At 71.9% G+C, this 57671-nt stretch carries 36 protein-coding genes and 1 pseudogene (1 of these 37 running past the window's edge); 17 read left to right on the top strand and 20 right to left on the bottom strand.

The genetic code is table 11. The features are described from left to right. Positions 1-358 carry the 5' portion of a response regulator gene (locus tag ACFVZH_RS00185; RefSeq protein ID WP_384890670.1) on the bottom strand. It extends 329 nt beyond the left edge of the window, so the window shows 358 of its 687 coding nt (coding positions 1-358); it begins with the start codon at positions 356-358; its stop codon lies off the left edge, out of view. 544 nt (positions 359-902) lie between these two features. On the opposite strand from ACFVZH_RS00185, the gene ACFVZH_RS00180 reads away from it, so the two are divergent. Next, the gene (locus tag ACFVZH_RS00180) at positions 903-2996 is read left to right on the top strand and encodes a hypothetical protein (protein ID WP_384890667.1); all 2094 of its coding nucleotides are present in this window, start codon (positions 903-905) and stop codon (positions 2994-2996) included. Between the two features lie 67 nt (positions 2997-3063). On the opposite strand, the gene ACFVZH_RS00175 is transcribed toward ACFVZH_RS00180, so the two are convergent. Beyond that, complete coding sequence (locus tag ACFVZH_RS00175; protein WP_384890664.1) at positions 3064-7206, bottom strand: trypsin-like peptidase domain-containing protein; 4143 nt, start codon at positions 7204-7206, stop codon at positions 3064-3066. Between the two features lie 6 nt (positions 7207-7212). Beyond that, on the bottom strand, positions 7213-7560 hold the full coding sequence (locus tag ACFVZH_RS00170; RefSeq protein ID WP_384890661.1) for a CU044_2847 family protein: 348 nt from the start codon (positions 7558-7560) through the stop codon (positions 7213-7215). Between the two features lie 437 nt (positions 7561-7997). Between ACFVZH_RS00170 and ACFVZH_RS00165 the strand changes: the two are divergent. Continuing rightward, positions 7998-8800: pseudogene (locus tag ACFVZH_RS00165) on the top strand (ribonuclease BN). A gap of 88 nt (positions 8801-8888) precedes the next feature. Here ACFVZH_RS00165 and ACFVZH_RS00160 read toward each other — a convergent pair. Beyond that, positions 8889-10436: an MFS transporter gene (locus tag ACFVZH_RS00160; protein ID WP_384890658.1), complete on the bottom strand. Its 1548-nt coding sequence runs from the start codon at positions 10434-10436 to the stop codon at positions 8889-8891. A 176-nt stretch (positions 10437-10612) separates the two neighbouring features. Here ACFVZH_RS00160 and ACFVZH_RS00155 point away from each other — a divergent pair, with 176 nt between their 5' ends. Together ACFVZH_RS00155 and ACFVZH_RS00150 are read left to right on the top strand one after the other, a co-directional pair. After that, positions 10613-11677, top strand: coding sequence for a nitrous oxide reductase family maturation protein NosD (locus ACFVZH_RS00155; RefSeq protein WP_384890655.1), 1065 nt, complete (start codon positions 10613-10615; stop codon positions 11675-11677). A 64-nt stretch (positions 11678-11741) separates the two neighbouring features. Further along, positions 11742-12770 (top strand): methyltransferase, encoded by a 1029-nt coding sequence (locus ACFVZH_RS00150; RefSeq protein WP_384890652.1) that lies wholly within the window; start codon positions 11742-11744, stop codon positions 12768-12770. A 94-nt stretch (positions 12771-12864) separates the two neighbouring features. On the opposite strand, the gene ACFVZH_RS00145 is transcribed toward ACFVZH_RS00150, so the two are convergent. The 7 genes from ACFVZH_RS00145 to ACFVZH_RS00115 all read right to left on the bottom strand — a co-directional run bounded on the left by ACFVZH_RS00145 (position 12865) and on the right by ACFVZH_RS00115 (position 18183). Next, positions 12865-13197 carry a TcmI family type II polyketide cyclase gene (locus tag ACFVZH_RS00145; RefSeq protein ID WP_384890649.1) on the bottom strand — a complete coding sequence of 111 codons (333 nt, stop codon included), beginning with the start codon at positions 13195-13197 and terminating at the stop codon, positions 12865-12867. A 56-nt stretch (positions 13198-13253) separates the two neighbouring features. Continuing rightward, the gene (locus tag ACFVZH_RS00140) at positions 13254-13733 is read right to left on the bottom strand and encodes an SRPBCC family protein (RefSeq protein ID WP_384890646.1); all 480 of its coding nucleotides are present in this window, start codon (positions 13731-13733) and stop codon (positions 13254-13256) included. A gap of 1 nt (position 13734) precedes the next feature. After that, positions 13735-13995 carry a phosphopantetheine-binding protein gene (locus ACFVZH_RS00135; RefSeq protein WP_384890643.1) on the bottom strand — a complete coding sequence of 87 codons (261 nt, stop codon included), beginning with the start codon at positions 13993-13995 and terminating at the stop codon, positions 13735-13737. A 24-nt stretch (positions 13996-14019) separates the two neighbouring features. Further along, positions 14020-15267, bottom strand: a complete 1248-nt coding sequence (locus tag ACFVZH_RS00130; protein WP_384890640.1) for a ketosynthase chain-length factor — start codon at positions 15265-15267, stop codon at positions 14020-14022. Then, entirely contained in the window at positions 15264-16532 is a 1269-nt protein-coding gene (locus ACFVZH_RS00125) for a beta-ketoacyl-[acyl-carrier-protein] synthase family protein (RefSeq protein WP_384890639.1), read from the bottom strand. The genes ACFVZH_RS00130 and ACFVZH_RS00125 overlap by 4 nt, the downstream gene beginning before the upstream one ends. Continuing rightward, entirely contained in the window at positions 16529-16993 is a 465-nt protein-coding gene (locus ACFVZH_RS00120; protein ID WP_384890636.1) for a cupin domain-containing protein, read from the bottom strand. Before ACFVZH_RS00120 ends, ACFVZH_RS00125 begins: the two co-directional genes overlap by 4 nt. 68 nt (positions 16994-17061) lie before the next feature. Then, the gene (locus ACFVZH_RS00115; protein WP_384890633.1) at positions 17062-18183 is read right to left on the bottom strand and encodes a SchA/CurD-like domain-containing protein; all 1122 of its coding nucleotides are present in this window, start codon (positions 18181-18183) and stop codon (positions 17062-17064) included. 235 nt (positions 18184-18418) lie between these two features. Here ACFVZH_RS00115 and ACFVZH_RS00110 point away from each other — a divergent pair, with 235 nt between their 5' ends. The 3 genes from ACFVZH_RS00110 (at position 18419) to ACFVZH_RS00100 (ending at position 21703) form a co-directional block, all read left to right on the top strand. Next, the gene (locus tag ACFVZH_RS00110; protein WP_384890631.1) at positions 18419-20080 is read left to right on the top strand and encodes an FAD-dependent oxidoreductase; all 1662 of its coding nucleotides are present in this window, start codon (positions 18419-18421) and stop codon (positions 20078-20080) included. Positions 20081-20397: 317 nt separating this feature from the next. Beyond that, positions 20398-20910, top strand: a complete 513-nt coding sequence (locus ACFVZH_RS00105) for a sortase (RefSeq protein ID WP_384890628.1) — start codon at positions 20398-20400, stop codon at positions 20908-20910. Positions 20911-21031: 121 nt separating this feature from the next. Then, positions 21032-21703: a class F sortase gene (locus ACFVZH_RS00100; RefSeq protein WP_384890625.1), complete on the top strand. Its 672-nt coding sequence runs from the start codon at positions 21032-21034 to the stop codon at positions 21701-21703. A 54-nt stretch (positions 21704-21757) separates the two neighbouring features. Here ACFVZH_RS00100 and ACFVZH_RS00095 read toward each other — a convergent pair whose 3' ends face one another. The 4 genes from ACFVZH_RS00095 to ACFVZH_RS00080 all read right to left on the bottom strand — a co-directional run bounded on the left by ACFVZH_RS00095 (position 21758) and on the right by ACFVZH_RS00080 (position 26121). Further along, on the bottom strand, positions 21758-22180 hold the full coding sequence (locus tag ACFVZH_RS00095) for a universal stress protein (protein WP_384890622.1): 423 nt from the start codon (positions 22178-22180) through the stop codon (positions 21758-21760). Between the two features lies 1 nt (position 22181). After that, positions 22182-23690, bottom strand: a complete 1509-nt coding sequence (locus ACFVZH_RS00090) for an APC family permease (RefSeq protein ID WP_384890619.1) — start codon at positions 23688-23690, stop codon at positions 22182-22184. A gap of 110 nt (positions 23691-23800) precedes the next feature. Then, a complete protein-coding gene (locus ACFVZH_RS00085; protein WP_384890617.1) occupies positions 23801-25033 on the bottom strand; it encodes a saccharopine dehydrogenase family protein in 1233 nt (410 codons plus the stop codon). Between the two features lie 161 nt (positions 25034-25194). Then, positions 25195-26121 (bottom strand): LysR family transcriptional regulator, encoded by a 927-nt coding sequence (locus ACFVZH_RS00080; RefSeq protein WP_384890614.1) that lies wholly within the window; start codon positions 26119-26121, stop codon positions 25195-25197. A 146-nt stretch (positions 26122-26267) separates the two neighbouring features. Between ACFVZH_RS00080 and ACFVZH_RS00075 the strand changes: the two genes are divergently transcribed. Together ACFVZH_RS00075 and ACFVZH_RS00070 are read left to right on the top strand one after the other, a co-directional pair. Further along, positions 26268-26813 carry a dihydrofolate reductase family protein gene (locus ACFVZH_RS00075; protein WP_384890611.1) on the top strand — a complete coding sequence of 182 codons (546 nt, stop codon included), beginning with the start codon at positions 26268-26270 and terminating at the stop codon, positions 26811-26813. Positions 26814-26835: 22 nt separating this feature from the next. Next, on the top strand, positions 26836-27384 hold the full coding sequence (locus ACFVZH_RS00070; RefSeq protein WP_384890608.1) for a dihydrofolate reductase family protein: 549 nt from the start codon (positions 26836-26838) through the stop codon (positions 27382-27384). Positions 27385-27504: 120 nt separating this feature from the next. On the opposite strand, the gene ACFVZH_RS00065 is transcribed toward ACFVZH_RS00070, so the two are convergent. Continuing rightward, positions 27505-28329 (bottom strand): alpha/beta fold hydrolase, encoded by an 825-nt coding sequence (locus tag ACFVZH_RS00065; RefSeq protein WP_384890605.1) that lies wholly within the window; start codon positions 28327-28329, stop codon positions 27505-27507. A gap of 596 nt (positions 28330-28925) precedes the next feature. On the opposite strand from ACFVZH_RS00065, the gene ACFVZH_RS00060 reads away from it, so the two are divergent. Further along, positions 28926-29408 (top strand): DedA family protein, encoded by a 483-nt coding sequence (locus ACFVZH_RS00060; protein ID WP_384890602.1) that lies wholly within the window; start codon positions 28926-28928, stop codon positions 29406-29408. A gap of 471 nt (positions 29409-29879) precedes the next feature. Continuing rightward, the gene (locus ACFVZH_RS00055; protein WP_384890599.1) at positions 29880-37466 is read left to right on the top strand and encodes a SpvB/TcaC N-terminal domain-containing protein; all 7587 of its coding nucleotides are present in this window, start codon (positions 29880-29882) and stop codon (positions 37464-37466) included. A 45-nt stretch (positions 37467-37511) separates the two neighbouring features. Here ACFVZH_RS00055 and ACFVZH_RS00050 read toward each other — a convergent pair whose 3' ends face one another. From ACFVZH_RS00050 to ACFVZH_RS00035, 4 genes are read right to left on the bottom strand one after another with little or no spacing between them, the layout of a single operon-like run. Then, complete coding sequence (locus ACFVZH_RS00050; protein WP_384890596.1) at positions 37512-46793, bottom strand: neuraminidase-like domain-containing protein; 9282 nt, start codon at positions 46791-46793, stop codon at positions 37512-37514. A 28-nt stretch (positions 46794-46821) separates the two neighbouring features. Continuing rightward, entirely contained in the window at positions 46822-47967 is a 1146-nt protein-coding gene (locus ACFVZH_RS00045; RefSeq protein ID WP_384890593.1) for a Kelch repeat-containing protein, read from the bottom strand. Continuing rightward, a complete protein-coding gene (locus ACFVZH_RS00040) occupies positions 47964-49196 on the bottom strand; it encodes a Kelch repeat-containing protein (RefSeq protein ID WP_384890590.1) in 1233 nt (410 codons plus the stop codon). The genes ACFVZH_RS00045 and ACFVZH_RS00040 overlap by 4 nt, the downstream gene beginning before the upstream one ends. 39 nt (positions 49197-49235) lie before the next feature. Then, positions 49236-50522 (bottom strand): Kelch repeat-containing protein, encoded by a 1287-nt coding sequence (locus tag ACFVZH_RS00035; protein ID WP_384890588.1) that lies wholly within the window; start codon positions 50520-50522, stop codon positions 49236-49238. Positions 50523-50788: 266 nt separating this feature from the next. Between ACFVZH_RS00035 and ACFVZH_RS00030 the strand changes: the two genes are divergently transcribed. The 6 genes from ACFVZH_RS00030 to ACFVZH_RS00005 all read left to right on the top strand — a co-directional run bounded on the left by ACFVZH_RS00030 (position 50789) and on the right by ACFVZH_RS00005 (position 57525). Next, the gene (locus ACFVZH_RS00030) at positions 50789-51892 is read left to right on the top strand and encodes a PP2C family protein-serine/threonine phosphatase (RefSeq protein ID WP_384890585.1); all 1104 of its coding nucleotides are present in this window, start codon (positions 50789-50791) and stop codon (positions 51890-51892) included. Between the two features lie 192 nt (positions 51893-52084). Then, positions 52085-52723 (top strand): hypothetical protein, encoded by a 639-nt coding sequence (locus tag ACFVZH_RS00025; protein ID WP_384890582.1) that lies wholly within the window; start codon positions 52085-52087, stop codon positions 52721-52723. 111 nt (positions 52724-52834) lie between these two features. Continuing rightward, positions 52835-53059 carry a ferredoxin gene (locus ACFVZH_RS00020; protein ID WP_125743231.1) on the top strand — a complete coding sequence of 75 codons (225 nt, stop codon included), beginning with the start codon at positions 52835-52837 and terminating at the stop codon, positions 53057-53059. Then, positions 53016-54440, top strand: coding sequence for an NAD(P)/FAD-dependent oxidoreductase (locus tag ACFVZH_RS00015; protein WP_384890580.1), 1425 nt, complete (start codon positions 53016-53018; stop codon positions 54438-54440). Before ACFVZH_RS00020 ends, ACFVZH_RS00015 begins: the two co-directional genes overlap by 44 nt. 24 nt (positions 54441-54464) lie before the next feature. Then, entirely contained in the window at positions 54465-55700 is a 1236-nt protein-coding gene (locus tag ACFVZH_RS00010) for a cytochrome P450 (protein ID WP_384890577.1), read from the top strand. Positions 55701-55848: 148 nt separating this feature from the next. Then, entirely contained in the window at positions 55849-57525 is a 1677-nt protein-coding gene (locus ACFVZH_RS00005) for a right-handed parallel beta-helix repeat-containing protein (protein ID WP_384890574.1), read from the top strand. The last annotated feature ends 146 nt before the right edge of the window (positions 57526-57671 follow it).

Below are 57671 nucleotides of genomic sequence, written 5' to 3'. Positions count from 1 at the left end.
GATCGGAGCCCTTGATCTGCTTGAGCACGTAGCCCGCCGCTCCCGCCATGATGGCGTCGATGAGGGCGTCCTCGTCGTCGAACGACGTCAGCATCAGACACGCGAGCCCCGGCATGCGGGAGCGCAGCTCCCGGCACACCGAGATCCCGTCCCCGTCGGGCAGCCGTACGTCGAGCACGGCCACGTCCGGCCGCAGCGCCGGCCCTCTGGCCAGCGCCTGGCCGGCCGTCGACGCCTCCCCGACCACCTGCATGTCGGGCTCGTCGTCGATCAGATCGCGCAGCCCCCGGCGGACGACCTCGTGATCGTCCACGAGAAAGACACGGGTGGGTGCGTCTGCTTCCGGCAGCTCGGTCATGGCGACCCCTGTGGTCGGTGGTTACCTGCCCACCCCCCATAAGAATTGTCCGTCACAAGCCGTTCTCGGGCGGCCGGCCGGGACGGACCGGACCGGACCGGCGGGGAATCGAGCGCATGCGTGGCCTCGGGCGCATGGGCGGCCTCGGGGACCCGCGAGCCGACCGCGTGGGGTCGACGGTCACCGGGATGTGCTCGGTCGTCCGACAGTTGCCGAGCGAACTACCAGGTCAGGTGGCGGCTCCAGGGGAAGGGGAACTACAGTCGAAGTAACTTCACAGCGCACCCGTCGACCGGCCTGCACGTCCGCGAGGGAGCGGTGATGTTCGGATGCGCCGTGGGCGTATCGGGAGACTCCTCCGGCAGATCTGCCGGCCTCCGACACGGGATTTCGCGCGTACGCCCTCGTGACCACCATCGAAACCATCAACCGGTTCGCCGCGGCCGTCGACGTCACCACGTGGCGCCGCCGGACCGGATGTCCCAGACGGGCGGGCCGAGTTGCCCGTCCGGGAAGCGGCGGATCACCCTGACGGGGAGACACCATGGGACAGTTGGAGCAGGCGTTTGACGAATTCCTCGTCGCGGTGCCACAGCACTGGCTGGTGGGACGGACGGGAGACCACATCGACGCGGTGGTCAACGGGAACGGGACCCCCGAACTCCCCACGGACGCACCCCTGCTCCCGCGCCTGGAGAGCAGCTCTGCCCCCGACGTTCTGGCCTTCGGCCCCTTCCCCGATGCGACGTGGTTCCTCCCGTCGTACGTTCTGCCCGCCAGAGACACGAAGTTCGCCTTCGACGCGGTCCAGCACCCCGGCGATGTCGCCACCGACGGAGGACCGTTCAACCACGCCACCTTCACCCTGACGCTGAAGGAGGTCCTGTCGGACAGCGTCCTCTCCGCCGTCACCTCGGGTCAGCTGCACCCCGTGCCGGACCTGCATCCGGTCGTGAGGCTGGCCGTGCCCATCACGGAGTCCGACTCGACGGTCACCGTCCACAGGGTGACGGGCACGACGGCGACGGTCAGCGGGACCAGTTTCACCGTCACCTTCGAGCTGTCCGGCTCGCTGGTCGAGGCCGCCTATGTGCACCTCACCCGGAGCGGCGAGCTGCGGCTGGAGTTCGAGCCGACGTACTCCGGTTATCAGACGGCCCTCGTGACCGCGCCCGACATCGGCTTCCCCGTCCACGGGCCGATGTTCCAGGGACTGCAGTTCGAGGTCTTCGGCGACGGCGGCAACACCGGGGACGCTCCCTTCGAGCCGTCCCTCAACGACCGGTTCGGCGCGTACGCCTTCTTCCCCTGTACCGCCCGCTTCCGCCGCAGCCTGTCGATCGGCCTCCACTTCAACACCGACGCCCACCGCAGCCGCTTCACCATCTCGTCCGAGGGCATGACCCGGCCCATCATCGACGGCAACGACCTCAACGACTTCGCGGTACCGCGGTCGGAGTTCCGCGAACTGACGACGCTCGGCGACATCGTGACGAAGTACCCGTCGCTCCAGCGTGTCTTCTTCGGCCAGGTCAGCGGCATGGTGATCGCGATTCCGGACGCCTACGGGATCCTGGTCACCGCGCAGGGCACCCTGGCGTCCCTCGACTCGATCGTCGACGAGTCGCCCGAGACGCTCAGCGGCTCCCGGTTCCACTTCACCTTCACGGTCGGTCCGATGGTCGACCCGATCGACCTCGCCCGCCTGCGGGCGGACGTCACCGGCGTCCCGGAGGCCGCCGGGCGCACCCTGCGCGTCGCCCTGCCGAGTGGGCTGGACTCCCGTACCCCGTCCGGCCTTCAAGGGTTCCCGCGAGGAAAGGTCGCCTTCGCCGATGGGGACGGCCCCACCATCCAGGTGAGCGTCGACATCTCCGACGACCGGCCCACGCCGGCCACGACCCTCGTCAACCTGTTCCTGCAACAGCTCGCGTCGCCGGGTCCGGCGCCCCTGTTCGGCACCATCGCGGTCCGGCTCGACGACGTCCTTCCCCAGCCCGTGCGCACCCAACTGCTGCTGAACCTGCGCCGGACCGCCCACAGCGGTGACCTGGTGACCACACGGCTGCCCGGAGCCCAGCCCAGCGCCCAGGCAGTCAACCTGGGACCCCTCGACCTCAAGCTCCTCCAGTGCGCCGATGTCCGGGACGGCCAGGGTCCGGGGCCGCTGGTACCCCTCGGGGGCAGGGTGCTCGACGGCGGGCAGACGACCACCCTCCAGGGCGTCGGTGCCGGCACGACGGTGGAGGTGTCGCGCACCCTGGAGGTGGCCCTTCCGCTGCCGAAGGCCGAGATGCTGACCTTCGTCGCCTTCCACACCCACACCGTGCAGGAGGTGCAGCACCCGCTCACGGTGAACGCGGCCGGGCTGAACTTCGCGGCGGAGGGCGTCAGCACCCTCAAGGCGGAGATCACGCTCATCGCCCACCCGGGCGACCCGGTCCCCGCGTTGACGCTGAGTCCGTCCCACACCATCGACTTCGTGCACGTCTCCCTGCCGGTGGACTCCGCCGTCACCGGTCTGGACAGCACGGTCCTGCTGACCGTGAGCACGGCGTCCGGTGTGCGGACCGTCTCCGTCGCGCACGACTTCGTCGACGAGCCCATTCTCGTCGTCACGTCGTCGACGATCCACTGACAACACCCCGCCGTCGGCAGGCAGGACCCTCAGGTGAGGTCGGGTACCGCGGCCGACGGGCCATCCGTCAGCCCGACCCGCACACCGGATCGCCCGACTGGCCCGGCAGGTAGGCCGACCGCTCCTGCGGGGTGAGGTCACGGCCGACCGTCCGGCAGATGCTCTCGAGCGCGGCGGCGGGCTCGGGGAGGGCGGTGTCCCACAGGCGTACGTTCTTGTCGCCCCCGGCGGTGGCGAGGGTGTGGCCGTCGGGGCTGAACACCACGCCGAACACCGCGTTGGTGTGCCCGATCAGGGTGATGAGGGGTTTGCGGGAGCCGACGTCCCACAGGCGCGTGGACAGGTCGATCCCGGCGGCGGCGAGGACGCGTCCGTCGGGGCTGAACGCCACCGCGTTCACCTCGTCCGTCGGTCCGAGCAGGGTGGCACGGGCGGCGCCGGACGGGAAGTCCCACAGCCGCACGGTGCGGTCCGAGCTGCCCGAGGCGAGAGTGTGTCCGTCGGGGCTGAAGGCCACCGACGTCACCTGACTGGTGTGACCCACGAGGGTGTGGAGGAGTGTGGCGGTCGCCACGTCCCACAGCCGTACCTGCGCGTCGCTGCCCGCGGTGGCGACGGTGCGTCCGTCACGGCTGAAAGCCACCTGATTGATCCCGTTGGCCTGCTGCTTCAGCTCCTTCAAGGGCTTGCCCGTGACCGGGTCCCGCAGGACGACGGTACGGTCGCCGGCGGCCGAGGCGAGGATGTCGCCCTGGGGGCTGAAGACCACACTCTGTACGGAATCGGCGTGATCACCATCGGCCTTGAGGATCTTGCCGGTGTCCACGTCGATCAGGCGCACCTTGCCGTCCATGGTGCCGGTGGCGAGGGTGCGTCCGTCAGGGCTGAACGCCACCGAGTCCACCCCGCTTTCGTGTCGGGCGACGGGTGCCAGGACCGCTCCGGTGGCCAGGTCCGTCAGCCGGACGTACCCGAGGCCGTCGCCGCTGGCGAGCAGCTTTCCGGTGGGGTCGATCGCCACCGCGAGCACCCCGCCGGGATGCCCGGCGCGGGTGGCGCGTACCGCTCCGCTCGACATGTCCCACAGCCGCACCGTGCGGTCGAGTCCGGCCGACGCGAGGATGCGCCCGTCCGGGCTGAACGCCACCGACTGCACGTCTTCGGTGTGGCCGAAGAGACCCGTGAGGGGCGCACCGGTGGCGGTGTCCCACAGCTGCACGACATGCGCGCTGCCGGTGGCGAAGGTACGTCCGTCCGGGCTGAACGCCACCGACGCCACGGCGTTGCCCGTCTCGCTGCTGCGGGCCTTGCCCGTGGCCGTGTCCCACAGTTGCACCGTGCCGTCCCCACAGCCGACGGCGACGGTCGTGCCGGCGCGGTTGAACGCGACCGAGAAGATCTCGCTGGGATGGTCCAGCTTCCTCAGCTGTCGTCCGGAGGCCACGTCCCACATCAGCGCCGTCAGGTCCCCGCTGCCGGAGACCAGGGTCTTGCCGTCGGGGCTGAACGCGATCGAGTACACGACACCGGTGTGCCCGGGAAGGGTCGCGAGGAGTTCGCCGGTCTTCGCGTCCCTCAGGCGCACCATGGCGTCCCCGCCACCGGTCGCCAGGGTGTGCCCGTCAGGGCTGAAGGCCACGGCGGCCACCGCACCGGCGCCCTCGCCCCGGATGGCGCGGGACTCCCCGGTGGCCGTGTTCCACAGCCGCAGGGTGTCGTCGGCGTCGCCGGTCGCGAGGGTCCTGCCGTCGGGGCTGAACGCCGCCGAGTACACCTCGTTGGTGTGCTCCTCGCGGATGATGCGGGCCTTGCCGGTGGCCACGTCCCAGAGGCGCATCGTGCGGTCGTCGCCGACGGTCGCGAGGGTCTTCCCGTCCGGGCTGAACGCCACCGTGCGGACCGTGTCGGTGTGTCCGGTCAGACGGCGGTGCTGGGGCAGAGCCGCCGCGTTCCGCAGGCTCTCCAGGGATTCCGCGTTGTGGTTCGTGCGGTACGCCTTGACGGCGAGCAGCGAGGCGAGTTCCGGGTTCGTGGTGATGAGCTCGGTGGATTTCGAGGCCAGCTGCCGGGACAGCGCGGTCTCGCGGGCGTTCACGGCCGTCCGCCACTGCCAGACGGCCCCGCCCATGGCGACCAGGGCGAGCACCAGCAGGGTCGCGAGGACGCTGTTGAGACGTCTGCTGCGCCGGATGACGGCGTGCTGGCGCTGCTTGCTCGCCGTGAGGAAGGCCGCGATGTCGCCCGGAAGATGGCGTTCGCGTCCCCAGTCGAGGCCCTCCGCGAGGGCCGTTCCGGCCAGCAGGTCTCCGGGGTCCTGCCCGGCGGCCCAGCGGGCGCGCCGCTCGCGGGTGCGCTCGAACCACTGCTGGAACTGGTGCTCCTGGCCCACCCACTCGTGCAGGGCGCGCCAGTCGCGGATGAGCGCTTCATGGATCAGCTCCGCCACCGGCCGGCCGGAGGCGGTGTCGGGGCCCTCGCGGGCGCCGAGGGTCCGGGTGGTCACGATGCGGTGCCGCGTGAGGACGGCGAGGACCTCGTCGAACGCGCCGTCGTCGCCGGGCGTGCGGTCCGGGTCGGCCGCGAGCTCGCGCAGTTCGTCGAGGGGCACCTGGGCGCGGGTGGAGGGAGTGCGGCGGGTGTGGTCGGCCGGGCGCACCAGGGAGGTGAGAATCCGCTTGGCGACGGGCCGCTGCTCCCTGGTCAGCGCGTCGAGAGCGGTGTCGCACCAGGTCGTCAGGCTTCCGGTGACCCCTCCGATGCGCCGGTACGCCTCATGGGTGAGGTAGCCGTCCTGGCGCCGTTCCCAGAGCTGGCTGAGCGTGAGCTCCAGGAGGGGCAGGACGGTGGCCGGTACCTGGAGTTTCGTCTCGCCGTCGGGGGCCGTGGCCAGGACGTCGGTGATGATCTGCTCCGGCAGTCCCGCCTGGAACCGGAGCCGCACGTCCTCGGCGGGCAGGGTGACGATGTCGTGCAGGTCCTGCTTGCCGAGGCTGTTCGGGACGTTCAGGAGTCCCGGGGTCGCGGCTTCCAGCAGTCCGGGGGCCTGCGCGGCCAGTTGGGGGTAGAAGTCGTCGCGCATGATCAGGACCACGCTGAGCCGGTCGCACGATGCGGCGGCCTCGGCGATCTCGTCGACGACCGGCCGGTGGTCGTGCCGTCCGTCCCCGGCGGACTGGGTGAAGACCTCCTCGAACTGGTCGACGACCAGGAGGACGTGGTCGTGCTCGCGGTCGTCCCCGAGGCGGCGGGCGACGGCCGCGGCGATCCCGTCCGTGGTGACGCCGGGCAGGCCGGCGTGCTCGATCTCCGACAGCAGGTCCTGCCGCGGCCGGACGAGCACGGTGAACCACCGGTCGCTGCCGGGCAGTTCGCCCGCGGCGAGCGCCCGCAGCACACCCGCCTGGATCAACGACGACTTGCCGGAGCCCGAGGGGCCGAGCAGAAGGGTGAGCCGCTGCCGCCGGGCGAGGCTCGCCATGACCTGCCGTACCGCGTCCTGGCGGCCTTCGAACCATCGCGCCTGTTCGGCGGTGAAGGACTCCAGACCGAGATAGGGACACAACTCGCTCTCGACGAGCTCGGGAAGCAGACTCCGCAGCGTCCGCGTCGGCGTGCCGTACGCGATGTTCTGCCCCCGCCCGTAGGCGTCGGGGGCCGTGATCTCGGTGACCATGCCGACGACCAGGCCGGTCTCCTCGTCGAGAACCGGCCCGCCGCTGAACCCGGTGGTGAGGTCGTTGGCGCCGGTCAGCTGCAGCAGCTCGCTCTCGCCCGGCGCGGCCGGCAGCAGGTCGCCGGCCACACCGAAGCCGAAGTGCCCCTCCCTCGGGGCCTGGACGGGGAAGCCGAAGGAACACACCCGGTGGCCGCGACTGCCCTCGGCGGGCCCCAGCGGCAGTGGCTCCGACCCGGCCGGAACGCCGTCGAGACGGACGAAGGCCACGTCCTCGGCTTCCGGTTCACGCCAGGGCTCTTCGAGGACCAGGCCGGCGAACCGCTCCGCGCCGGCCACCCGGGGGAAGGCCACCTCCACCCGGTCCCCGGGGCCGTGGCCCGCGGCCCGCACCACGTGCGCGCAGGTGGCGAGGAGGTCGCCGGACACCAGGAAACCCGCCCCCGCCACGGTGCCGTCCCGCCCCAGGACCTGCCCCACGGCACCGGTGAGCCGCGCTCCGCCCGGCCCGTCCGACCACGCCTGCTTGCTGGGCATCGGGGCTCAACTCCCCTGTTCGTCCGGTGGAGACAGGGCGCCGCCGTCGCGCTCCCAGGACACGGTCACCTTCAGATGGCCGTCGGCGCGACTCTTGGTGATCACGGCGCCGGCCTCGACCGCCAGGTTCACCCCGAACTCGACCGTGATCGCGTCAGGGCGCGCCTTGCGCAGTTGCTCGAGGGTGGCGCGTGCGGCCTCCGTGATGGGCTCCAGAGCCGCCTGCAGACTTCCCGGCAGCTCACGCACGGCGTTGCCGATATGGCCGGCCTTCACCGGCCCTTCCGACAGCGTCGGATCCTCCACCAGAACGCAGCCCCCGCCCTCCAGCGGAATACGAGTCAGGGCTACCACAGCGCCTCCTTCATCCGCCGCGTGGAAGCACGGCTGATGCGATCGACGGTCGTGGACATGTCCGCAGGGGGAATCAAGCCCAGGATCGTCGATTCCGGGGGCCTCCGCATCCCGGAGCGCGCTCGGGGCGCATGCGCCGCCTCCGCGAGCCGGGCCGGGTGGCCGAGAAGCGCCTGCCGGGCGAAACCCCAGGTCAGGCGGCCCGTTCATCGCCTCTGCGTATCTCCGCCGCCCGCTCGTCTCGCTGACGGCGGCCAGGCGGCGGGAGTTCGGGTCGGCCGGCGCCGCCGGCTGTCGCGGCGGTCTGATCTACGGTGGAAGCACCAGCAGATCCCTGGAGCGCGCCATGTTCGTCCTTCCGTGCGCCGCCGGTGCGTCGAAGCTGTCGGCGACCGCCCGTCCAGCGGCACGATGATGGCCTCCCGTCCGGCCGGGTGATGGTCTCCGTACCTGCGGATACGCAGCGCGATACGCCGGTTGCGGGCGGGGCACCGTTGGTTCCGGTCAGTGGTCTCGACCTGTGGCAGCGTTCGCTGGGTTTCGCCGCTCTGGGGTTCCTCACGCTGGTGCCGCTTCTGATCGTCGTGTCCGCGGCGGGCGCGGGGAAGCGGGAAGGGGTTCGCGCAGTGGCTCGGGGACGGGCTCGGGGTGTCGGAGGCGGCGCGGGCGGAGATCGAGCGGTTGTTCGCGCTGCCGGGCCAGGTACGGCGGACCACGACGGCCTTTCGGCCTCGCCCTGCTCGCCGTGTTCGGTCTCTCGTTCGGCACCGTGGTGCAGAGCGGCTACGAGAAGGTCTGGGACCTGCCGCCGGCCCATTGGCGGGCCCGGTGGCGGCATGTGGTGTGGCTCGCCTTCCTCATCGGGACTCTCTACGGGCTCGCGGTCGCCCCTTTCCGGCGGGAGAGCTCGGCCGGCGGCTTCGTCACGCTGCTGAGCGGAACGCTGTTCCTCTGGTGGTCGCAGCGACTGCTGCTCGGCGGCCGGGTCGCCTGGACGGCCCTGTTGCCAGGGGCCGTGGCCACGGTGCTCGGGTTGCTCGGGCTGCGGATCTTCTCCGAGGTCGTCTTCTCCCCGTTGATCGCGTCGAGCGCCGTGAGCTACGGCCCGTTCGGGGCGTTCCTCGTCATCCAGACCTGGCTGGTCGCGGTGGGCGTGGTCGTGTTCGGAGGCGCGTTGGCAGGCCGACTGGCCGGCGAGGACCTGTCCCGCTGGATGCGGGCGCGGAAGCGGCCGCCGTGATGCCCCGAGCGTGGCTGCCCCGTGCGGGGTGCGTCCGCGGGGGAGGGAGGAGCGGTCGCGCGACGCCACGCGTCTGGGGTGGCCGCCGCTACAGGGCTGCGTCCGCCGGCGTCTCCTGTCCGTGTGGGCTCGCGCCCGCTTCCGGCTTCTGGTGCTCGGCGCCGCTCGCGGGGACGCGTACCGTCGCGACGACGATCAGCGAGGCCACCGCCCCGAGGGCCGCCGCCACGAGCAGCACCGCGTTCAGGCCGGACGCGAACGCCTCTCGTACCAGGTGCGCCATCTCGGCGCGTTCGCCGGCCGGCCAGCCGGCCACGAGGGAGCGGGCTTGTCCGCCGCTCAGAGCGACGGCCGCCTCGTGCGGGTCCGGGATACTGCCGTCGGTCCTCAGCACACGTTCGATCCGCGACTGAAAGATCACGCCGAACACGGCGATCCCCAAGGCGAAGCCCAGCTGGCGGAAGGTGTTGACCGCACCGCCCACCATGCCCGCGCGGGCCGGTGGCACCGTGGCCAGGGCCGCCGCCGACAGACTCGGTGTCACGAGCCCGATCCCCAGACCGGAGACGACGAGCCCCGCGACAAGGCTGCTGCCCGAAGACCCCGCGTCGAGGGTGGCCTGCATTCCGGAGCCCAGGGCGATGAGCGCCAGCCCGCCCCCGATGGACGCGCGGGGCGGCCAGGGGCCGAAGCGGCCCGCGAGCGCCGAGACGACGAACGCGGAGGCGCACACGGGCAGGATGTACAGGCCCGCTTCCACGGGCTCGTACCCCAGTACGGACTGCATCCACAGCGACTCGTACAGCAGATAGGCGAACGCGGCGCCTTGCAGGCACAGGGCGCTGATCATGATTCCGGTGAACGACGGCCTGCGGAACAGCGACAGGTCGAGGACGGGGTGCTCGTGTCTCGTCTCGACCACGACGAAGAGGGCGAGGGCGACGGCCGCCACCGCGTACAGGCCGAGCGTGGAGGGTGCCGCCCAGCCCTCGGAGTGGGCTCGGATCAGCCCGAACGTGAGGGCCCCGCTCGCCACGGTGAAGGTGACCATGCCGAGCACGTCCGCACGCCGCCCGCCCTCGCCCTTGGCCTCTCGCACCGAGCGCAGGGTCAGCACGACGGCGGCCAGGCAGACCGGGAGGTTGACGAAGAAGATCCATCGCCAGTCCAGGTACTGGGTGAGGAGCCCGCCGACCACCGGCCCGGCCGCCGCGGCGACCGAGTTGGTGGCGCCCCACACGGCGAAGGCCACACCCCGCTCCCGGCCGCTGTAGTGCATGCCGAGGAGGGCGATCGTCGTACCGAACATCCCGGCGGCGCCCAGCCCCTGTACCGCCCGGGCGCCGATCAGCACACCCGCGTTCGGGGCCACCGCGCACACCACCGACGCCGCGGTGAAGACGATCAGCCCGACGAGGTACACCTTCCGGCGGCCGATCCGGTCGGCGCGGGAACCGACGCCCAGCAGCAGCGAAGCCAGTGCCAGAGCGTACGTGTCGACCACCCACTCCACATCGGAGAGCGTGGTGCCGAGGTCCGCCGCCATGTCGGGCAGCGCCACCGTCACGATCGTGACGTCCACCAGAAGCATGAAGGTGCCCAGACAGATCGCCGCCAAGGGCCACCACTTACGCATCCGAACCCCTTCCCTGCCCGCCGCACCGAAGAGGCGCCCCCGGCGGCCCCATGATGCGGCGGTCCCGCCCGGTACCCGCGCGCCACGCCCATCGTGTGGACCGCAGGGAGGTATGCCTAGGTCCGCCTGGACGATCAGCGGTGGCAGGCCGGAACACGCGCTCGTAGCTTCGGCGCATGACCACACGACAGATCGCCCACCTGGCATGCGCCGTGGCCGTCGTGGCCACGGGGCTGGGAGCGGCCGCCCCGACGGCCCACAGCCGGACGGCGCACCGGGTGAAGCCCGGCGAATCGATCCAGAAAGCCGTGGACGCCGCGAAGCCGGGGGACACCATCGTCCTGTCTCCCGGCACCTACCGTGAGAGCGTCCGCATCACCACATCGGGTCTGACGCTGCGGGGCTCGGGCCTCTCCCGCACCGTCATCGTGCCCGGCGACACCGCTGCCGACGACGCGTGCGCCAAGGCCGGTCACGGCATCTGCGTGACCGGGACGGAGAGCCGCCCCGTCCAGGGCGTCACCGTGCGCTCGCTGACGCTCACGGGCTTCACCGGCAACGGGCTGTGGGCGTCCGGGACCGACCGGCTCACCGTCCGCGGGGTGCTCGCCGACAAGAACGGAAAGTGGGGCATCGCCCAGGAGAGATCCGTGCGCGGTGTCTTCAGCCACAACATCGCCCGGAACAACGGCGACGCCGGAATGTTCCTGGCCAACACCGTCGACACCGAGCACGGCGCCACGGACGCCGAGGGGACGGTGATCACGCACAACAGCCTGTCCGGCAACCGGATCGGCCTCACCGTGAGGCGCCTGCGGAACGTGACCGTCGACCACAACGACGCGACCGGGAACTGCGCCGCGGTGTTCGTGGTGGGCGACGAGTCCACGCCGCGCGCCGGGGCCATGACCCTGCGCCGGAACAACATCCACGCCAACAACAAGTACTGCCCGAAGACCCCCCGTCTGCCCTTCCTGCAAGGCTCGGGAATCGTCCTCACCGGCGCCGAGGAGACGGTGGTGGAGAAGAACAGGGTCGTCGGCAACGTGGGCACCTCGCCGCTCTCGGGCGGCATCGTGCTGTTCAAGAGCTTCGTGGGCGCCCTCAACGAGCAGAACGCGATCCGCGACAACGTGGTGATGAGCAACAGCCCCGCCGACCTGGCCAACCGGGACACCGGCCGGGGGAACACCTTCACCCGCAACACCTGCACGCTCTCGGAACCCGCCGGACTGTGCTGACCCACCGGGTTCCCCGACACCACCCACACCACCCACGGCACGACAGCAAGGACAAGGCGAACAGATGACAACGGTTGATCCGGCTCCCGCCCCGCCGATGCGGCTGAGGGAGCTCGTCTTCGGAGCGGCGTGCGCCGCCGCCGTACGCGCGGCCGCCCGCCTGGGCGTGGCCGACGCCCTGGGCGACACGCCCATGACCGTGGAAGACCTCGCGGCGGCGGTGAAGACCCAGCCGCGGACACTGCGCAGGCTGCTGCGCGCGCTGTCCTGCCAAGGGGTCTTCACCGAGAACAGCGACGGCACCTTCGCCCACACGGAGATGTCCCGGCTGCTGCGCGAGGACGATCCGCACAGCCTGCGGTACATCGCACTGTGGTGCACCGAACCGTGGACGTGGGACGTCTGGCCCAAGCTCGACGAGGCCGTGCGCTCCGGACGGAACGTCTTCGAGGACGTGTACGAACGGGAGTTCTTCGCGTACCTCAACGAAGACGCGCCCGAGTCCGCCTACGTCTTCAACCGCGCCATGACGACGTCGAGCAAGCAGTCGGCACAGGACGTCGCGGACCTCCTCGACCTCGGGGACGTGTCCTGCGTCGCGGACATCGGAGGCGGACAGGGACACGTCCTGGCGAGTCTGCTGGAGAAGCACCCCTCCCTGAACGGCGCGCTGCTCGACCTGCCGGGAGTGGTGGAGAACGCCGACCCGCGCCTGCGGGACGGCGGCGCGCTGAGCCCCCGGGTCCGTGTCGTGGCCGGCGACTGCCGTGAGGACATCCCGATCCAGGCGGATGTGTACATCATCAAGAACATCCTGGAGTGGGACGACGACAGCACCCGCAGGGCGCTCGCCAACGTCCGCAAGGCGGCGCGCCCCGGCGCCCGGGTCGTCGTCATCGAGAACCTCGTGGACGACACGCCGTCGATGAGGTTCACGACCGCCATGGACCTGCTGCTGCTCCTCAACGTCGGCGGTGCGAAGCACACCCGGCAGAGCATGGTCGACCGGCTGACGGACGCGGGGCTCGTCATCGGCGAGATCCGCCCGGTCAACGCGTACCTCCACGCCTTCGAGTGCACCGTTCCCGCCTGACAGGAGCGAGGGAGACGAACCCGAGGCCGCCCGCCCCGTGAACTTCGCGGGGCGGGCGGCCTCGGGTTTTCCGTGCCGGGCGTACCTCGGGGGATCAGGAACCCGCGTCGCGCTCCCAGCGGTAGAAGCACTGCGCCATGGCGTCCTTGGGGCTCCGCCAGGTCTGCGGGTCGTACGCGCTGACGTACGCCGACAGCTTCTCGCTGGCGTCCCGGAACTCGGGGTGTCCGGTCAGCTTCGCGATGGCCGGCGCCGGGTCCTGCTCCGACTCGATGAGGTGCAGGTACACGTCGCCGAACTGGAACAGGCGACGCCGGGTGACGCCGACGAGGTGCGGGAGTTCCCCGCGGTCGGAGGCGGCGAACACGTCGGCGATCGCCGGAGCCGAACCGGGCGCCATGCGGGCGACGATCAGAGCGTGGTGCATCGAGCGTCCTCTCAGGTGTGATGTGCGGGTGTACGGGTCTCCGCGGCGGGGTTCGGTCAGCCGGGCAGGACCGGGGCGCTCCGGCGGTCGCGGGCGACCTGCTCGATGCGGTCCCGGATGAGGGCCATCTGCGTGCGGGAGTTGCGGTTGATGTTCTCGGTCATCCAGACGTCGTCGACCGGGGCATCGGGCTTCATCGCGAAGTCCTGCACCCACCGCATGTGGACGCCGGCCGGCGTCTGCTCGTACTCCCACCGGATGTTCATGTGGTCGAACGGGCCGGTCTCTACGCGGCGGGCACGGACGGTCCGCCCGGGGCGGTCGACGGTGCGCTCCGACACCCAGCTCCAGACCTTCCCGGACTCGTCCGGGTGCATGGTCAGGCGGAAGGTGGTGGAGTCGCCCTCGCGGGAGAGCACCTCCAGTGACGCGTACTCGCTGAAGAGATCGGGCCAGTTCTCGATGTCGTTGGTGATCTCCCAGACGAGATCGAGCGGGGCGTCGATGGTGATGCTGTTGTCGGTGTGACCGGACACGTCAGGCTCCCGTCTTGAGGGTGCTGTTGACCAGGCCGAGGAACTCGACGGGCGTCTTGCAGCGCTCGGCGTCGGTGGGCAGCGCCACGCTGTACCGGTTCTCCAGCTCGCCGACGATCCCGAGCAGGCCGAGCGAGTCGAGGCCGAGGGTGGTGAACGGAGCGTCCGGCTCCTTCTCCAGCTCCCGGGCGTCGACGGTGACCCCGGCCGCCTGCTTCATCAGCGTGGCGAGTTCGTCGAAGGTCAGTGCGGTGGTGATCATCTGTGCTCTCCTTCCCGCCCGGTCCTACCGGGCGGAGTCGTCGCCGCGGCGCACGACCAGCGCCGCGTTGGATCCCATGAGTCCCCGGCTGAGGACGAGGGCCGTGCGCAGCTCGGCGGGGCGAGCGCGGGACATCACCAGATCGAGGTCGTGGCAGATGTCGAACACGTTGGGAGTGGGCGGGACCAGGCCGTGCTCCATCGCGAAGACCGCGGCGGCGGTGTCCAGGACGGGCGCGCCGCAGTAGGCGCGGCCGATGCCCGTCTTGGGCGCCGTGACGGGTACCCGGGCGGCGTGTGCTCCCAGGGCGTCGGCGATCGCCAGCGCCTCGGCGCGGTCCGCCTCCGGTACGCCCAGGGCGTCGGCGAAGACGACGTCGACCTCCTCCGGGGCGCACTCGGCCTCGTCGAGGGCGACGCGGATGGCGCGGGCGAGTCCCTCCCGGGACTCCTCCCACCGGGAGGCGCCGGTGAACGTGGCGCCGTGGCCGGCCACGTAGGCCCGGACGGTCGCCCCTCGGTCGCGGGCGCGGGACTCGTCCTCCACGACGAGCATCGCGCCGCCCTCCGCGGGGACGAAGCCGCAGGCCGCCGCGGTGAACGGCCGGTAGGCCCGGTCCGGGTCCTCGACGGTGCTGAGCTCCGGGTATCCGAGCTGGCACACCATCGAGTACGGGGCGAGGGGCGCCTCCGCCGCTCCGACTATCACCGCGCCGGTGCCACGCCGTACGGCCCGGGCGGCGTGGGCGAGGCCGTCCAGGCCCCCGGCCTCGTCGCTCGCGACCACACCGCACGGCCCCTTGAACCCGCTCCGGATGGAGATCTGGCCGGTGCTCGCGGCGTAGAACCAGGCGATGGACTGGTACGGCCCGACGAACTTGGATCCCTGGCCCCACAGCTTCTGGAGCTCTCGCTGGCCGAACTCGCCACCGCCGGAGCCGGCCGCGGTCACGACGCCGATCGAGAAGGGCTCCTCCGGGGCGTCGTGGCCGAGAGCGGCGTCGTCGAGGGCGAGCTGGGCCGCCGCCATCGCATAGTGGCTGAAACGGTCGGTCTGGACGAGGAAACGATCTTCGATCAGCGCGGAGGCGTCGAAGCCCCGGACCTCGCCCGCCACCTTGAGCGGCAGGTCCTCGCAACCCTCCCGGGTGATCCGGTCCAGTACGCCGAGCCCTTCCCGGACGGATTTCCAGTACGCGTCGGCACGCAATCCGTTGGGGGCGATCACACCGATGCCGGTGATGGCCACGCGCCGTGGGCGCTCAGTGCTCATCGTGTCCTCCCACCCGGCCCCGTGAGGAGGACCGCGGACTGGAAGCCGCCGAAGCCGCTGCCCACGGAGAGCACGTTCCTGAGCTTCCGGGGGCGGGCGGTGCGCGGTACGTAGTCCAGGTCGCACTCGGGGTCGGGGGTTTCGTAGTTCGCCGTCGGAGGGACCACCTGGTGCTTCAGCGCGAGGACGCAGGCGGCCACCTCGATCGCGCCGATCGCGCCGAGGGAGTGCCCCACCATGGATTTGATGGAGCTCATGGGCGTGGCGTAGGCGTGCGCCCCCAGGGACCGCTTCACGGCGGCGGTCTCGTGCCGGTCGTTCTGCCGGGTGCCCGAGCCGTGCGCGTTGACGTAGTCGATCAGCGTGGGGTCGAGCCGGGCCTGGTCGAGCGTGGAGTCGATCGCCCGGGACATCTCCAGCCCCTCGCCGGTCAGACCGGTCATGTGGTACGCGTTGCCGAAGGTGGCGTAACCGCCGATCTCGCAGTAGATGTGCGCACCGCGGGCCCGGGCGTGCTCGTACTCCTCCAGGATGAGGACGGCCGCGCCTTCGCCCATGACGAAACCGTTGCGGTTGTTGTCGAAGGGCCTGGAGGCGTGCTCCGGGTCGTCGTTGTCGGGTGACGTGGCCTTGATGGCGTCGAAGCAGGCCATCGTGATCGGGGAGATCGGGGAGTCCGAAGCGCCCGCGATGCAGACGTCCGCCCGGCCTTCCTCGATGGTGTGGAACGCGTAGCCGATGGCGTCGAGGCCGGAGGTGCATCCGGTGGAGACGGTCTGCACCGGGCCGCGGGCGCCGAACTGCTCGGCCACGACCGAGGCGAGCGTGCTCGGCGAGAACGCCAGGTGCAGCTTGGGGTCGGCTGCGCGGTGGTCCACGTCCCAGCGTCGCCCGCCCTCGCTGACCAGGACGTAGTCGTGTTCGAGCCGGGTGGTGCCGCCGACGGCGCTGCCCAGGGAGACGGCGACGCGCCAGGGGTCTTCGGTGTCGGTGTCGAGGCCGGCGTCGCGGACGGCTTCCCCGGCCGCGACGACGGCGAACTGGATGTACCGGTCGGCGTGGCGGCTCAGGTCCCCGTCCAGCCCGTGGTCCGCCGGGTCGAAGTCGCACTCGGCGGCGATGCGGGAGCGCAGCCCCACCGGGTCGAACAGGGTGATGCCACGGGTCGCGGTACGGCCGGCGGTGAGGAGGTCCCAGAACGCCTTCGCTCCGGTGCCGCCCGGAGCGACCACACCGATACCGGTGACGGCCACTCGCCGGGTCACTCGATGGCCCCGCTTCGCTCGGACACCAGTCCCGGGTCGCCCACGGTCAGGTGCGGGCCGGCGGCGGCGAGCTGCGCCTCGTCGGTGACCTCCGTGTCGACGTGACCGAGGCTCGGCCGGGGGGCGAGCGGGCCCAGGTGGAAGACCATGCGGGCCTCCACGTCTCCCACGTTGCGGAAGCGGTGCCGCACGTCGATCGGGATCAGAAGCCCCTGATCGGGCTGGAGCGCGTACGTGTCGCCGTCCAGGTCCACCTCCAGCGCGCCCGAGACGACGTACACGAACTCCTCGGAGTACGGGTGGTAGTGCTCGCCGATGCGCTCGCCCGGCTGGACGATGGCCAGGCCCATGAAGCCGCTGGTGGCACCCACCGTGGCCGGCGTGAGCATGGCCCGCAGGTCACCTCCCCGCCTGCGGTTGGGTTCCGTCTCGCTCAGGTTCACGATCCGTGGCTTGAGCATGGTTGATACCTCCAGATGTGGCAGTGACGTGCTGGGGAGCGACCGCGGTGGGAGCCGCGACCGGCCCGTCAGGAGTTCGCGGAGCGGTCCGTGACGGGCAGCATGTCGGCGTGCGACAGAAGCCGGTTGACGTTGCGCTCCGTCTCCAGGGAGCCCTCGACGCCGATCGCGGCGCCGTCCAGGAGACGCTCCAGCTCCGCGGCCTTCCCGGCGCCCCGGAGCCCGAGGGAGGCGACGGGGTCGAGGTCGAGTTCGCCGGTGACGTCGATGAGGCGCACCACGATGTCGTCGCGCTGGAACACGGTGCTGCTGTGCACCGGGCTCTTCGGATCGTCCGCCGCGGCCCGGTCCTGATGGGCGAGCAGCCGGGCGAGCTCCATCCCGCGGCCCTCCTTGGCCGGGTAGTACAGCGCGTGCCGCCGCAGGCCGGCCGGCGTCGGCCGGTCGGACACCACGTGGTGGACGGCCGGCAGCGCCGCCCGGGTGAAGAACACTCGGGCCGACTCGGGGTCGGTCAGGTCCCGGTCCTGCTCCAGGTACGGGTTGATGGCCTCCTCGACCGCGCGTACCTCGGGCTGACGGGCGACGTGCCGCAGCGCCACGAGCAGGTCGCCTTCCACCTCCACGGCGCGCACGACACGGTTGCCGTGCATGAAGAGGGAGGTGCGGCGCAGCCGTGTGGTCTCGTCGACCTGGGCCTGGGGCGACTGGTACCCGGCCAGGATCTCCGCCACCTTCGACTCGGAACCCGGCTTGACGGTGAAGGTGAGGGCGTGGCGTGCGACACCGTCGCCCACGCGGGCCTCCACCTGCACGCTCGCCGACGCCGCGGCCGCCGAGGCCGGCTGACCGGGGCTGGTCTCCCGGAGGATGCTGTAGCGCATCGAGCGGGTGTCCCGGACGCAGCTGTGCATCGGCTTGACGGTCTCGACGTGCTCCTCGCTGTTCACCCACGCGAGGAACGGCGGCGCGCTCTCCCACTCGCTGGTGATGAGCCACTGCGAGGGGTTCTCGATGGACTGGCACAGCTGGTCACTGATGTGACCGGGAACGGAGGCGACCTGCTTGCGCATGAGTTCGTACGCGTCGAGGAACTGCTGCTGAGCTCCTTCGTACAGGTCGAGCAGCAGGATCACCCGCAGCCTGGAGCCGTCGAACACAGACTGCGAGATGCGTCCCGAGGGGGCCATCCGGCACACCTCTTCTCTTCTCGGTGGGTGGGGTGGGGACGACCTGCGTGACCGACACGCCGGGGTCGTCATGGGTTGATCGTTGACAGGAGCGCCGACAGCGCGCGAGTCCCATGGAGCGGATGAGTGAACCGCGTGTCATCCGGGTGCCCTCGGCACGGGGATCCGTCCCCGAAGGGAATGAATCTGCTTCCCATCCCCGATTTCGCGTCGCAGGTGACGCCGGAGACGAAAAATGAACCGATACGAAGTGGCCGGAGAGGCAACCGGTCACCGCACGCCCGTACTCATCGTCGGCGGCTCACTGGTGGGCCTTTCCACCTCGTTGTTCCTGGGGCGTCTCGGAGTGCCGCACACACTGGTCGAGCGCCATTCGGGCACCTCGATTCACCCGCGCGGACGCGGCAACAACGTACGCACGATGGAGCTCTTCCGCGGAGCCGGCGTCACCCGGTCCATCCAGGAGGCCGCGTCGGTCCTGGCGCGCAACAACGGCATCCTGCAGACGCCGAGCCTGGTGGGCGATGTCGGCGAGTGGCTGTTCAAGGAGATCGACCCCGGTGGCGGGCTGGCCCGCTTCAGCCCCGCCGGGTGGTGCCTGTGCAGCCAGAACGACCTCGAACCGGTGCTGCTCAGGCACGCCGGGGAGTTGGGCGGAGATCTGCGGTTCGCGACGGAGCTGATGTCCTTCGAGCAGGATGCCGAAGGAGTGACCGCGCAGGTCAAGAGCCGCGACAGCGGTGAGCACACCACCATCCGCGCGGACTATCTCGTCGCGGCGGACGGCCCGCGGAGCCCGGTTCGCGAGCGGCTCGGCATCGGGCAGAGCGGTCAGGGCGACCTGTTCCACAACGTCAGCGTCACCTTCGTCTCCCGCGGCCTCGCGGACGTCGTCGGCGACCGGCGCTTCATCGTCGGCTACCTGACGAACCCGGAGGCCGACGGGGCCCTGCTGCCGGTGGACAACCGGGAGCGCTGGGTGTTCCACGCTCCCTGGCACCCCGAACACGGCGAGACGCTCGAGGAGTTCACCGACGAGCGGTGCAGGGAACACATCCGGCGGGCCGTCGGCGTGCCGGACCTCGATGTGGAGATCACGGGCAGAGCTCCGTGGCACGCGGCCCAGAGGATCGCCGAACGGTACGCGGACGGCCGGGTGTTCCTCGTCGGCGACTCCGCCCACGAGATGCCGCCCACCGGGGCGTTCGGCTCCAACACCGGTATCCAGGACGCGCACAACCTCGCCTGGAAGCTCGCCGCCGTCCTGGGCGGCTGGGCCGGCCCCGACCTGCTCGCGTCCTACGACGCGGAGCGTCGGCCGGTGGCGGAGGTGACGAGCGCCCGGGCCTCGGCACGGTCCGCGGAACACAGCCACCCCGGGTACGTCCCCGCGCCCGGATCCGGGAGCCCCAAGGGAGGAAAGGGCGGCATCCTCAACGAGGTGCTCGGCTACCGCTATCCGCAGGGCGCCGTCCTGGGCGCCGACCCGACCCAGCCGGTCGTGTCCGACGGACTGCGGTTGACGGGCGAACCCGGGAGCCGGGCACCCCACATGTGGCTGAACCGCGCCGGTACCGAGGTCTCGACCCTCGACCTGTACGAGCGGTCCCTGGTGCTCCTGAGTTCCGAGGACGGCGCCGGCGGGTGGCACGCCGCGGCGACACGCCTCGGGCACGAGCTGTCGGTGCCGCTCGACTCGTACCGCATCGGCGACGGGCCCGACGCGGAGCTCTCCCCGGCGAGCGACACGGACTGGGCGGAGGCCCACGGCGTCACCGCGGACGGCGCGGTGCTGGTCCGTCCCGACGGGTTCGTCGGATGGCGGTCCGCGGAGGCGTCGGCGGATCCCGAGGCGGCGTTGCGGCAAGCCCTCGCGGCGATTCTGGGCCGGGGCTGACGGCTTCTCATGGGCCGGCACGGCGAGGCCGGAGGTCGTCGCCATGAGCAGGACCAGGCAGCGTCGACGACGCTCGTGATCCCTTCGTCTAGCCCGTTCGCGCGCAGGACGCCGTCCGATCCCGAGCATCGATGAAGCCGCCGTGACCTGCGGAGATGATCGCCGGCAGAGAAGATCAAGGCCCCGACCGGGGGACATCGCGCGCGATTCTCCCGTTGCGGTGCTCTCCGGTCGGGGATCTTCTCGTGCACGGAGCACAGCACAGGCGCCGCGCTGCCCAGCCGGCCAGGAAAGCTCCGCCGAAGGAGAGAAAAAGCATGCGTCTCGCACGTACGGGTCCCCAGCTCGCCCTGGTCCTGGGCGCCCTCGCCCTGTCCGTATCCTCCGCCGTCGCGGCGCCCGGCGGCGACGTCCGGGTCAATCCGGGGAAGGCGGCCCCCGGCACCACCGTCACCGTCAGCACCACCGCCTGCGGCAAGGAGACGTACGGCAAGGGCGAGTCGGAGGCGGGCGGTAAGTTCCACCTCCTGCCGGGCGACCGGAAGGGCGTCCTGGTGGGTGAGTTCACGCTCCCGCTGGACGCCGTCTCCGGCACGGACACCGTGACCCTCAAGTGCCCGCCCCGCATCAAGCAGACCGTCACCTACCAGATCTCCGGCCGGCCGCACGGTGCCGTGGAAGCGGGCTTCGGCTGGGCCGCGGGCGCCGGCGCGGACGGGGACGACGGCGGCAGCCCGTACGCTCTCGGCGCGCTGCTCCTCGGCGGCGCCACCGCGGGCGTCCTGATCAGGATGCGCCGCCGCGCCACCGCCGCCCGGAACGCCGCCTGAGCCCACACCGCACGCCCACGGCTCGGGCTCGGGTTCCGGCTCCGCCTCCGGCTCGGGCTCGGGCTCGGGCTCCGGCTCCGCGAGGAGATCCGGTACGCCATCCAGCGAAGGCACGATTCGCATGAAGCACGGCTCCGGGCCGAAGCCCGGCAGAGCGCCGTCCGGGCGCGTCCCCTCGATCGGGGCGCTCGCCTGGACGGCGCTCGTCGGCGTCGTCCTGCTCGCCCACGTACCGGACGGCGGGGCCTCGCGGCCGCCGACGACGGCGCAGGCCGCACCACTGCTCGCCCGGCCCGCCGCCGGAGCCGACCGGGACCGCCCCAAACCCCGGCCGCTGCCCGCGTCCGACGCGACGCGGATCAGGATCCCGGCCATCGGGGTGAACGTATCCCTCGTCCCCCTGGAGCTGGACGGCGCCGGGGCACTGCGCCCCCCGCCCGCGACGGACCCCACCGTGGCCGGCTGGTACGCCGACGGCACGGCCCCCGGGGCGCCGGGCACGGCCGTCGTGGCGGGACACGTGGACACCCTGCTCGGCCCCGCCGTCTTCCACCGGCTCGCCACCCTCTCCCGGGGCGCCGGGATCGAGATCGACCGCGACGACGGCCGTACGGCCCTCTTCACCGTCGACGCGGTGGAGGTCCATCCCAAGGACCGGTTCCCCGACGACAAGGTCTACGGCGGTTCGGGCCGCCCCGAGCTGCGGCTGATCACCTGCGGCGGCGACTGGAGCAGCGACACCGGCTATCAGGCCAACACGGTGGTCTACGCGACCCTGACGGGGACGAGATAGCTCCGAGGACACCGGTGCGAGCCCCGGTGCCTCCCGGTCTCGTGTGGCCGCGCCTCACTCCGGTTCCTCGGGAGGCACGCACAGCACGGGGACGGTGGACATGTGCAGGAGCTTGTGAGGGGTCGAGCCCAGGAGCGCTCCACGCATCGGGCTCTCGCCCCAGCTGCCGACCACGATGACACGCGCGGCGTGGCGGGTCGCCGCGTCGATGAGGGCCTGGGCGGGCTTGTCGTCGAGCACCTCGACGACGGTCGGCACGCCCGCCCGATCGGCCTCGGTGACCGCGTGCTCCAGACCGGTGCGGCCGGCCTGGCGGATGGCCTTGTAGTGGGACGCGTACTCCTCGCCGACCGGGCCGGGGGCCGCTGCCCCGTAGACGAGCACGAGCCGCTCGTGGAACGCCGCCGCCACCTCGACCGCGATGCGCAGCGCCCGGGCCGCGCCGGGGGATTCGTCGTAGCCCAGGACGACCGACATCTCAGGACTCCTTGCGAAGGCCGTGGGGGTGGACCAGGTCGGGGTCGGCCACGCTCGGGCGCTCCCGCCAGAACGCGGGGGCCCGCAGCCGCCACGCGATCATGATGACCACGCCAGCGAGGGCGATGCCGAGGCCGATCACGAGCGGGGGGCCGAGGCCGAACCACGAGGTGCCGCTGTAGGAGTTGTCCGGATCGGACATGTCGGCGACCGACCGGACCAGGAGCCATGTGAGCAGTCCGGAACCGATCAGCGGGCCGAGCCCGATGAACAGGAGGTTGTGGACGCTCGCGAAGAGGTGGCGGCGGTAGTAGACCACGCAGGCGATGCCCGTGAGCGCGTAGTAGAAGGAGATGAGCAGCGAGAGCGCGGTAAGCGAGTCGAACAGGGCGTTGGAGCTGATCTGGCTCACCGCGAGGTACCAGGCGATGGCGATGCCGGCGACCCACCACGTACTCACGTCGGGAGTGCGGAAGCGCGGGCTGATGTGGCCGTACGGGGAGGGCAGCGCCCGGCGGCGGGCCATGGACAGCGCCGTACGCGAGGCCGGGATGATCGTCGTCTGGGTGGAGGCGATGGCGGAGGTGGAGACGGCGAGCAGCAGGATCCAGTCCCAGCCGCCGAGGACGTCCGTGGCGAGCTGGGCGAAGACGAATTCCTCCTCGTCCGCGTTCTCGGCGAGGAAGGTCGGACCGGCGTACGCCACGACGGCGAAGCCCACGGACACGTAGGTCACCAGGAGGATGACGGTCGACCAGAGCCCCGCCTTGCCGGGGGCGGTCGCGGAGTTCTCCACCTCCTCGGTGAGATTGACCGCCGACTCCCAGCCCCAGTAGATGAAGACGCCGAGAAGCAGCCCGCCCGTGAGCGCGGCACCACCGGCGCCGAACGGATTCAGCCAGCTGAGTGAGGGTTCCACCGCGTCGTACTTGCTCGTGCCCCCGTAGACGCTGTACAGCGCCACGCCCACGAAGATCAGCAGACAGGCGACCTGGGCCAGGATCAGGACGTTCTGCACCTTGGCCGACAGCTCGGTGCCGATGACGCACACGGCCGTCATGACGAGGATGAGCAGCACGGTGAGCAGCTGGCGGACGAAGGTGTTGTCCACCCAGCCGTCCAGGCCGAAGGCGAGCAGGGCGAAGCTCACGGCCACGTCGGCGAGCGAGCCGACGACCAGGACTCCGGTCATCGTGATGGCCCATCCGCCGAGCCAGCCGGCCCACGGGCCCATGGCGCGCGTCACCCACGAGAAGGTCGTGCCGCAGTCCTGGTCGACCTTGTTCAGGTAGTAGAACGCCGACGCGATCAGCAGCATCGGGACGAAGGAGGCGACCATGACACCGGGTGCGTAGATCCCGACCAGGGCGACGACGGGGCCGATCACGGCCGCGAGGGAGTAGGCGGGAGATGTGGCGTTGAGCCCGATGACGAGGGCGTCGACGAACCCGATGGCATTGGCCTTCAAACCCACGGGTCGCCCGGCGGGCGCGGCATCCTCTGCGGCCATGTTCCCTCGCTCCCGTCGAGCCGGACAGCACAGCGAGACCTACGCCTTCATCGTAGGGAGGCTCGATCGGGCGTGCATGCGCAGGAGCCCGCGGCGCCCCACCGGCATCGTCACTGCTCGCGCATGTCCCACGGCGCCTCGTAGTCCGTCAGCAGGTCGAGGAAGGGGAGCGGGGGCATCGCCTCCGGGCCGAGTACGCCACGGCCCCGCCATACCCCGGACGCGACGAGCTCGAGGGCGACCACGGGGTTGAGCGCGGTCTGCCACACGACGGCCTGGGAGCCGTACTCGCGCATCGACCACTCGTTGTCGACCACGTGGTACAGGTACACCTCACGGGGCCGCCCGTCCTTGGTTCCCTTCACCCACGTGCCCGCGCAGGTCTTGCCGCGCATGCGGTCGCCGAGGCTCGCCGGATCGGGCAGGCACGCGGCGACCACGTTCCGCGGCGAGACCGCGACCCGGCCCACGACGCCGCCCTGGAAGCCGTCCACGCTCACCGGGTCCGTGCGATCGAGGCCGAGTTTGTGGAGAGTGCGCAGGACGCCGATGAACTCGTCGCCGAGCCCGTACTTGAAGGTGACACGTCGGGCTTTGACCCGGCGGGGGATCAGCAGTACCTCTTCGTGCTCGACGTTCACGCACTCCACCGGCCCGATGCCCGCCGGGAAGTCGAAGACCTCCGGCTCGCTGAAGGGCGGCGTGGTGAACCAGCCGCGGCCCTCCTCGTAGACGACGGGCGGATTCAGGCACTCCTCGATCGTCGTCCAGATGTTGAAGGTCGGAGCGAAGTCGTATCCCTCGACGACCAGGCTCGCACCGTCACGGATGCCGATCTCCTCGATCTCGTCGAAGAGTTCGTCCGACGCGTAGCGCGCGAAGACGTCCGCGAGGCCCGGTTCCACACCCATGCCCACGAGAGCGAGCCGGTCCGCCGCCTCCCATTCGGCCGTCCGTGCGAACTGCTCGTCTCCCAGCTTCACCCCGCACTCCTCGTACGGGCGGGAGGGGTGCGGCCGGGACAAGGACATGGCCATGTCGAGGTAGTGGACGCGCTCGGCGAGCGCGGCGTCGAACAGCGACATGACGAAACGGGGGTCGGTCGCGTTGAGGAGGACGTCGCAGCGATGCTCGGCCAGGGCAGCCCGCACCGCGGCCGTATCCGAGGCGTCGAGCTCGGCCGCGGTGAACCGGCGCCCGTCCGCCCCCAGGGCGGCGACCGCCGACTCCGCCCGCGTCAGGTCGTAGTCGGCGACGATCATGTGCTCGAGGAAGGAACGGCGGGCCGCGATCCTGGTGATCGCCGTGCCCACCCCTCCTGCCCCCACCATGAGAATGCGCATGAACCCGACTATGCCGCCTCGTCCCCGATCCGGCGCGTGCTGCGCCGCCGGGGACGGCCGAGGCCCCCCATCAGCGGCACCCAGGGTGCCTGCCCCTTCCGGGATGCCGGTCCACGGCGCGAACGCTCCCTTCCGACGTCCCGAGCTGCCCTCCGACGTCCTCAGCCGCGGTGCGGGGCCTCGTACTCCGGCGGTGGGGCGAGCTCGTCGACGACGTCCAGGAACGGGCTCACCAGCGGGTTCCTGCCCGCGGTGGGCCACATCAGGCCGTAGTCGACGGTCGGGGCGTCGTGGAGAGGTACGAAGACCATCCCCGGCCGGGTGAAGAACTGCTCGGCGCGGGCGGCGACGGTGCTCACGCCGACGCCGGAGGCGACGTGGACCAGGACCTCCGACCAGTAGGTCGTCGCGGGCCCCTGGGGGACCGGTCGGCCCGAGGGGGTCCGGCGGGGGAAGTAGTGGTCCATCCAGTAGCGGGGGATGAGGGCGTCGGCGAGGGTGACCAGCACCGTGTCCGCGAGGTCCTCGACGGACACGGAATCCCGGCCGGCGAACGGATGGCCGACGGGGACCATCAGCGACCGGGGTTCCGCGAACACCAGCCGCCCGGTGGTGATGTCGGGCTCGACCACGGGGAACTCGCTGAGCTGTACGTCGACGGTTCCGGCGCGCATCCCGCCGAGCGGATCGTGGAGCTGGATCTCCCGGATCTCGACCTCGCAGTCCGGATACCGCGCCCGGAACAGGTCGGCGGCCCGCACCACGAGGTTCCCGCACCACGGCGCGGACCAGCCGACCCGCACCACGCCCTTGATCCGTACCCGGTGCCCGCTCGCGATCGCCTGCGCGAGCCCGGCGCCGATCTGCTCGTACGCGGGCAACAGGTCGTCACGGAGCGTCCGGCCCACGTCGGTCAGCGCCACCTTGCGGCTGTTGCGCGTGAACAGCGGTGCTCCGACGCGGCGTTCCAGTTTCCTGATGGTCTGGCTGATCCGGCTCGTCGTCACGTGCAGACGCTCGGCGGTCCGGCCGAAATGCAGCTCCTCGGCCAGTGTGAGAAACGCCTCCAGCTCGAGTCGCTCGAGCATGCCTCTCCTCTTCGTGTAGCCACGCTCAACGGAGCGTGCTCTCTTCCGGTCTTGTCGGTCGATCCGCCGCTCTCGGATGCTGGTTGAGGCGCCCGAGTCCGACGGACGCGCCTCCGATGCCAGTCGTGTGAGAACGGAGCAGCCTCATGAGCAAGGTCGTCGTCGTGATGTACATGTCCTTGGACGGTGTGGTCGAAAGGCCCTCGTGGACGGGCCCCTTCTGGAACGACGAGCACGCCAAGTACCAGTACGGACAGCTGCTTTCGAGCCGCGCACTGCTGATGGGCCGCGTGACGTACGAGGAGATGGCCAAGGCGTGGCCGAGCCGTGACGAGACGGACGGATTCACGGCCCGCATGAACTCCATCCCCAAGTACGTCGCCACCACCACGCTCGACACGGCGGAGTGGAACGCCGTCCTCCTCCAGGGCGACCTCACCGAGCAGGTCGCCCGGCTCAAGGCCGAACCCGGCGAGGACCTCCTCGTGTACGGCAGCGCCACCCTGGTCGACCACCTCGTCGCGCACGACCTCGTGGACGAGCTCAAGCTCTTCGTCCACCCGGTCGTCGTCGGTGCGGGCCGCCGCCTCTTCTCGGACGGGGCCGTCGGACGGACCTGGACGCTCGCGGGCACGGCGGCGTTCAGCTCGGGCGCGATCGTCCTCGACTACCGGCCGACGAAGGCCGCGTAACCCCTCAAGGAGCCGAACCGCCATGCGTAAGATCATCAACTCGACGTATGTCTCCCTCGACGGTGACATCGAGAAGCTCGACCAGTGGTCCTTCGACTACTGGAGCGGCGACCTGGAGCGCTACGCGCACAAGCTCCTGTTCGCCGCCGACGCGCTGCTGATGGGGCGCGAGACATACGAGAACTTCGCTCCCGCGTGGTCGGAGCGCGCCGGATCCGACGCGTTCGCCGACCGCATGAACGCCATCGACAAGTACGTCGCCTCCACGACCCTCGCGGGAGGCGACTGGGGTGACACCACCGTCATCCCCCGGGACGGGTTCGTCGAGGCGATCACCGCACTCAAGGAGCGGCCGGGCGGCGACATCCTCATGTACGGATTCGGCCCCGTCGCCAGGACCCTGCTCGCGCACGACCTTCTGGACGAGGTCCACTTCTGGGTCCACCCGGTGATCGCCGGCGGCGGAACCCTCGCCGCCGACGGCCTCCTCCACCGCCTGAAGCACCTCCACACCGAGACCCTCGACACCGGTGTCGTGGTCCTCACCTACGCACCCGCACCCAGGGCGTAGACGGTCCCGCCATCGTGACGGCGATGCCTCGCACCGGTCCTCCCCGGGTCTCTGCATCGCGGCCTCGGAGTGCCGGTGTCCCGAAGGACGGTGGCGCGGTCTCCTCCCGTCCGTCACGGCTCAGCCGACGTCGTGCTTGCCGGTCGCGGCGATCTCGCGCGCCGCGTCGGCGACGGCGCGGAAGTCCTTGCGCAGGATCTTGGAGTGGTTGCTCGCGACCTTCGCGCTGAGCCGGACGTGCGGGTTGCGGGCGCGAACCGGGTCGAGGTTGCCGCGGATCCTCTCCATGAGCTCCGGGTCGCCGCCCAGGTTGCCGCCGGTGGCGAGCACGTACCGGGTGGGTACCGTCAGGCGGTCGAAGACCGGGTCGAGGGCGGCGGGGGCGCAGAGCTCGTTGACCTCGATGTTGATCTCCGCGTGCTGCTCGGCGCTCATCCGTGCCGCCATGCCGATCCGGCGGGCGATCGGGAACAGCGGGCTCAGCCGGCGGAACAGCTTGCGGACCTGCGCCTTGGCGGCGTCGTCCAGCCACGAGTGCGGCAGGGCGCCGTCCACGGACACCACCCCCAGGACGCGCTCCGGGTTCCGGGCGGCCCAGTGCACCGCGAGCATCGCGCCGTAGGACCAGCCCACCAGGATCGGGCGCTCCACCCCCCGGGCGGTGAGCACGGCGTCGAGGTCGCGCAGGCACGCCTCGAACGAGTAGTCCTCGGAGACCTTCGACTTGCCGCGGGCCCGCTCGTCGTACGTGATGTGCCGGTAGTCGCCGTCGCCGAGTTCGGTGATGACGCGCCGCCAGTGCGACTGGTCCGCGTACGACCCGTTCAGGTAGACCACGGGGCGGCCGGAGCCGCCGGTGTCGGTCACCGCGAGCGCGGTGTCGTCCACGGAGACCATGCCGGTCCATGCGGCGGGGCGGGTGACAGCGGTCGTGGTCGTGGCCATGGTGTGCCTTCTTCCCGTGGTGGTGGAGGTGTTGGAGGTGCTGGCCTGGATGTTCAGGACAAGCGCTCCTCGGACTTCTGTTTCCGGACGCTTGAGCCCTTCGCTCTCGCGCCCGCCGTTTCTGACAAGGGAAACGCTACGTTGCGTTCGAGGATCGAGCAACGACTTCGTTGCGTCAAATCTCCATAGTCGCAGGTGAACGCGGAGATTTCATTGCATTCACCTTGAGACCTAACGCAATAATCTCCACCCCTGCGTTGCAATGGAATGCCAGCGAACGCGCCGCCGACCCCCGCGGCACCACACGCCCCCGGTCCGACGAACTGCCGATCGAGTGGCGGTGCTCGGGTGGTCCGGTGCGCTGTATCCGTCGCGTCCGAGTTCGGTTAGGCTAGCCTTCCCTGATGTGCGGCCCTCGGCGTGCGGGTTCTGGTTCCGGTGCCGCGGGTGGGAACGTAGAGGACGGAACGGGCAGAGACGGGGCGCAGGTGAGAGACGGTGATGGGGCTTGTGCGCGTCGTGCGCCCGGCGGGGCGGGACGCCCATGCGGGTGATGGGCGCTACGGGTTTCGGCCCGGCGCCCGGGACGAGGTGCCGTGGATAGGATCGCGCTGACGGCCGGAGCCCTGTACGTCATCGTCCTGCTGCGTGCCGGAGGGACGTTCGCCGTCGGGTGGCTCGCCGCCGCCGGTGCCCGGCGCAGCAGGTTCGCGGGGCGGATCTCTTCGGTGAAGTTCCGGCGTGCCGAGCGGGCGATCCAGCGGTGGGGCGCGCCGGTGGTGGCCGTCTCCTTCCTGACCGTCGGTTTCCAGACCGCCGCCAACTTCCTCGCGGGCAGCATGCGCATGCCGTTGCCGCGCTACCTCCCCGCCCTGTTCGTGGGCGGAGCGGTCTGGGCGCTGATCTACGCGACCGCCGGGCTGGGCGTGCTCGAAGTGCTGGGCCGGCTCTTCGCCGAGCGGACGGCCTTTGGTCTGTCCGCCGTGGCCGCCCTCCTCCTCGCGGTGTGCGCGGTGGTGGTGATCCGCAGAAGAAGGGCGGCGCTGCCCTCCGGTGACACCGTGACCGACGAATCCTGACCCCACCCCGCCCCGCCCCGCGAGGGCAGGCGCCGCGGCGGGCGAGACGTACACGCGGCCTCAGCTCTCCTCGGACGGAACCCCTACGGCGAAGGCGTCCGTGCCTCCGGCAGCCTGCCTGTCCTCCGCCTCGTCCTGGCAGCGCAGCAGCGGGCTGACCGCCCGGCGGGCCGACCGAGGTCAGGGTGGCATGCCTTCACCTCCTGACCGCCCTGTACGGCTTCCGGAACGGAACGGAACGGGGCGGGGCGCGTGCGGCGCGCTGGGGCGCGCGACTGCGGGAGTGTGCTTCGAATGGTGTGTATGTCGTGCATGCGGCGGTAAGGGTCGGTGTACTAGCTTCCGTGTACCTGGGCCGGTGATCAGGCGGGGGTTGTGGTGGCCATGAGCAGCGAATCCGCGACGAGTGCAGCCGGCGTCGGGCCGGAGGCGACGGGTGCCCCTGCATCCGCGCCGCAGCGTCCGCCCGTCGTGAGCCTGCCGAAGGGCGGCGGGGCGATCAAGGGCGTGGGTGAGAAGTTCGCGGCCAATCCGGTGACCGGCACCGGTGCCATGACCGTGCCGGTCGCGGCCACTCCCGGGCGCTCGGGCTACGGACCCGACCTTGCGCTCGGCTACGACTCGGGCGCGGGCAACGGGCCCTTCGGGCTCGGCTGGAGCCTCGGGCTTTCCGCGATCACCCGCAGAACCGACAAGGGCGTGCCACGGTACGACGACGCGGCCGACTCCGACGTGTTCATCCTGGCCGGCGCCGAGGACCTCGTACCCGTCCTCGTCCGCGACGGCGACCGCTGGGTGCCGGAAGTGCTGCCGCCGCGCACGGTCGGCGGCACCCGTTACACCGTCCGGCGCTACCGGCCCCGCGTCGAGGGCCTCTTCGCCCGCATCGAGCGCTGGACGAGCATCCTGGATCCGACCGACGTCTTCTGGCGCTCGATCTCCCGCGACGACGTCACCACCTGGTACGGGCGCACCCCGGAGTCCCGGATCGCCGACCCGGCAGACGGCTCACGTGTGTTCAGCTGGCTGATCTGCGAGAGCCACGACGACCGGGGCAATCTCGTCGCGTACGGCTACAGGCCCGAGGACGACGAGGGCGTGGACACCGCAGCCGGCCACGAGCGGCACCGGCAGCGCGTGGCCAACCGCCACCTCAAGCGGATCCGCTACGGAAACCGCACCCCCTGGCCGTCCTCCTTCGACCCTGCCACCGGCTGGCGCCCCCGTCCCGCCGCCGACCAGTGGCACTTCGAGCTCGTCCTCGACTACGGCGAGCACGACCCGGTCGCCCCCACTCCGCAGGGCACCGGACCGTGGGCCGCCCGCCCCGATCCCTTCTCCTCCTTCCGCTCCGGCTTCGAGGTGCGGACCCACCGCCTCTGCCGACGCGTCCTGATGTTCCATCACTTTCCCGGCGAGCCGGAGGTCGGAGCCGACTGCCTCGTCCGCTCGAAGGACTTCCGGTACGCGTACGGCGTGCACGCCACCCTCACGGCGACGACCCACCGCGGCTACCAGCGCGACGGCGACGGCTACCGGGCCCGTGCCCTGCCCCCGGTCGAGTTCGAGTACTCCGAGGCGGTCGTCGACCACACGCTCCGCGAACTCGACGAGGAGAGCCTGGACGGACTCCCCACGGGCCTGGACGGCACCCGCCACACGTGGGTCGACCTGGACGGCGAGGGGCTGCCGGGCATCCTCACCGAGCAGGGTGGCGGATGGTTCTACAAGCGCAACCTCAGCCCGCTCGCCGCCACACCCACGGGAGGCGGCCGGTCCCCCTCGGCCACCGAGTCCGCCCAGGTCGCTCCGGTATCCCAGGCCCGGTTCGGGCCGGCCGAGGCCGTCCTGAACCGCCCGTCCCTCGCCCTCGCCACCGGAGCCCGGTTCCTCGACCTCGCGGGCGACGGACACCCTGATCTCGTTCGCTTCACCGGGCCGGACCCCGGGTTCCAGGAACGCGCCGCCGATGGCGCATGGGAGCCGTACACCCCGTTCCTCTCACTGCCCGACCGCGACTGGAACGATCCCAACCTCCGGTTCGTCGACCTGGACGGCGACGGACTCGCCGACGTCCTCGTGACCGAGGACGACGCGCTGGTCTGGCATCGCTCCCTCGGCGAGGAGGGTTTCGGTCCCGAGCGGCGCGAGAGGCGTGCCCAGGACGAGGAGCACGGGCCGGTGCTCGTCCTCGCCGACGCCGAACAGTCGGTCCACCTGGCCGACATGAGCGGGGACGGCCTCAGTGATCTCGTCCGCATCCGCAACGGCGAGGTCTGCTACTGGCCTAACCTGGGCCACGGCCGCTTCGGCCCGAAGATCGTGATGGCCGGCGCCCCGTCCGACCACCCCGACCGCTTCGACCAGCGCCGCATCCTCCTCGCCGACATCGACGGCTCCGGCACCACCGACCTCCTCCACCTCCACCCGGACGGTGCGCGGATCCACTTCAACCGGTCGGGCAACGACTTCGCGCCGCCCGTACCGCTGCCGGCGCTGCCCCCGGCGGACACTCTCACCGACGTTCTCGCCGTCGACCTGCTCGGCAACGGCACGGCCTGCCTGGTGTGGTCCTCACCCCTGCCGGCGGACGGCCGCCGGCCCCTGCGCTACCTCGACCTGATGGGCGGGGTGAAGCCCCACCTCCTCACCCGGGTGCGCAACAACCTCGGCGCCGAGACCGAGATCACGTACGCGCCCTCCACCGCCTTCGCCCTGCGCGACCGGCGGGCGGGCACCCCCTGGGCGACCAGACTGCCCTTCCCCGTCCATGTGGTCGAGCGGACGACCACGCGCGACAAGTGGCGCGGTACGGCCTTCACCAGCCGCTACAGCTACCACCACGGCTGCTTCGACGGGACCGAGCGCGAGTTCCGCGGCTTCGCCCGCGTGGAGCGGACCGACGTCGAGGACTACGGCACGTTCGCGGCGGCCAACGCGGACAGCCCGTACGTCACCGCCGACCACCGGCTCTACCAGCCGCCCGTACACACGGTCACCTGGCACCACACGGGGGTGCCCGTCGAGGGCGGGGACCCCCTGCACCCGTTCCGGCACGAGTACTTCCGGGCGTCAGACGAGTACGCGTCGCCGAGTCCCGACCTCGGCAGCCTGCCGCTCGACCCCGGAGAACGGCGGGAAGCGGTACGGGCGTTCCACGGCGCGGTCCTCCGCGAGGAGACGTACGAACTCGACCTCGGCGCCGAGGCGGACGGCGAGCGACCCCCGGCCCCGGTCCGCGTCCTCGCCGCCACCTCGCACGCCCACCGCATCCGCCTCGTCCAGCCGCGCGTCGGCCGGCACCACGCCGTCTTCCACACGTTCGAGAGCGAGACCGTCGCCCACCACTACGAACTCGACCTGCGCGCCACGGAGTCCGCGCCCGCGCCCGATCCACGGATCGTCCACACCCTCAACCTCACCGTCGACCCGTACGGAAGCGTCCTCCAGGCCGTCGCCGTCGCCTACCCGCGCACCCGGCCGGTCCCCCTCGCCGATCCTCTCCTGCCACCCGGCACCGAGGCCCTCGTCGCCGCCGTCCAGGGCGAAATCCACGTCGCCTACACCGAGAGCCGCACCACCGACCCGCTCCCGCCCGACCCCGACCGGCACCGCCTCCCGCTGCCCTGCGAGACACGCACGTACGAGCTGACCGGGATCGGCCCGGCCCAGGCGGGCGACGGCCGGTGGGTCACCGCGGAGGGGCTGCGGCGTTTCCGGCTCGGCGAGCGGTACCAGAGCGGTGGCGTCCCGGTGGCCGAACTCGACCACCACCGGCTGCCCGACCGTACGACACCGCAGAAGCGGCTCCTCGAACTCGTCCGCACGCTCTTCTACGACGAGACGCTCGCCGCGCCCCTGCCCCTGGGCGGCCTGACCGCCCGCGCCGTGCTGTTCGGGACCTACACCCTCGCCTGGACCGAGGCGATGCTGACGACGGTCCTGGGTGACAAGGCGACCGCCGAGGTCAGGGCCGCAGCGGCGGACCGGGCCGTCAGCGGCCACCTCGGCGGCCCGGCCGCGGTACGGCTCCTCGGGGAGGACGCCGCCGGCCGGTACTGGCGCTGCTCCGAAGGCGCCGAGTACGGCCCCGACGCGGCGAGCCGGTTCTTCCTGCCCACCTGCCGGACCGACCCCTTCGGGAACAGCACCGGCCTCGAACACGACCCGTACGGGCTCTCCGTGAAGGCGAGCACCGACCCCCTCGGCAACCGCAGCGAGGTACTCGCCCACGACTACCGGGTCATGGCGCCCCGCAAGATCCGTGACATCAACGGCAACCACGCCGAGGTCCGCTTCGACGCCCTGGGCCTGCCGGCCGCGGACGCGCGCGGCGGCAAGGACGGCACCGGTGACCACCTGGTGGGGCTCGACCCGGCCGTGCTCAACCCCGAACTCCCCGCTCTCACCGCCTTCTTCGGCACCGACGACTACGACCCCGAGCGCGCCCGCACGCTGCTCCTCGGCGCGAGCAACCGATGGCTCTGCCACTTCGGCGAGGAACTCCGCGACGGCGAGGTCGTCTGGGCCCAGCACCCGCCCTGCACCGCCGTGCTCACCCGCGAACGGCACGCCGACGTGCGGGCCGAGAGCCCCCTGCAGGCCGCCTTCCTCTACGCGGACGGCGTCGGCAACCCCCTGGTCAAGAAGGTCCAGGCCGAACCCGACGAACCGGGAGGCCCGCTGCGCTGGGTCGCCGACGGCAAGACCGTCGTCAACAACAAGGGGAACCCGGTCAAGCGGTACGAGCCGTACTTCAGCCCGCCCGAGAGCGGTCACCGCTTCGAGGAACCCGGCGAGCACGGCGTCACCCCGCTGCACTTCTACGACGCGATCGGGCGGCTGATCCGCACCGACCTCCCCGACGGCAGCCACCGCCGCGTCGACTTCTCGCCGTGGCACGTCACCGACCACGACCAGAACGACACCGTCCTCGAACCGGGCAACGGCTGGTACGCGCGGACGAGCACCTCCGCCCTGCCCGCCGAACGCCGTGCGGCCCGGCAGGCCGCCGCCCACGCCGGCACCCCCGTACGGATGCTGCTCGACAGCCTCGGCCACACCGTCGTGACGATGTCCCACAACAGGCTCGACGGCGTCGACGAGAAGCACGTCACCTTCACCCGGCGGGACGTGGAGGGCGCTCCGCTCTGGATCCAGGACCCACGCGGCAACCGGGTCCTCCAGCACACCGTCCCGCCCCTCCCACCCGGGGCGCATCCCCTCGACGACCCGCAGAATCTGTCCCCGAGCGGCTTCAGCCCCGGCTACGACCTGACCGGGCGCGCGCTCTTCGAGTACGGCCCGGACTCCGGCGACCGCTGGGCCCTCCGGGACGCGACCGACGCACTCCTCTTCTCCTGGAACGCGCGGGGATTCCGCACCCGCACGACGTACGACGCCATGCGCCGCCCCGTCGGCACGTATGTCACCGCGGCCGGCGACACGACCCTCGGCGGGGCCCTGCGCGACCCCGCGACCCCACCGGCACCCGAGACACTGGTCGAGCACCGGGTCTACGGCGAGACGCACCCCGACCCGGACCGGAACCTGCGCGGCCGGGCCTTCCGCGTCTACGACGGCGCCGGAGTGACGACCAGCGAACGCTACGACTTCCAGGGCAACCTGCTCGCCACCGCCCGCCGCTTCGCCCGCGACCACACCGGCACACCGGACTGGTCCGCCCTCGGCCCCCTCACCGACCCGGACCGGATCGCCGAGCTCGCCGAACCGCTCCTCGAACCGGGCCCGCCGTCGACCACGAGCACCGCGTACGACGCCCTCGGCCGTCCGGTCGAGACCACGGCCCCCGACGGCAGCGTCACCCAGTGGTCGTACAACGAGGCGGGCATGCCCGAGCGCGTCGACGTCCGGCTGCGCGGCGCCGCGGCGGCCACCGCGTTCGTCACCGACGTCGCCTACGACGCCCACGGGCGGCGCACCCGTGTGGCCTACGGCAACGGTGCCCGCAGCGCGTACACGTACGACCCGCTCACCTTCCACCTCACCGGCGTGCGCACCACCCGGCCGGCCGACCCCGACGCCACCGCCTCGCTGCTGTTCACGAACGCGTCCGTGGTGCAGGACCTCCACTACACCCGCGATCCGGTCGGCAACATCACCCGCGTCGAGGACGCCGCACTCGCCACGATCACGGGCGTCGGCACCGCCCGCGACTGCACCCACGACGCGCTCTACCGGCTGGTCGCCGCGAGCGGGCGCGAACACACCGGCCAGACGGGCTTCCTGCCGGACCCGCCCGACGGCGGCCACCGGGACCACCCCTTCGCCGGTGCCCGCGTCCACCCCCACGACCTCCAAGGGCTGCGCGGCTACGTCGAGCGCTACCGCTACGACGCCGTCGGCAACCTCATGCACCTCGCCCACCACGAGGGCACCGACGTCGAGGCCCCGGGCCCCACCCTGTGGCGGCGTCACCACCAGTACGCCCTCGACAGCAACCGGCTCCTCGCCACCAGCCTGCCCGGCGAGACCGGCGGCCTGCCCGACTACGCGACGGAGGGCGGCTACGGCGCCCGGTACGCCCACGACGCGCACGGCGACATGACCCGTATGCCGCACCTGCCGCTGATGCGCTGGGACCACGGCGACCGTCTGGCCGCCACCGCACGGCAGGTGGTGAACGCCGGCACGCCCGAGACGACGTACTACGTCTACGACTCCGCGGGCGAACGGGTCCGCAAGGTGACCGTGACGGCGGCCGGGGCACTCAAGAACGAGCGCCGCTACGTCGGCGGCTTCGAGCTCTACCGCGAGTACGGCGCGGGCGGCACGGTCCTCGAACGCGAGACCCTGCGCATCGGCGACGCCGGCGAGCCCGTGGCCCTCGTGGAGACGGCCACCCTCCCCGCCGGTCGGCCCGCCGTCCGCTACCGCCTCGCCGACCACCAGGAGTCCGTCTGCGTCGAACTCGACGAGAACGGCGCCCTGGTGGGCCACGAGGAGTACCACCCCTACGGCACGACCGCCTTCCAGTCCGGCCGCACCGCCGCCGAGACCGGCCTCAAGCGCTACCGCCACACCGGCAAGGAACGCGACGACGAGACCGGCCTCTCCTACTATGGCGCCCGCTACTACGCCCCCTGGCTCGGCCGCTGGACGAACTGCGACCCGTCCGGACTGGCGGACGGTCCGTGCCGCTACGCGTACGCGCGGTGCGGGCCGGTGCGGTTCCACGACCCGGACGGGCGACTGGTGGACGAGGGCGGGAAGTTCGCGGCGGCAGCCGCCGCGGCCGCGCCCACGATGGAGGCGGCCGTGGTCGTGGCCCGGGTCGCCCCGGGGGCCCTGAAGCTGGGGGCCATCGCCATCGGGCTGGCCGCGATCGCGATCGGCGTGTACGTGTACGCCACCCACGAGGAGAAACCGCAGCCGCCCGCGGTGGTTCCGCCGCCGCGCACGGACCCCGATCCCGGGACGGAGAAGATCCACGGCAACTGGGTCGACGGCAAGTTCGTCCCGGCTGTCCCGAAGGACCCGGAGCCGGCGCAGCCCAAGACCGCCGCCGGGGGAGCGGGCAAGCCGCCCGACAAGAGCGGCACGGCGACGCAGGAGAAGACGGGAGCCGCACCGCGCAAGGCTGTGCCGTCCCCGTCGAACCCGTGGCTGAAGGAACGGGCCGGCACGGAGGCGAAGAAGAAGGAACGGGACGCGGCGGCCCGGAAGCAGTTCTTCGATTCGGGACGCGAGCCCACGAAGCCCGTGGAGGAGCCCGAGGACCACCACGTCTCCAGTGACAAGGATCCGGAGTACAAGCCGAAGTTCGATGCGATCTTCGAGGCGGCGAGCATTCCCGGGGAGCCCGACCTGAAAGTCAGGACCTCCAAGGAGAACATCGTCTCGATTCCCGGCCACAAGGGCCGGCACGGGAAGGGCTACAACAAGGAGATTCTCAACCGGCTCGAGAAGGCCGTGGCCGGCAAGCCCCACCACACGTGGGAGTACCGCGACGCCCTGACCGGCGAACTCCGCAAGCTGAAGCTGGAGTTGCAGGACGAGACCTCCGACCTCAACAAGATCGTCACCCGGCGCAAATAGGAAAACGGGGGCCGCGCCCGAGGCGCGGCCCCCGTTCGCGGTGTTTCACGCCACCCGCGTCACCTCGTACTGCCACACCAGCACCAGGTCCACCACCGCGTCCGGATTCAGCCCGCCGTCCTTCCGCAGGCGCGGGTCGAGGCCCTGGACCGGAACGGTGAGCAGCCAGTCCTCGTCGTGCTCGGCGACCTGCCCCTCGACGTCGAAGCGGGCCCGTGGCTGGTCCTTCAGCTGCGGGTCGGCGGTGAGGGTGGCCGGGATCCCGTCGTCCCCAGGAGGGGCCAGGGTCAGCGTCAGGTCGCCGGCCCCGGTCCCGTAACAGTCCACGTACCGCTTCGATCCGTCGGGGGCGAGATCCGTCGAGAGCACGAGGACGACCTGCGGGCCGCCGATGCTGATGCCGTCGTCGGAGAACAGTCGCGGGAACCAGCGCTTGGACACCGGGAACCGCAGTGTCGGGCTGGTACCGCTCACGAAGCGGTACCACTGGTCGCCGAGCTCGCGCCGCGCGCTGTAGGCACGCAGCAGGCCCTTGCCGCCGTGCGCGTGGAGCCAGCCGTTCAGGCCGTCGCGGAGCTCGAACACGGCCCGGTCGGCGAAGTCGGCACCCCCGTCACGCGCCGTGTACCGCAGGTGCATGACGACGTCGGCGATCGACTCGTAGTCGAACTGCCGGAACTCCTGCGGCAGACTCAGCCGCCACTCGCTGATCACGCCCGCCCCCTCGAACGGCAGGAAGCGCTCGTCGCGCAGACTCGTCTCGAAGAGCCCGCTGTCGTCCTGGCCGGTGCTGGTCACCACCGACTGGACCGGCCCCGTGTAGTCCCGGAAGCGGGCGTCCGGCGTCTGCCGCGCATAGCGGTTGCCCGGCAGCCGGGTGTCCGTCCGCACACTGCTCCGCAGGAGCGTGGCGGTCAGGTTCACGCCGGTGTACGGGCCGCCGACGCACGGCACGGTGAAGCTCACCGTCTTGAGCCGCCGCAGGTAGTGCCCCGGCGTGTCCAGGTCGAACAGGACCTCCGGCAGGGACACGTAGCAGCTGCCGGTCTCCTTGAGAGACAGGAGCGCGGTCGGGTCGAGCTGGGCGAGCGACACGGTCTTCGCCAGCTCGAACTCGCGGGCGTTGTCGGCGAGATACGCGGCGTCGAGCCGGTTCAGGTCGCTCGCGAGCCGCTCGCCCGCGAGGAGGCCCTTGCGGAGGGTGTCCCAGTGGCCGAACCGCACGAGGGGCGGGCCGTCGGCTCCCAGTTCGTAGCGCATCGCCTGCTCGGCCCGCTTCGCCGTGTCGTACGCGAGCTGGTACGCCTGGAAGTACGACGTGGACAACTGACCAACCATCCAGTCGTACAGCTCCTGGCCGGTGTACTTGTCGTGCAGGAAGCGGTCCGCCTCCCGGGTGTGGGCGGCCTGGAGATCGTGATCGGCGAGCTCCCGTCGGGCGATCTCGTGGCGTACGACCGCAGCATCGATCTGGGCGTCGTAGTTCGCGATCTCCGAATCGGCCTGGCCCTTCTGGAAGTCCCACTCCTCCGAGCGTCGCTCGTAGCCGGCCAGCGTCGCCGCCAGCGAGGCCCCGGAGTGGAAGGTGCCGGCGATCTGCGACAGCGAGCCGGACAGGCCCTTGAGCGCCTCGCCGAGGTTGGTGCCGCCCCAGGTCGCGCCGATCGTCGTCGGCGAACCGAGCTTGAACTCCGGAAGCATCCGCATGACGCTCACCGTCATGTCGATGACCGCCGCGATCGACTGGGTGCCGATGCCCAGGCCGCTGAGGACCTCGTGCACCTTCTCGCCGGCGTTCATCTTCCGGCGCGACGCGTAGTAGTCCTGCCTGTTCGTCGCCCCGGCGCGCGCCTGCCGCAGCCCCGCCACCGCGTGGGCCGCCTCGGTGACCTGGGCCAGTCGTACCTCCCGCACCGCGTCGAGCAGGGCGGTCTCATGGCTGGAGCGCAGCCGGGCGAGCGCCTCCGCGTCCCGCTTCTCCAGCGCGGAGAGCAGCAGCGCACCGAAGGACTTGACCTCGGAGGTGTACTCCCTGGCCTTCGCGACCACCGTGGTGAAGCGGTAGTGGGGGAGCGGCCCGCCCAGGTCCTCCGACACGGACGCCGGATCGGCCCCCGCCGCCACGGCGCCGACGAGCAGCGCGGGGTCGATCGGGGCGCCGAACAGCTCGAACGCGCGTTGCACGCCCTCGATGTCCTGGCAGTGCCGGATCTTGTACAGACGGTCCTCGACCGTGTCCCAGTAGCCGAGCAGCTTGTCGTTGGGCGGAATGCGGAAGTACGTCAGCCAGCCGAGGCCCAGTCCGGGCGAGATCCTCGTCGGGGGCGGCTCCGCCCCTCCCGCCGGGATCAGGTGCTCGGCCGCCGTCACCGGATCCGGCGCCACCGCGTCGCGAGCGCGCAGTTCGGCGTAGCTGAGCGGCGCGGGCTCGTTCGGCGGCGGTACGGACACGGGCCGCGTCCCGAGGAGCTCGGCGGCGAGCAGATACATCTGGGTCGCCTGGTTGACCGACTCCAGGGTGCCCTCGCGGAAGAGGCTGTCGCCCCAGGAGATCAGATTGTCCAGGTACCGCATCACGACCGACTTCTGGTAGGCGGTCGTTCGGAACTTGGCGACCACGTCGGGCTGGAACGGATGCGCCAGCCACTCCTCGACCCGGCGCCGCTCGCCCGTGTCGCCCTCGGCGAGGCGCTTGAGGATGTCCTCGATCCGCTGCCGCTGGTAGTCCTGCTGCAGGTGGAAGGGCTTGGTGATCCAGTAGCGTCCGGGCGAGGCGCCGCCGGACCGCGAGGTCGGGTCGAAGATCGTGTGGAACCACTGCTGCGCCTCGGCGAAGCGCTGGTTGGCACTGAGCCGCTGCGCCATGAGGAGCGGGATGTGGAAGAACAGCTCCCAGTTGTAGTCGGCGTAGGTGCCCTCCGGCGTGAAGTCCACCTCGCTCTCCGAGGGGTACTCCGGTGACACCAGATCGGTCGGGCCGTAGTCGCGGAAGTCGAACAGCTCCCACTGCGCGCCCGGGTCGAGCTGGACCGACCGGTCGAGCAGGGCCCGCGTGCCGTCGCGGTTGAGCAGGCTCAGGAAGAGGTCGACGTGCGGGTGGTACATCGGCGTGAAGCGGAGCAGTGTCCGGCCGGCGGGCCGCAGGTCCGGCGCGATGTGGTAGCTGCGCGCACCGTCGGTGAAGGTGGCCGAGTCATAGAGCCAGCCTTCGGGAGAGGCGAAGTCGACCGGCATCTGCAGCCGGAACAGGGCCGGTCCGTGGGGGTTCTCCAGGATCAGTTTGCTGCCGTGGAATTGGAACAGTTCCGGGAGGTGGACCTTCGGCCGGGAGCCGGGGGGAGCATTGGGGTCGAGGCGTTCGACGAACTCGTTGTTGATGTTCTGGGTGTCGGTCGGCCAGATGAAGAGCTGCCCCCGGGCCGCGGCCTCGGGAGTCTCGTCCTCGCACCAGATGTGGGGGTCGACGGCGACCGAACCCGGGCGGAGGCCGAACCGGAACGCGCCGGAGATCACTCCGCCCCGCGGGCGGCCGTAGGGGTTGTCGTGCAGGTTGTACACGCTCCACACCGTCAGCTCGCCGCCCGGCCCGCGCTGGGGGTAGAACCGGTAGCGGCCGGTGGTCAGGAACGGGTCCGCCTCGGCCGCGAGCTGCTGTTCCTGGCTCAGCGGCTTCCCGCCCCGGAACGTGTCGAGCGACTGCGTGATCCGCTTCGGCAGCCAGTTGCCGTTCGCGTACTGGGTCCAGTTGAGCTGCGTCTTCCAGTAGACCTGGGGCTGCTCGATCGCCGAGCCCTTCACCATCGGATCCGGGAGCCTCCTGATCGCCTGCGGATCACCCGACTTCACGAACGTCGGCCACATCACCTGCAGCCGCTTGTTCCACACGAAGGGCACCAGGGCCGGGGTGTCGACGTCGAGGTCCATCTTCTCCCACGGTGTCCACGTGGTCCGGTTCCTCGTCCAGCGGCGGTAGTGGAAGATCCGGGGCGCGGACTCGGTGCACGCGAACAGGTGCACCACCTCCACTCCGGTCGAGAGGTCGTGGACGATGCCGCAGGGTTGCAGCCGGGCCACCGAGTCGAGTCGGTCGACGTAGTTGCGGTAGACCTCCCCCATGTTGTCGCCGACCACCTCCTTCTGCATCAGCTCGTTGTGCAGAGTGGTGAAGAACGGGGAGGCGCCGGCCCGCAGATCGGGCTGGAAGTAGTTCTCCGGGTACAGGAAGACCTTCTGGTTGGCCTCCCACAGCCGGTAGCGCTTCATCCACTCCCACTGCTCCCAGGTCTCGTCGTCACCGGGTCGCACCCGTGGCTCCAGACCGAGCAGCACCCGCTGGACGAACAGCTGGACCGTGTTGATCGCCTGGGCCGTCCGGGTGGTCAGCCGGCAGCCGCCCATCTCCACGTCGAGCAGGAAGTGGTCGTAGAGGCCGTTGACGTCCTTCCAGTACGGGAATCCGACGCTGGTGGTCAGCGGGTTCGCGACGAGATAGGACACGAGCGCGGCCCGTTGCCGCTCGCGCAGCGCGTCCGCGACGGGGACGGCGGCGGTCAGCCAGTCCTCGGGCGCGAACCGCGCCTTCGCGGCCATCATCGTCGACTGGACGATGTCCATCGCGAGTTGCGAAGGGATCCAGGCGCCGGCCCGTGCCGCCGACACCCCCAGGCGGCGCAGCAGCGAGACGCCCGCCCGCAGCTTGCCGAGGCCCCGTTCGTCCCCGAGCTCGCCGGGCAGGGCGATCCCCAGCATGTCGGCGGTGCACAGCACCTCGATGTCGTCGCGGTTCCACCCGGTCCGCTCGCTCAGGGTGTCGAAGACGCGGTAGCCGGACGCCTCCGGCCCGCGGCCGGCGGCGAGGACGGCTCCGAGCGTGCCCGAGCCGCCCGGCAGGGTGCCGCGCAGGGCGAGCAGATCGAGCAGCCGCACGAACGGCCGGTACAGCGGCGAGGCGCCCTCGACGCGGGCAGGCGGCAGCGTCGCGAGATCGAGCCAGCCGGCCCCCGTCGCGTACCCGATCACCCAGGGCAGCTCCTCGCCCGTGACCCGCAGCCGCGACAAGGCCAGTGCGACCCGGTACAGCAGGGAAAGCGCGGTGAACTGGGCGGGGAAGCCCGTGCGGGTGACGGCCACCGCCGGGTCGCTGCCGACGAACGCGGGGTCGAGGAAGTCGAGGACCAGCGGACCCGGTACGGACAGGGCGCGCAGCCACGTCCCGAGCAACGCGTCCGCCGAGGCCGCGTCGAGACCGGCCGCCTGGCCGAGCTGGAGCTTCACGGTCGTCTCGCCGATCCGCCGGCGCAGCTCCGGCAGCAGGACCGACAGGACGAGCCGGAAGCGGTCGGCCGGTGCCTGAGGCCCGTCGAAGAGGCTGTCGGCGTGCGACCTGTCCAGGAACGTGTTCCCGTCCTCGACCGGTTCGTTCTGCGCACCCTGCAGCAGGTGCACCGCCCGCTGGAAGTCGCCGTCCCCGCTCGCGTCCGCCAGGGCCTCGATCTCCTGCTGACTGCGGTGACCGACGGAGCACAGCGTCCGCGCCGAAGGATCGTGGAACACCTTTCCGACGAGTTCGGGCGGCAACACGAGATCGGCGGGCATGGCGGTCAGCGGCGTCCGGTAGACCGGGATCCGGTAGGCGTTCATCTGGGTGGCCACGAAGTCCCGGGGGCCCGCGAACAGCTTCCGTACGTAGATCCCCCACAGCTCGCCGGAGCCCAGGCCGTACATGCGGTCCCGCTGGGCGAGCGTCATCGGACCGGTGAACCGGAGCATGCCCTGCCCGTTCGGACCGGGGTCGAAGCGCACCGGAAGGTCCGCGGGATACGGACGGGAACCGACGTCGTCGGGCACCGGCACGGAGTACACGGCGGTGCCCAGCAGGGTGGTCACGGCCTGCTCCACCCGGGTCGGTTCCCATCCGAGCAACGAGAGTTGACGTCCCGTCAGCGTGCCCTTGTCGTCCGTGGCCTGCGCCGTCTGCTCGTGCACCGCCCGCAGGGCCGCACGCAGGCCGGTCAGCACCGAGCCGAGCGCGGTGTCCGACGGCACGGTCGAGCCCTCGGGGCCGGTCGTCGCGGTCAGCACGGCGTCGGTCTCGGCCACGGTCGGTCCGCCGGCCAGGATCGCCTGCACCTCGTCGGCGAACCGGCCCGTCTCCGCGAGCGAGGCGCGCACCGAGGCGGCGGAGTCCCCGGTAGGCGGCGGCTCGCCCACCGCGCCCCCGGAGCCCGCCGACGACTCCCGGCGTCCCGGGTCCTCGACCGGTGAGGGACTCAGCCGTACGGGGCGGCCGGCGGGCAGCTCCGTCTCGCCGCCCGGTGCCCACCCGGCACCGGGCGCCGGCCGGTCGGGCCGCAGCGGACTGCCGCCACGCAGCTCGAAGAGCCGGAGCAGGTCCGCGACCGGCAGTCGGACGGCGCGGGCCAGGGTCACCGTGCGCACCAGGGCGGAGACGTTGGCGAGCGTCAGGCGCGTGTCCGCGACGACGGCGCGGGGTCCGCCGACGAGCGTGGTCAGCTCCGCGTCCGTGATCTCCAGGCTCCCGAGCAGGGCGGCCGACACCGGATAGGACCGAAGGTCACCCGTGGCCTCGACCTCCGTGCGGGAGGGATTCAGCGTGAACGGGTTGCGGGCGCCCGGCAGGGCGGCGACCACCGTGTCGTCGAGGAACAGGCGGTCGTAGAGGGAGGGGTCGTCGCCCGTGCGGTACAGATGGGTGTCCAGCGGTCCGTACAGGCACAGCAGCCGCTCGACGGGTAGGCCGAGCCGGTCGGACAGGCGCCGTACGGCGACCACGCAGGACAGTGTCGCGACGGTCAGCTCGCCCGGAGTGCAGGTGGCGATGACCCGGTCGAGCCGGTGCGCCGGCCAGTCGAGCACCCTGCGCAGCCGCTCGAAGCGGTGCAGCCGGTCGAGGGTGTCCGCGGTGACACCGTTGATCCGCAACAGCGCCGTGTCGCACGGATGGTCCGGGTCGGTCGGCTCGATCGCCAGCGTGCGGTCCGGGTCGACGAAGCGGGTGTCGAGCACCGACTCCAGTTCCGGATAGTCCAGTTGGGCGGTGTCGAGCATGGCCCGCACCGTCGACACGGAGTCGAGGAGCTGGGGCGTCTGCATGCCGAAGGGCCTGCCGTAGAACGCGGCCAGCGTCCGGGTCGGCCCGGTGGACTCGCCGGTGATCGTCCGCAGGCCGGCCAGGGTGATGCCCAGGCTCTCCGTGACCACCTCGACGGAGTCCGCGCCGGCCGGGTGCAGCGTGGCCATCAGCTCCTCGCGCCGCACTCCGAGCAACCCGAGGTAGCTGCGGGCGCGGTCGGCCCAGAGGTCGTACGGCAGCGTCCACGGATACGGGGCGTCGGCCAGCCAGCTGTAGGCGCTGTGATTGGTCCACTGCGGCTGGATCCGCAGATGCGCCGAGTCGCCGCTGCTCTGCCGCAGAGTGTCCCCGGTGGCGGGGTCCTGGATGATCGCGTTCTCCAGCACCTCGTTGACGAGGTCGACGTACGGCAGGGTGAGACGGGTGTTGTCGCAGCTGAGCTTCACGTGCCACAGGTCCGGCCGCCGGGCGTACAGCGTGTCCGCCATCGGGCTCTCGCCCAGCTCGCCCATCGAGCCGGAACTGGGCGCCCGCTTCAGGAAGTACAGCAGGTCCACCAGGTAGGCGGGCTGGCTGTAGAGCGTGCGGCACTCCTTGCAGGCGCACTGGTCCGCGGAGCCGAACAGCTCCCCCCAGTCCGGGACCAGATCGGTGTGCGCCTCCACCCGGGGCAGCCACGGCACCTCGAACTGCCCGGCGGTCCGCAGGTCCGCCACCAGGTTCACGGCCGCGGCGTGCACCCGCAGCGCCCGCGTGTGCACCGCGTGCGCCTCCTCCTCGCCCAGGTGATCCGCCATCCGTGCCGCGAACGTGTCCCGGGCCACGGCCGCGATGGCCGCCGAGGAGGAGAACCCCTCGCCCCGCAGCGCCCGCATCGCGTCGAAGCGCGGGGCGACCCGGTACACCCGCTGGATGGCCGCCAGTTCGGGCCGGGCCTCCTCGTCGGGGACGCTGCGGGCGTCGACGGGCGTGCTCACCAGGTCGAAGTCCGGGTTCGCGGCGAGGAAGCGGGCGGCGGGGGCGCTGTCCTGCGCCGGGGCGGCGGCGAGCCGATGGGCCACGTACGCGGTCGGGTACGTCCGCTCGACGCGGGAGCGCAGCTCGTCGGCGTACTCCCCCGGGGAGAAGACCGGCGGGCTCGCGTGGGGCGGGCCGCCCGCCTCCGCGACGAGGCCCTCCCAGTGCCCGTCGAGCCGGACGAGCTCGCGCGGATGGGCGAGCTCCCCGCTGTCGAAGCGGTCCAGGAGCGCGCCCACCAGTTCGGGGTGCCCGTCGGCCACCCGATGCAACTCCAGTGCGAGGAGCAGACGTTCGGTCGTGGCGGACGGGGCGTCGACGGCGGCGAGTGCCTCGTGGGGCGTGCCCTCCCGCCCGTCGTGGTCGACGTGGGCGGAGAAGAGACGCTGCCGAACCTCCGGGTCCGCGACCGTCATCGTGAAGAGGCGGGCGAGGGCGGGCGGCCGCGTCCCGGTGTCGAAACCGTCGCCGCCCCCCGCGACCGTGCGGGCCCTCGCGGAGCCCTCGGGGTTCCCGGGGTTCCCGGAGTTCTCGGAGTTCCCGGCACCGAGCTGGCGGGCGCGGACGGCGGAGACGAGCTCCTCGGCGCCGTCCGCCGAGTCGATCACGCGGGTCTCCACGGCCGTCGTGAGCGCGTCCCGTACGTCATGCGCACGGTGCAGGGCGAGCTCGCCGAGGTCGTCCGGCAGGCCCCGGCGCAGCAGACCGTAGAACAGATCCGCCGGCTGCCCGGTGGCGGCCGCGTGCCGGGCGGCCCGGGCGGCGAGGCGTACGCGGGCCGGGTCGGCGTCGACGGTACGGCCCAGGAACCCCGCCTCCTCGGGCGTGAGTTCGGCGGGATCGGTGCCGTCGAGCAGGGGTGTCACCGCAGCGATCAGCCGCGCGTACTCGCTGCGCGTGTCCGCGGGCAGGCTGACGTCCAGGATCCTCCCGGAGTCGGGCGCCGGGCACGAGACTTCGGCCGACCTGCCGTCGGGGGACGACACCCGCACGACCAGACCGGCCGGCCCGGCCGGCGCCTCGTACTCCAGCCGATAGTGCCCGTCGCTCCCCGTCCGGGTCTCGCCCAGCCGGCTCGTGGACCGCAGCCGTCGGGAGACGAGCTCGACCAGGGTCCCGGCGGCCGCCGGCCGACCGCCGTCGCTGACGGTGCCGGTGACGAGGCGGAGCACCGGTGACGGGGCGGAGTCGGGCGGGCCGGTGGTCGCTTCGGTCATGGCGGAACTCCTCTGTGCGGTGGGGGGACTACGTGGTGAACAGCTCGCTGGTGCGGGTGAGCCGGAGGTACGAGCCCGAGGGCGTGGCGGGTCCGGTCCGCACCGCCCCGCCGGCGACCAGGACCCGGCCGTCGGCGAGGGCGACCGAGGCGAAGTCGACCCGCCCCACAGCCATCCCCGGCTCCGCCGACCAGGTCCCGAAGCGCGGGTCGTAGCGGGCGGCGCTGCGGTAACCGGCCTCTCCGAGCGCGTCGTTGGTGCCGCCGACGACCAGCACCTCGCCGGTGGGCAGGCGCACGGCCTGGTGCAGCGCCCGGCCGCACGGCATGTCCGCCTCCCGGCTCCAGGAACCGGTCGCGGGGTCGTAGCGTTCGGCGGTGGCCCGGCTGTACGGGTCAGGACGCCCCTGCGCGCCGCCGTCGGGGTCGCCGCCGCCGGTGACGAGCACCGTCCCGTCGGCCAGGGCCGTCAGCCGGTGTCCCGTACGGGCCGCGACGAAGCCGCCCGTGGGCGTCCAGCGGCCGGTGGCGGGGTCGTACCGCTCGCAGTACGCGAGTCCCGCACCGCCCCGCCAGTCGCGGCGGGTCGCCGCCCAGCCGCCCGCGACGAGCACCGCGCCATCGGGCAGGGCCACGGCCGGGTGGAAGGAGCGGGCATCGAGCATCGGGGCGGTCGGGCTCCAGTGCCCCGACTCGGGGTCGAAGACCTCGGCCGAGGCGAGGGAGCGCTCGCTGTCGGGGGAGCGGGCCGCGGTGCCCCCGGCCACGAGCACCCGGCCGTCCGGCAGCAGGGTCGCGGAGTGCCCGCAGCGTTCCTGTCCCATCCGCCCGCCGTCCGACCAGCTCCGCTCGTCCGGGTCGTACACCTCGGCGCTGTCCAGCGCCCGTACCGGGTAGCCCGCCGCCCCTCCGCTGCCGCCGACCACGAGCACGCGCCCGTCGGCGAGCAGGGTGGTCGAGTGCATCCGGCGGGCCTCCCGGAGCGGCGCCGCCCCGGTCCACGCCCCGGAGCGCGGGTCGAAGAGCGCGGTCCCGTCCTGGGCCTTCAGCCGGTCGTCGCCGCCGCCTGCGATCAGGACACGCCCGTCCGTGAGCTGAACGGCGGAGCTCGCTGCCCCGAACAGGTTCCGCTCCCACGGCAGTTCGCCGGCCGCTGCCCACCGTCCCCGGATCATGGCGTGAACACCTCCGCGAGGCCGGCCGGGACGGGCTCGCCACTCCTGGGGGCGGCCGCGTCCGCGCGGGAGACGCCGCCGGCCGCGAGCACCCGCCCGTCACCGAGCACCGTCGCCCCGAACGCCCAGCGGCCGGTGAGCATGGGACCCGCCGGCTCCCACTGCCGGGCACCGTCCCGCCGGCGCAGCGTGCTCGCGAACCCCGTGTGCAGACAGGTGCCTTCGGTGCCGCCGAAGACCAGCACCCCGTCCGTGGTCGGCACCGCCCGGTGGTAAGAGCGCCCCCACGGCAGTGGCGGCCCCGGTCGCCACACGCCTGTAGCGACGTCGTAGACCTCCGTGCTCGCCAGGCTGTACGGGTGGAAGCGGGCGTCGTCGGCGGCACGGCCGGATTCACCGCCGATGGCGAGCACGGAACCGTCGGGCAGCGGCACGGCCTGGTGCAGGGCGCGGGCCGTGCTCAGCGACCCGGTCGGCTGCCACGTGCCGCTCCCCGGGTCGTACACCTCGCACAGGCCGAGCGCCGGGTCGCCGCCGTACCGGGTGGTACCGACCATGCCGCCCACGGCGAGGACGCGGCCGCCGGGCAGCGGCACGGCCATGTGGTCCCAGCGGGCCACGGTCATGGCGCCCGTCGGCTCCCAGCTCTCGTGCGCCGGGTCGAAGATCTCGGCGTCGGCGAGGGTGAGCATGCCGTGGCGCGCACGGGGCCGCTGCCCGCCCGCCACCAGCACCCGTCCGTCGCCGAGCAGGGTCGCAGAGTGTCCGTTGCGGGCCTTGGTCATCTCCGTCGTGGCCCGCCAGGTCCCACTGTCGGGGTCGAACAACTCGGCGTGGGCGAACGACGGCTGCGGATACGCCTGCCGGCCGGGCACCCCGCCGGCGGCCAGCGCGCGGCCGTCGCCGAGCGCCGTGAGCGAGTGCAGGCGCCGGTCCCGGACCAGGGAACCGGTCACCGTCCACGTGCCGGGGCCGGGGTCGAACACGCAGGAGTCGGCCAGGGCGAGCAGCAGCGGCCCCGCGCCGCCCGCCGCGAGGGCGCGGCCGTCCTTGAGGGTGACGGGCCCCTCGTACTGTCCGTGCCAGTACACCAGGGGAACCGGCAGCTCCCCGGCAGCCGTCCAGCCGCCCCCGGCGGCCCGTGCGGGCGCGGAGTGCCCGGCCGGGCCCGACGGCATCCCCCTCGTACCCGCCGTCGCCCCCGCTCCGCCGGCCGATAGGTCGCGCATTCCATTCCTTTCGCACCGTTGACCGGTGGGGGACGCCGGTCAGGGCGTGTAGGTCTCGGTGGTGGCGGTGACCTGGTCCTCGCTCGGCACAGGGGCCGCCGCGCCGGAGTGCGTGAGACCGCCCAGGACCAGGACCCGGCCGTCGTTCAGCGCGACGGCGGCCGGAGCCCAGCGACCTTCGGTCATCGGGAGCTCGTCGGACCAGGCACGGGCCCCGGGGTCGTACAGGACGGCGTTCTGGTAGCCGACGGCGAGCGAGGAGTCGTCGGTGCCGCCGAGTACCAGCACGGCACCGGACGTGAGCCGCACCGCCCGGTGGTGGCTGCGGCCCCAGGGCATGTCGGCGTCGGCGCTCCAGGTGCCCGCGTCCGGGTCGTAGCGCTCGGTGGTCCACTGGCTGTACGGGTCGTAGGCCCAGTCCTCGTCCCGGAACCCCCGCATGTCCCCGCCCGTGACGAGTACGCCGCCGCCGATGAGCAGCGTGGCCTGGTGGCCCTTGCGTGCCGTGGCCAGGGTGCCGGTGGGCGACCAGGTCGAATCGGAGGGGTGGAACAGCTCGCAGTGGCCGAGCGCCGCGTAGCTGCCCCGCCCGACGGCGAGCGCCCCGCCGACGAGGAGCACCCGGCCGTCGTCGAGCCGCACCGTCGGCTGCCCGAACCGGGCGTCCGTCATCGGCGCGCGCACCGGCGTCCAGCGCCGGTTGTCGGGGTCGTACAACTCGGCCGACCGCAGGGTGCGCAGCGAGTGGTCGTCGCGGGCCGTGCAGCCGCCCGCGACGAGCAGGCGGCCGTCCTTCAGGGCGGTCGCGGAATGCGAGAAGCGCCCCTCGGAGAGCCCCTCCACAGGGACCCAGCCGCCGCTCCCGGGGTCGTACAGCTCGGCCGTGGCGAGGCCGGCCGCGGGCGATCCGGGGCCCGCGCCGATACCGCCCACCGCCAGGATCTGACCGTTCTCGAGGCGGGTCAGCGTGTGCAGGCGGCGGGCCTGCCGGAGCGGGGGCGTGGACGTCCAGACACCGGTGGAGGGGGTGAGGAGCGCGCTGAGGTCGGTCGGCAGCCGGCGCCCGTCCTCGCCGCCCGCGATCAGCACGCCGTCGGCGCCGAACAGGGCCGCCGCCCCGTCCGGCTGAGCCCAGAACCCCGCGTACGGCAGGTCCGGAGCCGACCGCCAGACGCCTGGGGTGACCCCTGCCGCGGCCGTGGCGTGCGGCGCGCCTCGCAGCGGGCCACGGGCCCGCGGCGGGCGCATCGGTTCCCACACCATGCCGCACCTCATCTCGTCGCGGGGGTACTCCCCGGGGAGTTCGGCGCGGACACATGACGTCATCCGTGCGGAGTAGGAAGAAACGATCAACCTGGCCGAGGGGTGTCGTCCGGTCGCGGAGGAGCGGGCCGCACAGGGTGCGCACCGCGAGCGGGGTGCCGAAGTCGAGGCCATGCCGAGAACACAAATCTGCACCAGCCACCCACACCCATCACGGTCAGTGACCGGGTGCGAGGCCAGGCCGCGGGGCCACGTGGCCCACGGAGACGGATCCGGGCGGATCCCGGCCGTGGAGTGCGCGGCGCACTCCGGCATAGGAGCCTGGTGGTGTGGTGAAGCCAAGGAAGGCGGCGACCGGCGCACACCGGCGGAGCTGGCTGCGCGGGGCACCGCCGCCCCGCTGGGTGCGGGCCCTGCCCGTGCTGCTGCTCGTCGGGGTCGGAGCGGCCTCCCTCACCGACTCCGTTCCGCTGGACATCGGCTTCCTGCTCGGCGCGGTGCCTCCGTTGGCCGTCCTGGCCTACGGACCGCTGGCCACGGCCTTCCTCGGCGCCGCGACGATCCTGCTGCTGACCGTTCCCGTCTTCCATCTGAACCAGCCCGGCAACACCGACCTCTTCACCCTCGGCTTCGTCGCGACCCTGAGCGTCTTCGTCTCCTTCGTCCGCGGGCGCCGGGACGAGCAGCTCGACCTGGAACGTACCGTCGCCGAGACGGCCCAGCGGGCCATCGTCCCGGCCGTTCAGCGGCGGGTCGGGCCCGTGCGCTGCGCGAGCCTGTACCGCGCCGCCGAGCGCGGCACGCTGGTGGGAGGCGACTTCTTCGACGTCCGGCCCGGCCCCCACGGAGTGCGCGCGGTCCTCGGCGACGTGCAGGGGCACGGTCTGTCGGCCGTCGCCACGGTCGCCTCCGTCATGGGCGCGTTCCGCGAGGCCGCGCTGGACGATGTGGACCCGGAGTCGATCGCGGCGCGGCTGGACCGCAGGCTCGTGGTCGACTCGGCGCGGACGGAGCACGCGGAACTCTTCGCCACGGCCGTCGTCCTGGACTTCGCGCCGCACGGGCGGGAGGTCCGTGTCCTCGCCTGCGGCCACCCGCCGCCGGTCCTGCTGCGCGGCGGCGCCGTGAGCACCCTGGAACTCGACGCCGGACCGCCCCTGGGACTGGGCCTCGCCGACGTCATGCCCGGAACCGCCGCCACGGTGTCGCTGCTGCCCGGGGACCGGCTGCTCCTGGCGTCGGACGGTGTCCTGGAGACACGGGACGCCTCCGGTGCCTTCTACCCCTTCGTCGAGCGTCTGGCTCGTATGACCGGTGTCGGCCTGGACCAGCTGCCCGACGAGATCTGGGCCGACCTGAGTCGCTTCGCCCCCAAGATCCAGGACGACGTCACCCTCCTCATCCTCACCTTGGACACCTCCGGGCCGGGCTGACGGGAGACGGGACACAGCCCCGGCGCCGCGACCGACCGGCACGGAGCCGCGGCACCGGGCCGCGTCACCTCGCCCGGCCCTGCCATGGCCTGTACGGCGCACAGAGCTGTGCCTCTCGGGTGATTCCGGTGGCGCGAGTCCCGCGATCACGGGTGTCTGGACGAAGGAAGTGCCGGCAGAAAGCGGGAGAGCATGGAGCGGAAGCACAAGCGCCTCGCGACGCCCTGGGCCGCAGGAGTGGCAGGGGTCGTGTTCGCGATCCTGACGGCCACGGCGATCGTCCTGGTACGCGTCGCCCTGCCGAACGGCGTCGACGGGGCCGAAGCGACCGTCAACGCAGGGCAGCGGAGCGCCGTGCGGACGGCGGTGGAGCTGATCCCGTTCGCCGGGATCGCGTTCCTGTGGTTCATGGGCGCCCTGCGCGAGCAGGTGGGCGAGCGCGAGGACAAGTTCGTCTCCACGGTGTTCCTGGGCAGCGGTCTCGTCTTCGTCGCCACGCTGTTCGGCGCCGCCGCGGCGGCCTCGAGCGTGCTCGACGAGGGTGGACAGGGCTCTTCCTTCGGCCGCGATGTCGCTTACGCCCTGCTGACCACCTACGCCATGCGGATGGCAGCGGTCTTCGTCATCACGACCTCGACCATCGGCCATCGGCTCGGCGTCCACCCGCGCCCGCTCACCGCCGTCGGCTATCTGGCGGGCCTGACGCTGCTCGTGGTGGGAGGGAACGTGCCCTGGTCGGAGCTGGTCTTCCCGGCCTGGGTGCTCGTTCTCAGCCTGAACACCCTGTGGGGGCGGCATTCCGCCGCGTCACGGCCCGCGGCCTCGACCTGATCGGGCCGCACCGCTCACTCGATCGGTCCGCTCCCCGTCGCTGTGGCCCTCCCGGCAGACGAGAGTGGGCGCAGGGGGCTTACCGAGCCATTGGAGAGGACCGATCCCGTGGTGAGCATTGCCGTCGATCTGAATCGCTGCCAGGGGTACGCGCAGTGCGCGTTCCTCGCTCCCGAGATCTTCACCATGCACGGCGACGAGGCGCTGCTGTACAACCCGGACGCCGACGAGGCACAGCGCGAGAAGCTGGCCCAGGCCGCCGCGGCCTGCCCCGTGCAGGCCATCCTCGTCGATGCCGTGGACGAGCCGGCCGAGGCGGTGCCCGGTGCTCGGTGACGGAGTCCTGGAGCAGCTCAAACGCGAGGGCCGCATCGTCGTCGTCGGCGCCTCGCTGGCAGGCTTGCGGGCCGCCGAGACCCTGCGTGCCAAGGGCTTCGCGGGGTCACTGACCATGATCGGCGACGAGCCGTACGAACCGTACGACCGGCCCCCGCTGTCCAAGGGGGTGCTGCTGGGCAGGGCGCGCGCCGACCGCACCGCGCTGCCCCGGCTCCGATCCGTCGACGCGACCTGGCGGCTCGGCGTTCCCGCCACCGGCCTGGACATGGCCGCGAGGAGGGTGCGGCTGGCCGACGGCGACGAGGTGCCGTACGACCGGCTGCTGATCGCCACCGGTGTCCGGGCGCGGCCGTGGCCGCGCGAGGACGAGGCGGAACTCGACGGCGTCTTCGTGCTGCGGACCCGCGACGAGGGCGCCGCGCTCGCCCGGCGGCTCGACGAGGGACCCAAACGGGTCCTCGTCATCGGGGGAGGGTTCGCCGGCTCGGAGGTCGCCTCCGCCTGCCGCGAACGCGGCCTCCCCGTCACCGTCGCCGAACGAGGCGCCGCGCCCCTGGTCGGCGCACTCGGCGGGGTGGTCGCCGCGGTGGCCGCCGGCCTCCAGCGCGAGCACGGTGTGGACCTGCGGTGCGGGGTCATGGTGACCGCTCTGGAGGGCGACGCCTCGGGACGCGTACGCGCCGCGCACCTCTCCGACGGCTCCACCGTGGAGACCGACGTGGTGGTCGTCTCGCTCGGCGCCCTCCGCAACACCGAGTGGCTGTACGGCTCCGGGCTCGGCGCCGGGCCCCGCGGCATCGCCTGCGATGCCGGCTGCCGGGCCTTCGACATCCGCGGAATCGTCACCGACGACATCTACGCCGCGGGCGACGTCGCCCGCTGCCCCCATCCCCTGTTCGGGTACCAGTTCCTGTCACTGGAGCACTGGGGCAACGCCGTCGCCCAGGCCGGGATCGCGGCGCACAACATGCTCAGCGAGAGCACCGACCGACTGCCGCACATGGACGTGCCGGCCTTCTGGTCCTCCCAGTTCGGCGTCAACATCAAGTCGGTCGGAGTGCCGTCGATGGCGACGGAGATCCTGATCTCGCAGGGCTCACTGGACAGCCGCCGGTTCGTCGGCGTCTACGGATACCAGGGGCGCATCATCGGTGCCGTCTCCTTCGACCACGGCCGGTGGCTGCCGTTCTACCAGGAACTCATCGAGCGCACCGCGCCGTTCCCGCCGCAGTTCCCCACGGTCGACCGGCACGCGGACGGACAACGGCCGATGGACGCGGACTTCCCCGACCCGTCGGTCCCCAGCCACGGCCCCACCGTGACCCTCAGCGGATACTCGCCGGCCGACCGCCGGATGACGTTCACCCCCGCGCACTGACCCGCACGGCCACAAGGACCTGACATGACGCAAACCCTGCTGCACCAGATCCTGGACTACGCCAACCGGGCCGACCCGTACCCGATCTACGAAGAGCTACGGAAGACACCGGTCCACCACGAGGCCGACGGGCCGTACGTGATCAGCACCTACTACGAGATCCGCAGCCTGCTGCACGATCCCCGGATCAGCTCGGACGCCCGCAACCTGGCGTCCGGCAGCGCCGACCCGCTGGCGGAGCCGGCCTCCGAGGAGAGCGCCCTGCCGCCGGGCTTCCTACGGCTCGACCCGCCGGAACACGACCGGATGCGACGCATGACGAACCGGCACTTCGGCCCGCCGCACTCCCCCCACCGGGTCGACGGAATGCGCTCGGAGCTCCACGACATCGTCGCCGGCCTCATCGACGGCATCGGCGACCCGGGCCGGATCGACCTGGTGGAGGAGTTCTCCTACCCGTTCCCGGTGACGGTGATCTGCAGGCTGCTCGGAGTGCCGCGCGAGGACGAGGCACGCTTCCACACCTGGGCGGACACCCTCGCCGCCAGCCTGGACCCCGACCCGGACGCCGATCCCGCCGAGCACGGCAAGGGCGCGCACGAGGCCCGGATGCAGTTGGGAATGTATCTGGCCGGCCTGATCGAGGAGCGCCGCAAGAACCCCGGGGACGACATGCTCTCCCAGCTGGCGACGGCCAAGGGCCAGGACGGCCCGATGACCACGATGGAACTGCTCAGTACCGCGGCTCTGCTCCTGATCGCGGGGCACGAGACCACGGTCAACCTCATCAGCAACGGAGTGCTGACCCTGCTGCGCAATCCCGACGTCCTGCAGCGCCTGCGGTCCGAACCGCGACTGGCCGTGCCCATCGTCGAGGAACTGCTCCGCTTCGAGCCGCCGGTGCAGCTGCTGCCGCAGCGCACCACGCTCGCCGACATCGAGGTCCGCGGCGTCACCATCCCCAAGGGCTCCACCCTCTGGCTGGTCCTGGCGTCCGGCAACCGCGACCCGCAGCGCTTCGAGAACCCGGACCGCTTCGACCCGGACCGCCCGGACGTCCAGCACCTCGGCCTGGGCAGCGGCATCCACAGCTGCTTCGGCGCACCGCTCGCTCGATTGGAAGCCCAACTCGCCCTGTCGGAACTGGCCCGGAGACTGGAGAATCCACGCCTGCTCGACGACCCGCCCCAGTACCGCCAGAACGCCGTACTGCGCGGGCCGCGCCACCTGCGGATCGCCTGCGACGGGATCCGGCCGTAGTACAGCTCCTGGTGGTACCCCTGAAGGCGTGGCGCGCCACACGTGACTCGGATGCCGCACCTTCGTCGGCGTTTCGTATGCCCCTTTTCTGGCAGTCTGCTACTTCATATGCCTGATAGGGCACTGGAACGTCCCCCAGGGGGTGCGGGTGAACGCGGTGAAGCGGAACCGGACGACGAGGGCCGCGGCGGGAGTCTCGGCCGTGGTGCTCCTGCTGCTCACGGGGTGCGACGTGCCGGGGGTCTACCGGCCCGCCCGCCCAGCGAGCGGCGGTCCGTTCACCTTCTACGTGAGTCCGGACGGCGACGACGAGAACGACGGCATGTCGCCGGAGAAGCCCTGGCGGACCCTCGACCACGCGAACACCGCGAACTTCCGGCCCGGTGACAGGCTCCGGCTCAAGGGCGGCGAACGGTTCCGCGGCACCGTCACCCTGGAGGAGGGCGAGGCGGGCAGCGCGGCGCGGCCGGTGGTGATCGAGTCGTACGGCACGGGCCGGGCGACGATTGCGCCCCGCGGCACCTCCGGCATCACCGTGCACGACACCGCGGGCGTGGAGATCAGGAACATCGCGCTGGTCGGCGACCGCAAGGCGCTGCGCGAAGGGGTCGGGATCGCCTTCCGTGCCACCCGCCCCGGGGCGCGGAGGCTCGCCCACGTCAGGATCGCGAACGTGGAGGCGCGCGGCTTCCAGAACGGGATCAGCGTCGGCGCGGAGGACGACGCCGTCGCGGGCTACAGCGACGTGCGCATCAGCGATGTCTCCGTGCACCACAACCTGGAGGCCGGACTCGTCTTCTACGGGCCGGAGTTCGAGGCGGACAGCCCGGTCTACGCGCACTCCGGCCTGCGGATCGAGCGGGTCACGGCGGCCTCCAACACCGGCGACCCGGGCAGTGACGGGCGCAACACCGGAAGCGGCATCGCCCTCGGCAGCGTCCGGGACGCGAAGGTGCTGCGCTCGGTGGCCCACGACAACGGCGCGCGCTCCGCGGCCGACGCCGAAGAGGGGCCCGAGGGCATCTGGGTGTACGACTCCACCGGCGTGGTCCTGGCGAACAACCGCTCCTACCGCAACCGGACCGGATCCCGGGTGGACGGCGGCGGTTTCGGCCTCGACAACAACGTGTCCCACTCGGTCATGCAGTACAACCTCGCCTACGGCAACGACGGGCCGGGATTCCTCGTCTACTCCGGACAGGCGACCGGCGCCCACCAGGACAACGTCGTCCGTTTCAACATGAGCTGGGACGACGCGCGCAAGCTCCCCGAGTACGGCGGCATCGTCGCCTACGGCACCCGCATGAAGAACCTGGACATCTACAACAACACGGTCGTGATGCGGACGCGGGATCTTGCCACTGCGGAGAAGGCGGGAATCCGGCCCCCGGCTCTGCGGCTGCGCGACGGCATGACCGGCGTGAGTGTCCACGGCAACATCCTCGCCACCGACGGGGGTCCCCTGGTCGAGGCCGAGTCGTCGTACCTCCCCGGCACGCACCAGTTGCGGGGCAACGTCTACCACAGCACGGGCCCCTGGTCGCTGGACTGGGGGAGCCGGCGCTTCACCGACCTCGCCGAGTGGCGTACCGCCTCCGGACAGGAGCTCCTCGACGGTGAGCCGACCGGTACCGGCGACGATCCGTGCCTGCGCGCTCTGACCGTACCCGTCACCGACCCGGCCGGGGCCGAGAACCTGGTGCCCAGCTGCGAGGACGAGGTGTCCGTGAGCATGGGCCCGCAGGCATCGGGCGTCGACGCGGGCCCCGTCGACTACTTCGGCAACCGGCTCCCGGAGGCCCTGCGGCCCGGCGCCGTGCAGTAGGACACCGCCCACTGGGCCGGACATCGATGCGAGGGGAGCCGGCGCACGCCGGCTCCCCTCGATCTTCCCGGCACATTCCCACGCGACCGGCCTCGGCGACCGGACGTGCCATGACGCCGCCCCGCCCGCCCGGTCCAGGACCGGGC

Origin of the sequence: Streptomyces sp. NPDC059534 (assembly GCF_042743475.1) — a bacterium.
In the GTDB taxonomy this organism is placed as follows: Bacteria; Actinomycetota; Actinomycetes; order Streptomycetales; family Streptomycetaceae; genus Streptomyces.
The sequence above is the reverse complement of the archived record's forward strand: the minus strand, read 5'-3'. Positions and strand labels throughout refer to the sequence as shown.

Coding starts and splice junctions, on each gene's coding strand:
- ACFVZH_RS00025 (WP_384890582.1), top strand. CDS start 52,085: ATGGAGCGGAAGCACAAGCGCCTCGCGACGCCCTGGGCCGCAGGAGTG.
- ACFVZH_RS00115 (WP_384890633.1), bottom strand. CDS start 18,183: ATGGCCCCCTCGGGACGCATCTCGCAGTCTGTGTTCGACGGCTCCAGG.
- ACFVZH_RS00130 (WP_384890640.1), bottom strand. CDS start 15,267: ATGAGCACTGAGCGCCCACGGCGCGTGGCCATCACCGGCATCGGTGTG.
- ACFVZH_RS00135 (WP_384890643.1), bottom strand. CDS start 13,995: ATGATCACCACCGCACTGACCTTCGACGAACTCGCCACGCTGATGAAG.
- ACFVZH_RS00015 (WP_384890580.1), top strand. CDS start 53,016: ATGCCGTGGACGAGCCGGCCGAGGCGGTGCCCGGTGCTCGGTGACGGA.
- ACFVZH_RS00045 (WP_384890593.1), bottom strand. CDS start 47,967: ATGATCCGGGGACGGTGGGCAGCGGCCGGCGAACTGCCGTGGGAGCGG.
- ACFVZH_RS00145 (WP_384890649.1), bottom strand. CDS start 13,197: ATGCACCACGCTCTGATCGTCGCCCGCATGGCGCCCGGTTCGGCTCCG.
- ACFVZH_RS00150 (WP_384890652.1), top strand. CDS start 11,742: ATGACAACGGTTGATCCGGCTCCCGCCCCGCCGATGCGGCTGAGGGAG.
- ACFVZH_RS00040 (WP_384890590.1), bottom strand. CDS start 49,196: ATGCGCGACCTATCGGCCGGCGGAGCGGGGGCGACGGCGGGTACGAGG.
- ACFVZH_RS00175 (WP_384890664.1), bottom strand. CDS start 7,206: ATGCCCAGCAAGCAGGCGTGGTCGGACGGGCCGGGCGGAGCGCGGCTC.
- ACFVZH_RS00095 (WP_384890622.1), bottom strand. CDS start 22,180: ATGTCGGTCGTCCTGGGCTACGACGAATCCCCCGGCGCGGCCCGGGCG.
- ACFVZH_RS00085 (WP_384890617.1), bottom strand. CDS start 25,033: ATGCGCATTCTCATGGTGGGGGCAGGAGGGGTGGGCACGGCGATCACC.
- ACFVZH_RS00035 (WP_384890588.1), bottom strand. CDS start 50,522: ATGACGTCATGTGTCCGCGCCGAACTCCCCGGGGAGTACCCCCGCGAC.
- ACFVZH_RS00080 (WP_384890614.1), bottom strand. CDS start 26,121: ATGCTCGAGCGACTCGAGCTGGAGGCGTTTCTCACACTGGCCGAGGAG.
- ACFVZH_RS00155 (WP_384890655.1), top strand. CDS start 10,613: ATGACCACACGACAGATCGCCCACCTGGCATGCGCCGTGGCCGTCGTG.
- ACFVZH_RS00070 (WP_384890608.1), top strand. CDS start 26,836: ATGCGTAAGATCATCAACTCGACGTATGTCTCCCTCGACGGTGACATC.
- ACFVZH_RS00180 (WP_384890667.1), top strand. CDS start 903: ATGGGACAGTTGGAGCAGGCGTTTGACGAATTCCTCGTCGCGGTGCCA.
- ACFVZH_RS00010 (WP_384890577.1), top strand. CDS start 54,465: ATGACGCAAACCCTGCTGCACCAGATCCTGGACTACGCCAACCGGGCC.
- ACFVZH_RS00100 (WP_384890625.1), top strand. CDS start 21,032: ATGAAGCACGGCTCCGGGCCGAAGCCCGGCAGAGCGCCGTCCGGGCGC.
- ACFVZH_RS00075 (WP_384890611.1), top strand. CDS start 26,268: ATGAGCAAGGTCGTCGTCGTGATGTACATGTCCTTGGACGGTGTGGTC.
- ACFVZH_RS00050 (WP_384890596.1), bottom strand. CDS start 46,793: ATGACCGAAGCGACCACCGGCCCGCCCGACTCCGCCCCGTCACCGGTG.
- ACFVZH_RS00065 (WP_384890605.1), bottom strand. CDS start 28,329: ATGGCCACGACCACGACCGCTGTCACCCGCCCCGCCGCATGGACCGGC.
- ACFVZH_RS00090 (WP_384890619.1), bottom strand. CDS start 23,690: ATGGCCGCAGAGGATGCCGCGCCCGCCGGGCGACCCGTGGGTTTGAAG.
- ACFVZH_RS00160 (WP_384890658.1), bottom strand. CDS start 10,436: ATGCGTAAGTGGTGGCCCTTGGCGGCGATCTGTCTGGGCACCTTCATG.
- ACFVZH_RS00120 (WP_384890636.1), bottom strand. CDS start 16,993: ATGCTCAAGCCACGGATCGTGAACCTGAGCGAGACGGAACCCAACCGC.
- ACFVZH_RS00110 (WP_384890631.1), top strand. CDS start 18,419: ATGAACCGATACGAAGTGGCCGGAGAGGCAACCGGTCACCGCACGCCC.
- ACFVZH_RS00105 (WP_384890628.1), top strand. CDS start 20,398: ATGCGTCTCGCACGTACGGGTCCCCAGCTCGCCCTGGTCCTGGGCGCC.